This is a genomic window from Plantimonas leprariae (assembly GCF_008802405.1).
Lineage (GTDB): Bacteria > Pseudomonadota > Alphaproteobacteria > Rhizobiales > Rhizobiaceae > Plantimonas > Plantimonas leprariae.
The window spans coordinates 168,243-216,388 of record NZ_VZDO01000008.1 but is presented as its reverse complement, the minus strand read 5'-3'; the positions used below and the strand labels follow the sequence as shown (position 1 = coordinate 216,388).

Below are 48,146 nucleotides of genomic sequence, written 5' to 3'. Positions count from 1 at the left end.
GACGCCGACATGTCGGAAGAGTCCACCAAGCTGCAGGCCCTGCAGGTCAAGCAGCAGCTCGGCGTCCAGTCGCTCTCCATCGCCAACCAGGCGGCGCAGAGCATCCTCTCCCTGTTCCGCAGCTAAGACCGGCAAGCGATACGCCATTCAGGCTCGCGGCGAGTGTAACGGAGTTCGCCGCGCTCTTGACCTCCAGGCGCCCTCGGATCGACAGCGATCCGGGGGCGTCTTGGCGTTGGCATACCCCTAAATTTCAGGAGGTTGCCTCCTTAACGATCAGTGAACGCCATCACATCCGCGCAAGCTTGGCCGACCACATTCCGGACGTTGCGGAGCGTGCATCGGCAGGCGGTGAAATGGCGATTCTCACGGGCGACAAGGCCCGGCAAATCCTCGAAAACCTGAAGGCCCTCGGCCCGCGCAAGCTGGGCGCGATGGCGATCATCGGCACGCTCGTGGTGGCATTGGTCGGTCTCGGCGCCTGGTCGCTGAGCCGACCGTCGATGGAAGTGCTCTACACCGGCCTCGACCGGCAGGACGTGACGCGCATCGGCGCGGAACTGACCGAGGCGGGCATCACCTTCGACGTCAACGCCAAGGGCGACACCGTTTCCACCCCGTTCTCGGCCACCGCCTCGGCCCGGATGCTGCTGGCCGAGAAGGGCCTGCCGCGCTCGGAAGGGGCGGGCTACGAGCTCTTCGACCAGCTCGGCTCGATGGGCCTCACCTCCTTCATGCAGGAAGTGACCCGCGTCCGCGCGATGGAGGGCGAACTCGCCCGCACGATCCAGACCCTGAAGGACGTGCGCGCCGCGCGCGTCCACATCGTCCTGCCCGAGCCCGGCACGTTCCGGCGCGAGACGCAGAAGCCGTCCGCCAGCGTCGTCATCCGCACCGACAACGCCGAAGCCTTCCGCTCCGCCGACGCCATCCGCCACCTCGTCGCGTCCGCCATTCCGCAGATGAGCCCGGACGAGGTCACGGTGCTGAACACCGACGGCACGCTGCTCGCGTCCGGCGACGACGGTGCCTCCGCCTCCTCGACCAAGCAGCTCGGCATGGAAGGCGTCGTTTCCCGCTCGATCGAGGATTCGATCCGCCGCACCCTCGCGCCCTATCTCGGCATCGGCAACTTCCAGTCCAGCGTCGTCGCCAAGCTCGACACCGACCGCCGCAGCGTGAACTCGCGCAAGTTCGACCCGGAAGGGCGCGTCGAGCGTTCGACGCGCACCGTCCGCGAGACCGGCCAGAGCAACGACAAGCAGGCCGACAAGACCACCACCGTCGAGCAGAACCTGCCGCAGCAGGCCGACGCGACGCCGGCGAGCGGCAACGAATCCTCGGAAGCGAAGGACCGCCGCGAAGAGCTGACCAACTACGAGATCAACGAGACCACCACGCAGACCGTTTCCGATGGCTACGACGTGAAGCGCCTGTCAGTCGCGGTCGTCGTCAACCGCAAGCGCCTGACCGACTCGATCGGCGCCGACGCCACGCCGGAGAAGGTCGACGCGGCGCTGGCGCAGGTGAAGGCGCTCGTCGCCTCGGCCGCCGGCTTCTCCGACAGCCGCGGCGACCAGATCGAGGTCACCGCCGTCGACTTCGCCGCCAACGGCGACTCGATGGAGCCCGTCGCGCCGCTGGGCCTCGGCGACATGCTGATGCGCCAGTCGGGCACGCTGATCAACGCGCTGACCATCCTCGTCGTCGCGGTGCTGCTCATCTGGTTCGGCTTGAAGCCGGCGATCCGCACCATCGTCGGTGCGAAGGACGGCGCAGGCGACGCGGGCAGCATCGAACTCGCCAATGCCGGCATGGGCGAGTTCGGCGGAGGCGGGCTCGGCGACTTCTCGGCGGGCGGTTTCGGCGGTGCGCTGGGCTTCGGCGAGCCGGGCTCCGGCATGGACGCCGAACTCCTCGAAGACCTGACGCGCAGCCAGGCGAACTCGCCGCAGGCGCGCCTCGAGAAACTCGTCGACTTCGACGAAGCGCAGGCGGCCTCGATCCTGCGCAACTGGATCCATCAGAAAGAAGCGGCCTAAGCGATGATCCCCCTTTCCCAGTTTCTCGCGAACGGCACCGGCGACGACTTCACGCCGCTGATGGCCCTCGCGGCCCGCAAGGCGCAGATCGCCCAGTCTTCATCGGCCAGCAAGACCCGGCCGCTGAAGGTCATCCCGAAGCCGGCCGCACCCGCCGTGCCGGCGAAGGCAGCCCCGGCCGCGGCCCCGGTTCCAGTGGCGGCGGTGTCGCCTCGCCTCGTCACCGAACCGCGCGTTCCCTTGCGCGAGTTCGAAGCCGAGCGCGCCGGACGCGAAGCGGACCGGGCCGAGCATGAGGCGGCGCTCGCCGCGGCGGTCGAAGCCGCCCGAAACGAGGGCATGGAGGCGGGCCTCGCGATGGCGCGCGAAGCGGCGGAAGCCGATCTGGCGTCGAGGCTCGAAACCCTTCGCGGCGAGCTCGCCGAGGAGCATTCGGGCGCCTTGACGGCATCCCGCGAGCGCTGGACGACGGAACAGGCCGACCGGCTCGCCGATCTCCTGATCCTGCAGATGGCGATCCTGGAGGAGACGGTGAAGCTCTCGGTCGGCAACGTGCTGCGTCCGCTGGCGCTCGACGTGCGCCGCCGCCAGACCGTCGACGAGATCGTCGGCGCGGTGCGCACGATCGCGCTCGACGGCGGCGCGTATCGCATTGCGGCCTCCGGTCCGGCCGATCTTCTCGAAGCGCTCGAAGCCAAGCTCGGCGACGACGCGGGCCTCGTGTCCTTCGCGCCCGACGACGAGAAGACCGACGTCAGGATCGATGCGGACGCGACCGTGATCGAAAGCCGCCTGTCGTCGTGGCGTTCGGCGCTGGAGGAGGCGCTCTCGTGAGCTCCACCGCAAACGTCGAGCACGTTCCGGCCAGCCAGATCATCATCGTCAAGCGCAACTACGACGCCGACGAGGGCCACCACGGCGGCGCCTGGAAGATCGCCTTCGCCGACTTCATGACGGCGATGATGGCGTTCTTCCTGGTGATGTGGCTGACCAACGCCTCGGACGACGCGACGAAGAAGAAGGTCGCGCAATACTTCAACCCGATCCAGCTCAACTCCACCTCGCCGGCGAATGCCGGCTTGCAGGACAAGGCCGAGAACGTCGGCTCCGGTCCGGAGAAAGGGCAGGGCAAGGCGGAAGCCGGCGAGAGCAACGAGAACAAGCCGGTGAGCGGCACGGCGCTCGGGGGCGAGGAGCAGGCGCTGTTCCGCGACCCCTACGCCGTTCTCGCCGAGATCGCGGCGGAAGGCGGCAACGGACCCAAGCAGGGCGACACCGGCGTGCCGAACGGTTCCGGCCTGCCGGGCCTGAACGGCGGCGAGGCCTATCGCGACCCGTTCGACCCGACATCCTGGCAGCTCGAGCCGAACGCCGTGGCGAAGGCCGCGGACGGGACGCCCCTGCCGCCGGCCGAACTGGCGCCCAAGGAGATGGCCTCCCTGCCGAAGACGGAAGTAACGACGCCGGCCGGCGACAAGGCTTCGCCGGCCAATCCGGCGGAAGCCGCGGCCGCTAAGCTCGGCGAGGAAATCTCCAAGGCCGCGAACGCGGCGTCGCCCGGCGCCGCTTCCGGCATCGAGGTGAAGGCCGGCAACGGCAGCGTGACGATCTCGCTCGCCGACAACATCGCGGGCGGCATGTTCGAGATCGGCTCGGCGAAGCCGACCGCCGAGGCTCTGGCCCTGGTGGAAAGCATCGGCAAGATTCTCGCCGGGAAGCCGGGCTCGATCTCGATCCGCGGTCATACCGACGCGCGGCCCTATCGCGGTGCCGAATACGACAACTGGCGGCTTTCGGCCGCCCGGGCGCAGTTCGTCTACTATATGCTCGTGCGCGGCGGCATGGACGAAAAGCGGGTGTCGGGCATCGAAGGGGTCGCCGACCGCGATCCGAAGATCCCGTCCGATCCCGAGGCCGCCGCCAACCGCCGCATCGAGATCTTCCTCAAAGAGCCGGCCGCATGACGTCCATCCTCGCAAGGTGCGCGGGCGGCCTCCTCACGGCCGCCGCCGCGTGCAGCACCGCCTTCGCGGTGGACGCCGTCGGCGCGCCGCCGGTCGTCGTGGCCGCGACCTTCGAGGTCGGGCCGACGCCGGAGCCGGTCGCCGCGCCCGCCGTTTCCGCCGAGACGGTCGGCAGCGTCGCTCCGAGCGCCGGACAGCCGGGCGAGGCGAAGTCCGAGACCGCGACCTCGCATGACGACGCGCCGGCCGCTCCGGCCGAGCCGGAAGCCGAGCACGCCGCTGCGCCGGTCGCGCCGACCCGCTCGCCGATGCCCTTCGACATCATCCGGACGCTGCAGTTCCTGCAGGATCAGGTGGCGCGGGGGAACGGGCGGGCGATCCGCGTGCAGGCGATGCTGCTGCGCCGCTTCGGTCCCGCCTTCGTCGAGGCCGATCCGTCGATCTGGACCGATCCGCGCAATCGGCGCGCGGCGATCCTCTTCGCGCTTTCCGGCGGTCCGCCGGAGGTGCTGCGCCGGCTGGTCGCGGCCGGAGCCTTCGACGAGACGACGAAGCCCATCGCGGAAGGCGCGCTGGCCTATGTCGTCAACGACCTGCCGAAGGCCGGAAAGCTGCTTTCGCCGATCGACCTGAAGAGCGTCGAGCCCGGAATGGCGGCGCAGATCAGCCTAGTTCTCGGGCAGGTCGAGCAGCAGGACCGGCCGGCGGAGGCTCTCGCCCATCTCGACCAGGCGCGGCTGCTGGCGCCGGGCGGGCTGGTGGAGGAGGCCGCGCTGCGCCTAGAGGTCGTTCTCGCCGAGAAGCAGGGCGATCCCGGCAAGGCCGACGACCTCGCCCGGCAGTATTTCGATCGCTTCTCGCGCTCGTCCTATGTCGGCAATTTCCTGGCGCGCTTCGCCATGGTCTTTTCCGAGCGGCCGGCGACGGATCCCGCAGCGTCGCTCGCGAGCATGCTCGACATCACGGTTCGGCTGGATCCCGCCGGCAAACGCGAGCTCCTGCTCGCCGTCAGCCGCCGCTCGCTGGTCGCGGGCAAGCTCGAACTCGCCCGGCTGGCCGGGGCGGAAGCGCTGAAGATCGATGGCGCGGGCGGCGAGGATGTGCAGCGCGGCAACCTCTATGCCGCCGCGGCGGGTCTCGCCGCGCCGGACGGGGCGCTGGCCGCCGACGAGTTGAGGACCGTCGACCGGGCGCAGCTCCATCCCGCCGACGTCGATATCTTCGACGCGGCGAACACCGTGCTGTCGCATATGCAGGCTCCCGATGCCGGCGAGCCGCCGCCGCTCGACGCCGCCGACGCGGCGTCCTCGCCGGTGCTCGACCGGGCGCAGAAGCTTCTGGACGCGGTCGCAGGCGATCTCGGAGAAACGAAATGAACGTATCCATGGCCGCGGCGCTGTTCTCGGTCGAGGCGACGGGCGGTTCCCAGGCTCCCGCCGACGCCGAGGCGAAGCGCGAGGACTTCGGCATCGCCGTGAAGGACGCGGCGCAGAAGCACGGCGGCAAGCGCACCGGCGCGAAGGACGTCGGCCTGCGCAAAGACACCAAGGAGATCGACGTCGAGCCGTCCAAGGACGCCGTGGAGGATGACGGTTCGGGCGGCCTGCCGACACCCGCCGAGCTGCTCGGTCGGCTCCTCGGTATGACGCCGGCGGTCGCGCAGGTCGAGCAGCAGGCGTCGAGCCCGCAAGCGTGCGGTGAGGAGACGGCTGGGGACGACGCACCAGATGGCGCGCTGCAGGAGCGCATCGTCATCTCGACCGTCGCTGACCTCGCGAACCCCAGCACGGGATCCGGCGAGACGAGCAAGCGTGTAGCTCTACGCGTGACCGGCATGGAAACGCATTTCGAGCCGCGCCTCGACGGCGCGACGCTGGTGGAAGACGCGCCGTCGACCCCGGTCGAGGCCGCTGCGGTGGAAAAGCCGGCGGCGGCTCCGAAGCGGGCCTTCGCCGACATGCTGCGGCGTATCGGCGGGCAGTCCACCGACACCCGTGCCGAAGGCGTTCCGGCGGACGCGAAGGTCGACGCAAGCGGCATCGCCGCGGATCAGGCCGGCGGCGGGCACAGCGAGCCGGAGGGCGGCGGCGAGGGGACGAGGCGCGAAGGCCAGCCTTCGCGCGCGGCCGACAGGATGCATATGGCGAACGCTTCGTCCCACGGCAGAGCGGCGGATGCGGTGGTGGAGCGAGTGGAGCCACAGGCGAAGGGCTTGTCGACCGGGCAGATCGTCAGCGCCCAGATCGCCGAGCATATCGTCGACGCCTTCGCCTCGTCATCCGACGCGAAGGGAGCATCGGAGGCCCCGCGATCGGCGGCCGGCACGCAGCAGGTGCTGCGGATGACGGCGGGCGGCGCCGCGCTTAAGACGCTCTCGATCCAGCTCGAGCCGCAGAATCTCGGGCGCGTCGACGTGGCGATGCGGCTGGTCGACGGGCGCCTGCAGGTGGAGCTCGCGGCGAGCGAGCCCTCGACCGCCGCCGCGCTGGCGGGCGACCGGCACGGCCTCCGCAAGATCCTGGAGCACGCCGGCTTCGCGCTGGACGACGCCGCGATCACCATCGTGTCGCGCGACATGGGACAGGGGATTTCGACCCCTGCGGCCGGCGGCACGGATGGCGGCGGCCGGGCATCCGACGGCGGTTCGAGCTTCGGCCGCTCGTCGGACGGGCGGTCGTCGGGCGAGGAGCGGCCGTCGAACGGTCGCCGGCAGCAGGCCGACCACGGCGATCGCGGCGAGCCGTCCGCGCGGACCAAGCCGCAGACCGGTTCGGTCTATCTCTGAATTCTTGCAGGTGGACCGCACGTCGCGCCGCCTGCTAGCCTCCGCCGCGAGGCTGAACGGATCGGCGCCCGACGCGGCCTCGCTTCAACCGAAGCCGGACCCGGCGGAGTTCGTGCGAATGCTTCGAGCACCTGCGCTTCATGCTGCTCGGGCGCCCGTTTCTGCGGATCGCCGGCGGCAGATCGTCGGGCGATCCGCTTCGGCAGCGGGGTTCGTCGCCGCCTCGCGCGATCTCTCGTTCCGCCTTCGATCCTCCCTTGTTCGAGCGATGCTTCCGGGCCACAGCGAGGCCTCGTCGAACGACGCCCGGTTGACAAGCCGGCAAACAACCCGCTTCGGCCTTGCACGAACCCGTCGCGAAACTTTTCCCGGACTGAAGAAGCCGCTGCAAACCGATGAGTTCTCTGATCTTTTCGCCGAAGCTCGAAACCTCTCGTTAACCCTATCATGAGTTTTAGGGATAGCTGCCAAACGTCTTAACTCGGTATCAATATTCCCACGGCAACCGACGACAACGCAGGTGGGACAGATGATCATTGTGGTCGACGATCGCGAGCTGGTGACGAGCGGATATCAGTCCCTGTTCGGCCAGGAAGGCGTCTCCTCCGCCGGATTCGGCGTCGCCGAGTTCCGCGACTGGGTCGAGACCGCGCCGGAGACCGACATCTCGGCGGTCGAGGCCTTCCTGCTCGGCGACTTCCCGGAGCGCTCCAGCTTCACCCGCCTCGTCCGGAACCGCTCCGCCGCCCCGATGATCGCGCTGGCCGAGACCCGCGCGCTGAACTCGACGCTCGACCTCTTCGCCGCCGGCATCGACGACGTCGTCGCCAAGCCGGTCCACGTCAAGGAAATCCTCGCCCGGGTCGGCGCGATCCGCCGCCGCGACGCCGGCTCCGAGCGCGGCCGCACCGTGGTCGACGAGATCTGCGTCTTCTCCGACGGCCGCGACCCGGAAGTGGGCGGCAAGGCGATGATGCTGCCGCGCCGCGAGCGCCGCATCCTCGAATACCTGATCAGCAACCGCGGCCGCCGCGTTTCGAAGCAGCAGCTCTTCAGCGCCATCTACGGCGTGTTCGACGAGAACGTCGAAGAGAACGTCATCGAGAGCCACATCTCGAAGCTGCGCAAGAAGCTGAAGATGCGCCTCGGCTACGACCCGGTCTCCTCCATGCGCTACCTCGGCTACGGCATCGGCGTCTGATCCGGCCGAAGCATTCCTTCCCGAAGAGGCCCGACCGGCAACGGTCGGGCCTTTTGCTTTCAAGCTATTGTAATGCTTGCGCGTTTACTTTTCGGAAACCTTTCCGGCAGTTCCGCGCAAGCTGCGAAAGCTAATCCTGACGGCGACGCTTCGGTACAAAAGGGCACCGACCGATGAGCAATATCATGCGCACCAGCACGTCTGGGATGAACGCGCAATCCTCCAAGCTTGCGGCGGTCTCCCAGAACATCGCGAACTCCGACACGACCGGCTACAAGCGCTCGGGCGTCGAGTTCTCGTCGCTGATCCTGCCGCAGACCGGCGGGTCGTACAATTCGGGCTCGGTCATGGCGCAGGTGCGCACCGAAGTCTCGAAAGCCGGCTCGACCGTCCAGACCGGCAACGCCAACAACCCGAAGCAACTGGACATGATGATCCAGGACGACGGCTTCCTCGTCGTCGGCGACGGCAAGGGCAGCTACCTGACCCGCGCCGGCTCGTTCCGCATGCAGCCGGACGGCACGCTGGTGAACGCCGCCGGCTATACGCTCAAGGGCTACCCGATGGGTGCGAACGGCACGGACGCGACGCTGAACGGCTTCGCCGGGCTGGAGGACGTGAACCTCAATACCGGCCTCCTCAGCGCCAATCCGACCACGGAGGGAACGCTCACCGTTCCGCTCGACCAGGCCTTCGTCACGGGTCCGAAAGCCACGGGTTCGCCTGCCGCCGCCTTCAGCGTCACGGGCGTCACCAGCTCGGGCACCCCGGCGAACGACCGGATGAACTTCACGGTCACGATCGACGGCGGAACGCCCATCGCCGTATCCGTCGGCAGCGCGACCGGCCTCGGCGGCATCACGGCGGCAGACGTCGCGACCGCGATCAACAACGCCGTCGGCAAGCCCGTCGCCACCGTGAACGCCGGCAAGCTTGTCTACACGGCGACCGGCGATCGCACCGGCACGGCCAGCACGATCGCCGTTTCGAACCCGACATTCACCGGCGCGACCGCGGCCACGATCGCCGGCGTGGGCATGGCGTCCACGCCCGGCACCGCTGCGACCGATCCCGCCGCCAACCTCGCGAACGCGATCTCCGGCACCTCGACCCGGTCCGTCTCGATGACGGTCTACAACAATGCCGGCGAGGCGGTGCCGCTGCACGTCTACTACACGAAGACGGACGACGCGACGAACACCTGGAAGATGGCGATCTTCGACGGCCGCGACGCTTCGACCGGCACCGCGACCTCGCCCTTCCCGTACGGCGTGACGGGATCGGCGCCGCTCGCGACCGCGACGCTGCAGTTCGATCCCTCCACCTACAAGCTGACGAAGATCACTCCCGGCGCGAACACCACGCAGGCCAACAACACGACGCTCGGCATCAGCCTGACCGGCATCGGCGGCGGCAACCTCAACCTCGACATCGGCGCGACGACGCAGTTCTACAAGCCGGACTCCTCGGCCCTGACCGCGACCGTCAACGGCAATCCGCCGGAAGTGGTCCAGCAGGTGCAGATCGGCAAGGACGGCACCATCACGGCGCTCTTCACCTCCGGCACGCAGCGTGACCTCTTCAAGATCCCGGTGGCCAAGGTCATGGCGCCCGACAGCCTCGTCGCGCTTTCGGGCAACGTCTACCAGCCCGGCGTCGAATCCGGCCAGGTCCTGATGGGCACCGGCGGCGAGAACGGCTTCGGCGAGGTGACGGCGGGCGCGCTCGAAGGCTCCAACGTCGACCTCGCCTCCGAGCTGACCGACATGATCACCGCGCAGCGCAGCTACACGGCGAACTCCAAGGTCTTCCAGACCGGCTCGGAGATCCTCGACGTGCTCGTCAACCTGAAGCGCTGACGCGAGCGGCGGCGGCCTTCCGGCCGCCGATCCGAACAGCGTTCCGGCGGGGCGGCCGACGCCCCGCGATTTCCGCCCTTCGTTCCTGCGGTGCCCGCTCGATGTCGACGCTCACTTCCGCCCTCAACACCGCGAAATCCTCGCTGTCGGCCACGCAGGCGCAGACCGCGCTGGTGTCGCGCAACATCGCGAACGCCAACACGGAGGGCGCAACCCGCAAATACGCCAACGTCGTCACCGGCGCGGGCGGCATCGTGCAGGTGTTGTCGGTCGCGCAGTCGTCGAACTCGGTCCTGTTCCGCAACATGCTGGACTCGACCTCCGGCGTCGCGCAGTCGACCGTGGTCCAGAAGGGCCTCGAGCGCATCAACGAGATGATCGGCGACATCGCCAACGGCCAGACGCCGGCCGCGCTGATCGGCAAGCTGACGGACGCTCTCGATGCCTACGCCAAATCGCCGAACAACTACGACTTCGCCAGAACCGCGGCGGATGCGGCGAAGGACGTCGCGACGGCGCTGAACCAGGGCACCGAGACGGTCGACACGATCCGGCGCGATGCCGACGACCAGCTCGCCGACGCCGCCACCGACATGACGCGTCTTCTGTCGAAGATCCAGGACCTCAACGACCGCGTCGTCATGGGCACGGCGACCAACCGCGACGTGACGGATCTGGTCGACCAGCGCGATCAGGCGGTCGCCGAGCTTTCGCAGTTCGTCGGCGTGACCGCGAAGACGCGCGGCAACAACGACCTCGTGCTCTACACCGACTCGGGCGTGACGCTGTTCGACAAGGTGCCGCGCACCGTCGGCTTCGTTCAGACCCATCCGCTGGCGGACGGCCAGGACGGCAACGGCTTCCAGATCGACGGCGTGCTCGTTACCGGCGCCAACGCCATGATGCCGCTGAAATCCGGCAAGATCGCCGGCCTCGTCGACCTGCGCGACCACGTCGCCGTGTCCTACCAGAACCAGCTCGACGAGATGGCGCGCGGCCTCGTGGCGGCGACGGCCGAACGGCCGGCCACCGGCGCCGACGTGCCGGGCATCTTCACCTCGCTGAACACGCTCGCGTTGCGCACGACGAGCAAGGTCGACGTCGGCACCTTCGCGGCGGGCTCCCTCGCGAACGGCAATGTCATGACGTTCGACCTGCAGCTCGGCGGCACGACCTACAAGGTGTCGGGCGAGCTTCTGACGGCCGACTTCGCCTCGGCCACGGCCTTCGCCGCGAAGCTCCAGACCATGATCGCCGCTGCCGTGCCCGCCGGCGGCACGGGAACGCTCGGCGCGGACCATGTCGCCGTGACCGCCGACGGTTCCGGCAAGATCACGCTGTCGGCCGGCGGCACCGGCGCGAAGCTCGCGCTCGGCATCTCGAACTTCGCGTCCAGAGCGACCCTCGGCACGGCGACGAACGACGCGACCGCCAAGACGGGCGGCCTCGTGGCAGCCACCGCCGAGATCACGAACACGACGATTCCCGGTCTGGCGCGGCTGATCTCGGTTTCGTCCGCCGTCACCGCGAACGCCGCCAAGATCCGCGACGGTGTCGGCGTCACCTACAACACCGCGAATGCCGGCGGCTATACCGCGCGCATCAACGCGCTGATCGGCAACCTCACGGGGAACCAGAGCTTCGCCGGAGGGACAGAGACGATCGCCAGCGGCACGCTGGCGGCTTTCGCGACCTCCTCGACGAGCTGGCTGCAGGACAAGCGGTCGAGCGCCACCTCGACCACCGAATACAAGCAGACGCTGCTCGACCAGACCAAGACGGTGCTCTCGAACGAGACCGGCATCAACCTCGATACCGAGTCGCTGAAGATGCTGGAACTCGAGCGGTCCTACCAGGCCTCGTCGAAGGTGCTGACGACGATAGACCAGATGCTGAAGACCCTGATGGAAGCCATCTGAAGAGATTGACCGGCCATGACCATCTCGACCCTTAATCTTTCCGGCTCCCAGTACAAGACGCTCCAGAAGCTGCAGAAGCAGTTCTCGGACGCGACTTCGGAGGCCAGCAACAGCCGCCTCGTCGACGTCGGACTGTCGCTCGGCCGGCTGACCGGTACCTCGGTCAACTACCGGGTGCAGGAGTCGAGCCTTGAGTCGCGGCTCCAGTCCAACAAGGTCGTCGACAACCGGCTCGACCTGATCGACGACGCGATGGAAGCGATCTCGAAAAGCGCCAGCGACATCCAAACCTCCGCGCTGGTCGCGAAGAAGTACCCGCAGTACCAGTCGCTGGCGAAATCGGCGCTGCAGCAGTTGCAGGGCTCGCTGAACACCGCGGACGGCGGGCTCTACGTCTTCGGCGGAACGAACGCCGATGTCGCGCCGATCACGAACGTCGACACCGGCCTGACGGCGGCCAAGGCGAATTACGACGCCTTCCTGACCGCGGTGGCCGGACCGACCAAGGACGCCTCGAAGGTTACCTCGGCCCAGATGACGGCCTTCCTCAGCGATGCCGGCTATGTCGCGACCGACTATCCGACGGTCGGCACCAACACCACATTCAGCTTCATGGACACGGTGAAGAACCCTGCCTGGGGAACGAACTGGTCCAAGGCGTCCGACGACGTGACGCAGGCCGGCATCTCGAAGACGGAGACGATCGACACGTCCGTCAGCGCGAACAACGACGCGTTCAAAAAGGTGACGGCCGCCTATTCGATGCTGGCGACGATCGACATCACCGCCCTCAGCGACGCGGTGAAGGACGTGGTTTCGCAGACGGCGGCGGTGACGCTCGCGGCGGGCACCGACGGCATCACCGCGCAGCGGGCGCTCGTCGGCACGCGGCAGAACCGCATCGACGCCGCCAATGCGGCGATGACCTCGCAGAAGGACATCGTCTCGAAGGCCTTCAACGACATGGAAGGCGTCGACCCCTACGAGGCGAGCCAGAAGATGAACGCGCTGGAGCTGCAGCTCAACACCGCGATGGCGGCGACGGTGCGCATCCAGAAGCTTTCCATCCTCGACTACCTCTGATCGCTCGTCCGCGATCCCATCACCGAACGCTTAGCGACTGCCACAGCAAGGGACAGGTATGTACCAATTCTCGTATTCCGAGATCCGGCAGGAAAGCGGCGCGGACTCGCGCGAGCGCGAGCGCCAAGCGCTCGACCGCGCGATCGAGCTGATGGAGCGGGCCGAAACGGCGGGCGCCCATTCGTCGGAAACCGTCGAGGCGATCTACGCGACGCGCACGCTCTGGAGCATCCTCGTCGAGGATCTCGCCAACCCCGACAATTCGCTGTCCGAAGAGCTTCGGGCGAGCCTCATCTCCATCGGCCTCTGGGTGATGCGCGAGGCCGACGCGATCCGCCTCGGCAAGGCGAAGAGTTTCCGGGGCATCATCGACGTCACCGCGATGATCCGCGAAGGGCTGGAGTGACGATGGCGACGCTGAAGCTTTCCCTCCGGCCGGGCGAGCGGATCTTCGTGAACGGCGCGGTGATGCGCGTCGACCGCAAGGTCTCGCTGGAACTCCTGAACGACGCGACCTTCCTGCTGGAAAGCCACGTCATGCAGGCGCACGAGGCGACGACGCCGCTGCGCCAGCTCTATTTCCTGGTGCAGACCATGCTGATCGCGCCGGAAGCGGCCGCGCAGGCGGCCGACGCCTTCCGCAAGAGCTATCCGCTGCTGATGGCCGCGTTCTCGAATGCGAGCGTTCGCGACGGGCTGATGGACGTCGCCGACCACGTGGAACGCGAACGGCCGTTCGAGGCGCTCCGTGCCCTGCGGGCTCTGATCCCGGCCGAGGACGCGATCCTCGCCGGCAAGCCGGTGCCGACGCGCCGGAAGGCGGACGAAGCGGTCCGGCAACTCGAAGGGGCAACGGCATGAGCGCGGTTTCGGCCACGAGCGCGGCTTCCGCCGCCACCAGCACGGACACGACGAAGTCGACGCACAAGACGGACGCGGAGAAGAACGCGCTCGACTACAACTCCTTCCTGCAGCTCCTCGTCGCGCAGATGAAGAACCAGGATCCGCTGAACCCGTCCGACCCGACCGAGCAGCTCAGCCAGCTCGCGTCGTTCTCCAACGTCGAGCAGTCGATCAAGCTGAACGACAAGCTGTCGTCGCTGCTGACCGTCTCGTCGCTCGGCCAGGCGGACGGCGTGATCGGCCGCACGATCACCTCGGCGGACGGCACGGTCTCGGGTGTCGTCAAGTCGGTGACGATCAAGAACGGCGCCGCGGTCGCGACGCTCGCCAGCGGCGGAACCGTCGATCTCGGCAACGGCATCAAGGTGGAATGAGGCGATGAACGAAGCCGACGCCATCGACATCGTCCAGTCCGCCGTCTGGACGGTGGTCATCGCCGCCGGGCCCGCCGTCATCGGCGCGATGCTCGTCGGCATCGTCATCGCGCTCTTCCAGGCGCTGACGCAGATCCAGGAAGTCACGCTCACCTTCGTGCCGAAGATCATCGCGATCTTCGTGATCATCGCCTTCACCGCGTCCTTCACCGGCGCGCAGGTCTACGCCTTCACGCAGGAAAGCTACTCGCGCATCGAACACGGGTTCTGATCCCGCGCCCCGAGCGAGCCGAGAGTTTCGAACGCCGCGTCCGGTTCGCACCGGCGCGGCGTTTTCGTTTCGTCCAGCCCGGCTCAAGCGAGGCAGCGGAAAAAGCGATGCCGGGACGGGCATGACGCCTACGCCCCATATCGCTGACCCAGGGAAGCATGACGCTTCCGGGAGTGCCCGATGGCCGCCGTCGACTCGATCAAGCTGAACCCGCCCGCCGGCGCGCCGACCAGCCGCCGCGACATCGGCTTCGCGCTCGGCATCGTCTTCATCATGGCGGTGCTCTTCGTCCCGATCCCGCCGTTCATCATCGACTTCGGCCTGACCATCTCGATCTCGCTGTCGGTGCTGATCCTGATGGTGGCGCTGTGGATCGAGAAGCCGCTCGACTTCTCGTCCTTCCCGACCGTCCTCTTGATCGCGACGATGCTACGCCTGTCGCTCAACATCGCGACGACGCGCGTCATCCTCAGTCACGGCAACGAGGGGCACTACGCCGCCGGCCACGTCATCGGTGGCTTCTCCGAGTTCGTCATGGGCGGGGACTTCGTGATCGGCCTCGTGGTCTTCGCGATCCTCATCACCGTCAACTTCCTCGTCATCACCAAGGGCGCGACGCGTATCGCGGAAGTCGGCGCCAGATTCACCCTCGACGCCATCCCCGGCAAGCAGATGGCGATCGACGCCGACCTGTCGGCCGGCCTCATCGACGAGCGGGCGGCGCAGGTCCGCCGCCGGGAACTGGAGGAGGAGTCGTCCTTCTTCGGCTCGATGGACGGTGCCTCGAAGTTCGTGCGCGGCGACGCGATCGCCGGCCTGATCATCACCGCCGTCAACATCTTCGGCGGCATCGTCATCGGCATCACGCGGCACCAGATGGACGCGAGCACCGCTGCCGACGTCTTCGTGAAGCTGTCGGTCGGCGACGGCCTCGTGACGCAGATCCCGGCGCTGATCGTCTCGCTCGCCGCCGGCCTCCTCGTGTCGAAGGGCGGCACGCGGGGCGCGGCCGAGAAGGCGATCATCTCGCAGCTCGGCTACTATCCGCGCGCCATGATGGTCGCGGCGGGGCTGATGGGCCTCCTGTCGCTGCTGCCCGGCCTGCCGATGCTGCCCTTCATGGCCGCCGCCGCGGGTCTCGGCTTCGTCGCCTACACGGTGCCGAAGCAGCGCGCCGCCGCCGAGAAGGCCGCTGCCGACGAGAAGCTGATGATCGAGGCGGAGCAGGCCGAGACCGAGCGCCAGTCGGTGAAGGAGTCCCTGCGCATCGTCGAGGTCGAGCTCGTGCTCGGCAAGCAGATGGGCGCGCATCTCGCCTTCGCGCGCGACGAGCTCGGCAACCGCGTCGGCAAGATGCGCCGCCGCTTCGCCTCGCGCTACGGCTTCGTGGTGCCGGAGATCAAGCTCTCGGACGACCTCAGCGTCGAGCCGAAGAGCTACGAGATCAAGGTGCACGGCACGACGGTGGCCTCGCAACCGCTGCGGCTCGGCGAGCTCCTGATCGTGCTCGGCGACTCGCCGGTGCCGGACATCCCGCACGACCTCACCAAGGAACCGGCCTTCGGCCTCCGCGCCGCCTGGATCTCGGACACGTTCGGCGCCGCCGCTCGCCGCGCCGGCTTCGAACCGGTGGACACGCTGTCGATCGTGCTGACGCACCTTTCCGAGGTGATCCGCAACAACCTCGCGCATCTCCTGTCCTACAAGGACATGCGCTCGCTGCTCGACCGGCTGGAGCCGGAATACAAGCGCCTCATCGAGGAGATCGTGCCGGCGCATATGAGCTACAGCGGCCTGCAGGCCGTCCTGAAGCTGCTCCTCGCCGAGCGCGTCTCGATCCGCAACCTGACGCTGATTCTCGAAGCCATCGCCGAGATCGCGCCGCATGTCCGGCGCTCCGAGAAGATCGTCGAGCACGTGCGCATGCGCATGGCGCAGCAGATCTGCGGCGATCTTCTGCATAAAGGTCAGCTCGCGGTCCTAAGGCTCGGGAACCGCTGGGATCTCGCTTTCCACCAGGCCCTGAAGCGCGATGCCAAGGGCGATGTCATCGAGTTCGACATCGATCCGCGCCTCGTCGAGCAGTTCGCGACCGAAGCCTCGAAGATCATCCGCGAGAAGACCGATCAGGGCGAGAGCTTCGTGCTCGTCGCCTCACCGGACGCGCGCCCCTATGTCCGGATGATGATCGAGCGCATCTTCGTGAACCTGCCGGTGCTCTCGCATCTCGAAATCGCGCGCGGCGTCGACATCAAGCCGCTCGGCTCGATCTCCTGACAGGGAGGGTCAAGCTCGTGAACGCCGACACCTCCGTCGCCGTCCTGTCGCTGTTCCTGATCTTCTGCCGGGTCGGGAGCTGCCTCATGCTGCTGCCGGGCTATTCCTCGCTGCGCATGCCGGTACAGATCCGGCTCCTCGTCGCGGTGGCCGCGTCGCTGGTGATCTCGCCGGCGCTGCTGCCGGGCATGCAGGGCCTCGTCCAGTCGTCCGGCGACGACATGCGGCTGCAGCTCGTCGTGACCGAGATGTTGAACGGCGCACTGATCGGGCTGCTCGGGCGCGTCTTCATGCTGGCGCTGCAGTTCGCCGGCACCTTCGTCGCCAACGCGATCGGCATGGGCAACGCTTTCGGCGTCGCGATGGAAGACCAGGAGCCGGCCATCGCTTCGCTGATCACCCTCACCGCGACGGTGATGATCTTCACCCTGAACCTCCATGCCGAAATCCTGCGCGCGCTCGTCGCCTCCTACGGGCCGATGCCGGTGGCGGGTGGGTTCGTGTCGCGCGCCGGCCTCGTCTCGCTGACCGACAAGCTCGACGAGACCTTCATGCTCTGCCTTCGGATCGCGAGCCCGTTCGTGGTCTACGGCGTGATCGTCAACTTCGCGGTGGGGCTGATGAACAAGATGACGCCGCAGATCCCGATCTACTTCATCTCGCTGCCCTTCGTGATCGCGGGCGGCATGGTGCTGCTCGGCTGGGCCATCGGGGATTTCCTGCGCATCTTCGTCGCCAGCTTCCAGACCTGGGTGTTCAACGGTTGAGCGCGGAACGGGAGCGGGCGGAGCGTTTGAAGCGGCTGCTCGACGTGCAGGCGCGCAAGCGTCGCCTGGCGGAATGGCAGCTTGCGGAACTGCGCCGCGAGGCGGGTGAACTCGCGGCCGCCAGCGCCGAGATCATCGAGAGCCTCGGCACGCAGTCGCTGCTGAACGGCCTCTTCCTCGAAGGGCGCGCCTCGGCGCTTCGCCGCAACGAGGCGAAGATCGTCCGCAACCGCGACGCTGCCGCCAAGGCCGGCGCGGCATTCGCCGAGGCGCAGGGCATCGAGAAGCGCATGGAGCGCGCGGTCGCCGAGGCGGAAACCGTCGCCGCCCGGCGCGAGGAACGCGACGCGCTGGCAGCGACGCTGGACGACTATCTCGCGGCCGCCCGCACAAGCCTCGAATAAGACGGCGCGGCTACATCTTGGACGACGCGAACGGCGGGACGGCGGGGCGATGGCGGCCATCACGGGCATCGGAACGGAGCAGCGGGTCGCGCGCGAGCGCCAGGCCGATGCCGCCGCATCCCGGACGGACCGCGCCGGGCCGGCGGGCAGGGCGCTTCCCTACAACATGGTCCCGCACGGCTCGAAGACCGGCGAGCTGAAGCCGGCGCAGCAGTTCGAAGCCTTCGTGCTGCAGAGCTTCGTCGAGCCGATGCTGCCGAAGGACGACTCGGCCTATTTCGGCGAAGGGACCGCCGGATCGATCTGGAAGTCGATGCTTGCCGAGCGGATCGGCGCGGAGATGGCGGCGGCCGGCGGCATCGGCATCGCCGAGATGGTCGAGAAGCGCAACGCCTCGATCGAGGCGCTCGACAAAGCGAAGACCGAAGCGGTGAAGGCCGATGCGGCCGCCAAGGGCGCCGGCCTCGGCAAGCCCGGCTCGCTCTAACGGATTCGCGCGGTACCAGGAATTCCCGCCTGTCGGCGGACGAGGAAAGGTCGATAAGGTGGAAGCGGTTCTCATTCAGGCGATCAACCGGCTCGAAGGCATCCTGGCCGGCGAAACCGAGGCGCTGCGCGCCGGGCGCGTCGTCGATCTCTCCGAGGTCAGCAACCGCAAGAACCAGAGCCTTCTGGAACTCACGCGCATCTCGCGCGGCGTCGATCCGAAGACGCTGACCGGCACCCTGCAGGAGCGGCTCGGCACGCTGAAGGGCCGGCTGGAGGAGAACCGCCGTGTCCTGTCGCTGCACATCGAGGCGGCCGGCGAGGTTTCCGGCATCATCTCGCGCGCGCTGAAGGAAGCCGAGTCCGACGGCACCTACGGCTCGTCGGTCAGCGGCGTGAAGCGCGGCGCATGATCAAGACGCTTCTCATCGGCCTCTGGGTCTGCGCGGCCTCGCTCGGCACCAGCTATGTCGTCGCGTCCATGCAGGATCCGGGCGGCGAGAAGAAGCCGGACCCGACCTATTTCGCCGGCCTCGACTGGCGCAAGACCGACGGCATCACCATCCCGGTCGTGTCGAAGGACAAGATCTCGGGCTACGTGCTGGCCCGGTTCGTCTACACGATCGACGGCGAGAGCGCTGCGAAGCTCGCGACGCCGCCGGACCCGTTCATCCTCAACGACGCGTTCGTGACCGTCTACGAGACCTCCGGCTTCGATTTCGAGCACCCGGAGAAGTACGATCTCGAAGGCCTGAAGAACCGCATCAAGGAAAGCGTCAACAAGCGCTACGGGCAGGAACTCGTCCACGAGGTGTTGGTGGAGCAGTTCGACTTCCTGCCGAAGGACGACATGAGCCCGCACAAGACGGCGTCGAACTGACGCCGCCGTTCAGTTTCCGCGCTGCGTTAAGCTTTCGGTAACGACGATCCGATAATTTCGCGGGCGCGACGCGTCTGCGTCCGAACCTACGGAGCGTGCGGACGCATGGTCTCGACCCTTCTCGGCTACAAGCTCTACGCCACCGACATCTCGAAATCGCTGGAGCGGCTGGAGAAGACGGCAAGCGTCAAGAAGGACGCCGACTACTATTCGAAGAACATCGGCAACGTCACCTCCGTCGACGATTTCCTGAACGACTACCGCCTCTATTCCTACGCGATGAAGGCCTACGGGCTGGAGGACCAGATCGCCTCCAAGGGCCTGATCCGCAAGGTGCTGGAGAGCGATCTCTCCGACTCGACCTCCTTCGCCAACAAGCTGGCGGATTCGAAGTACCGCAACTTCGCGGCGGCGTTCAATTTCGGCTCGATCGCGACCACCGACACGAAGCTCGTCCAGACCACGGCGCAGGCGAACGACCTGGTCGAGGCCTATTCCGAGCAGCGCGTGCGGGAAGGCACGGCCGCAGCGGCCAAGACGACCTACTATTCCGATGCCATCGCGAAGGTGAAGTCGGTCGACGATCTTCTGAACGATCCGGCCATGTTCGAGGTCGTCGTGGAGGCCGCCGGCGGCGACCCGAAGACCGTCTCGAAGGACATGATGCGCGTCCTTCTGACGAGCGGCTACCAGGACGGGATGGCGATCCCGAATGCGAACTTCGCTTCGTTGAAGAGCCGCTTCAATTTCGGAGCGGATGGGAAGGTCGCCGACGGTGCTACCGCCCAGACCAAGGATCAGGCGGATCGCGTCGTCTACGACTACAACGTCAAGACCGGCAACAACGCCAATCCGCACTCCGCGGCGCTGAACACCGCCTATTTCGAGGCGAAGATCGGCACGATCACCAAGGCTTCCGACCTCGTCGCGGACGACCGGCTGCGCGACTACGTGCTCTCCGCCGTCGGCCTCGATCCGGACATCGAGCAGCCGAGCTACGTCACGAGCATCCTGAAGAGCGATCCGAAGGACCCGAACAGCGTCCTGAACCAGATCGTGACGAAGAACGCCGACGGCTCCGAGAACGCCTTCGGCGCGAACCGCAAGGCGCAGTATACTGCCTTGCGGCAGGCTTTCGGCTTCGACACGAGCGGCAACGCCGCCGCCGGCAAGGCGCAGACCGAAGCGCAGACCAAGACGTTCGAGGACGCTTATTTCGCGAACTATCAGCGGGTTGCGCAGGCGGACGAGAGCCTGAAGACCTCGGCGTTCAAGGTCGTGATGACCAAAGTCGATTCGCTGACCGATCTCCTGACCGACAACCAGACGGTGAAGACGAGCGGCGGTGTCAGCACCTTCACGCGCACCGCCATCGACTACGTCCTGAAGGCCTTCGACATCGATCCGTCCGAAGCGCCGCTGTCGAAGGTCCGCGCGGTGCTGACGAGCGACGTGTCGGATCCGACAAGCTACGTGAACAAGCTGAAGGACGAACGGTTCGAGAAACTGGCCGCAGCCTTCAACTTCGATCCCGATGGCAAGCCGACCGGCCAGCGCGTCGTGCAGAGCGAGAGTCAGCAGGCCGCCACCGCGACGAAATACGCCGCCACGTTCGGCACGATGACGACGGCGAAGAAGGACGTGGTGAAGGCGGAAACCAAGGCCTATGTCGAGGCGCTCGGCACGATCCATTCGCTGGACGACTTCGTGTCCAACGACAAGGTCACCGCCTACGCGCTGAAGGCCTACGGGCTGGAGAAGGACAAGCTGTCGACTGACGTCTTGAAGAAGATCATCTCAAGCGATCTCGGCGACAAGAAGAGCTACATCTACGCGAAGGGCTACGACCGCTACGTCGACTTCGTGAAGGCGTTCAACTTCACCGCCGAGGGCACGATCCAGATCGATGACGCGAAGGTGCAGGACAGCGCCTTGCGCCTGAAGACGCAGAACGAGTATCTGCTGAACACGATGGAAACGCAGGCGGGCGATCAGGACGGCGAGGGCGTGCGGCTCGCGCTCTACTTCCGCCGCAAGGCCGCCGACCTGACATCGACCACCTCGATTCTCGCCGACAAGGCCGTCCTGAAAGTGGTGATGACCGCGCTGGGCCTGCCCGACGGGTTCACCCAGCTCGACACGACACAACAAGTCGCGACGATCGAGAAGAAACTGAAGGTCGCCGACTTGAAGGACCCGGCGAAGCTCGACAAGTTCATCACGCGCTTTGCCGCGCTCTACGACGTGACGAATGCCGACGCGTCGAACGCGAACAACCCGATCCTGCAGCTCTTCACCGGCGGTTCGGCATCCTCCGGGGGCATCGCATCGCTTCTCTAACCACGAAGGTCAGTCGCGGACCGCGTAGTAGGGACCGGCGAGACGGCGGAGCGCGGCCGGGTCGATCGGCTCGGGCTCGCTCTCGGCGTGGACACCGGCCTCGCCGTCTTGCCTCCAGACGATCCGGCCGTAGCGGACCGACCCTTCGTTCTCGTCCAGCACCGCCACCACGCCGCTTTCCGCAACCGGGTTCTCGAACAGCCGCAGGCGCAGGCCGCGCGCCGAACGATCGAGGATCGCGCAATCGCCTAGGAAGGCCAGGTCCGCGTCGAGGAGCTTGCCGGGGCGCAGGCGCGTCCGGCTTCGTCGAGCCTTCCGTCGCTCGGCCGCGGCGGCCCGCGATCGCCTGGAAAAGAGGGTGTGGAAGATACCCAAGGATCCGTCGTCCCATTCGCTCGACCGGATAATATCGCCGAACGCGCTTCGGTGGCATCTCAGGCTTAACGATTTCGCAACCACGGTTAATGCAGGCAATTTTACGCTTCGCTAACCCTGTTTCATGGGAACGGCTGCTTCTTCCGTCAGGGCAACGGAACCGTTAACCGCGGAAGCGCAGTCTCGGCCGGTCCTCTAGCGGCTGGTCGCCCATGTCCCTCATCCGTCGCCGATCCGCGAATCCGACCGAATTCGGCCAGGTGCTGGCCGACGTCACGCGCGACGCGCCCCGGATGCCGCGGCCCGACCGGTTGCGGCCGCTCGCCGGACCGACGCTCATGGACAAGCTGTTCATGGGAGCGCTCTGCACGGCGTCCGTGTCGTTCTGCGTCTTCGCGGTCGTGACCTCGGTCAACGATCCGGACTATTTCAGCCGCAAGCTGATCGCCTCGTTCCAGCGGGCGAACGTCGACCCGATCGTCACGGGCACTGTCGCGGCACCGGCCGCCGATGTGGCGCTGCCCGTGCCGGCGATCGTCCGGCACAAGGAACCGAGCCCAAGCGACTACCAGATCGTGATGGTCTATGGCGACGAGGCGATCCTCGCGACCGACGACGAACTGCTGCGCGCCAAGGTCGGAACCGTGCTGCCCGGGCTCGGCGCGATCACCGCGATCGTACCGAATGCGACGGGCGGCACGGTGAGCGCCGAGAAGGCGGTGCTCACCAGCGGCACCAAGTAGCGCCTACTTCTTTTCCAGGAGAACCTGGCCTTCGCGGGCGATGGTCGCCTTGATCTTGTTGGCGATCGCGGCGAGGAACGTCGGCAGCTCGACCTCGACGTGGATGTGGTCGTCGAGGATGTCGAGGTGCCCGACCACGCTCTGTCCGAGCATGCCCGCCCGGAAGTCGAGGCGATCACCGTTCCAGGTGTCCTCGAACTTCAGCATGCCGCCGACCGCCTGGCTGCGCATGCGGCCGAAGCCTTCGCTGATTCGCTGGCGAGCGACGTCCCGCGTGAGCTTGTGCGGGATGTCGATCTTGATCGTGTCGCTCATCGGCTCCTCGGCGCATCGAATGCTGCGCCGAGGATATGGCGACGGTCATCCGCCGCCGCAATGTCGAGCGCGGCTGCTCAGGCCGTAGCGGCCTTCGGCGCTCCGCTGCCGGTGCGACGGCGGCGACGGTTGCGGCCCGGCCGGCCGGTCGCGTTCGCCGCTGCGCCGGCGGGTTTCGCGGCGGCACGCGGCGGCGGGTTCGGCCCGCGCGACTGCCGGCCCGGATGGGCCCGCGCAGGCGAGGGGCCGCGCCCGGACGCTTCGCGCGGCGGCCGCCGCTCCTCCGAAGCCGATCCCGCTGGAACGACGATGTCGGTTTCCTTGAGGTCGAAGCGCTGACCGGTGAGCTTCTCGATCGCCTTCAGCTTGGCGCGCTCGGTCGGATCGACCAGCGCCACCGCGATGCCCGACTTGCCAGCGCGGGCGGTGCGGCCGATACGGTGGACATAGGCCTCCGGCTCCTCCGGCAGGTCGAAGTTCACGACATGGCTGATGTCGTCGACATGGATGCCGCGCGCGACGATGTCGGTCGCGACGAGGACGCGCATCTTGCCGGAATGGAAGGCCGAGAGCGCCTTCTGCCGCGCGCCCTGGCTCTTGTTGCCGTGGATGGCGAGCGCCTCGATGTTCGCCTTGCCGAGGTCTTCGGCCAAGCGGTTCGCGCCGTGCTTGGTACGGGTGAAGACCACGACCTTGTCGACGCCCGGCTCGGCGAGATGGCGGATGAGCCAGTGCTTCTTCGCCTTCTGCGGCACGAGCCAGGCGCTTTGCTCGATCTTCTCGACGGTGACGATTTCGGGCGTGACCTCGACACGCACCGGCTCGCGCAGGATCTTGGCGGCGAGCGAGGCGACGCTCTGCGGCATCGTGGCCGAGAACAGCAGCGACTGCCGCTCGGTCGGCAGCGCCTTCACGATGCGCGTCACGTCGCGGATGAAGCCCATGTCGAGCATGCGGTCGGCCTCGTCGAGAACGAGGTATTTCACGGCGTCGAGCGCCAGCGCCTTCTGCTCCATGAGATCGAGCAGCCGGCCGGGCGTCGCGACGACGATCTCGACGCCGCGCGCCAGCGCTTCGGCCTGCGGCCGGGCGCTGACGCCACCGAAGACGGTGGCGTGCTTCAGCTTGGTGCGGTCGGACAGCTTGTGGATGGTCTCGGCGATCTGGAGCACGAGCTCGCGCGTCGGCGCGAGGATCAGCGCCAGCGGACGCCGCGAGGCGGCGCGCTGGCCGGTCTTCAGCAGGCTGTCGAGCAACGGCAGCGAGAAGGCGGCGGTCTTGCCGGTGCCGGTCTGGGCGATGCCGAGGACGTCCCGGCCCTTCAACTGCGGCGGAATGGCCTCGGCCTGGATCGGCGTCGGCGTGACGAGTTCCGCGCGGTCAAGCGCGGCGAGAAGGAGGTCGGCGAGGCCGAGATCCTTGAACAGGACTTGGGTCAAAAGGGACTTTCAGTGAACGGCGGAACGGCTCTGTCGCGTTCCGTTGGGTGGCCGATCGTCTTCGCGCGAGGGCGGATCGGCACGGGCCGTGTCGGACGAGAAGCGTCCGAAGGCGCTCGCCTTTCGGGTCCGGTCAGGCTCGGAAGCTTGGCGGATGGGAGGGAGCGCAGCGCGTCACGGCGTTGCAGCCCGCATATCGGGCTTTTCGCGCGCCGCGTCAATCGCGGTTCGGCTCATCCCTGCAATTCGGACTGCATCATCTCGAGTTCGAGCCACTCGTCCTCGGCCTTCGCGAGGGTTGATCGGTCGCGGTCGATCGCGCTGGCAAGCTCGGCGAACCGCTTGTTGTTCTTCGCGAACAGCGCGGGATCGGCCATCTCGGCTTCGGCCGTCGCGATCGCTTTCTCCAGCCGTGCGATCTCCTTAGGGAGATTCTCCAGCGCGAACTTCTGCTTGAAGGAAAGCTTCGACGCCGGCGCGGAGGCAGATGCTTTCGGCGGCGCCGTTGGCGCGGCCTCCCGCGGCTTCTCCTGCTTCGGCTTCGCCTCGGCGCGCCGCTGGGTCAGCATGTCGGTATAGCCGCCGGCATATTCGATCCAGCGCCCGTCGCCGGCCGGAGCGACGGTGGACGTCACCGTCCGGTCGAGGAAATCGCGGTCGTGGCTGACGAGGAGCACGGTGCCCGGATAGTTCGCGACGAGCTCTTCCAGGAGGTCGAGCGTTTCCATGTCGAGGTCGTTGGTCGGCTCGTCCAGCACGAGCAGGTTGGCCGGCGTCGCCAGCGTTTTGGCGAGGAGCAGACGCGCCCGCTCGCCGCCGGACAGCATGCCGACCGGCGTCCTGATCTGCTCGGGCGAGAACAGGAAGTCCTTCAGGTAGCCGACGACGTGGCGAAGCTCGCCGTTGACCATCACCTGATCGCCGCGTCCGTCGGTGAGGTTGTCGGCGACGGAGGCGTCGTCGCGTAAGGAAGCGCGCTTTTGGTCGAGAAAGGCGAGGTCGAGGTTCGTGCCCCGTCGAATCCGTCCCGCATCCGGCTCCGTCTTGCCGATCAGCATCCGCAAGAGCGTCGTCTTGCCGGCGCCGTTCGGGCCGACGAAGCCGATGCGGTCGCCGCGCAGGATGCGCGTCGAGAAGCCGGAAACCAGTTGCCGCTCGCCGTAGCGCTTCGCGACGTCCTCCGCCTCGATCACGAGCTTGCCGGACTCGCGCGTCTCGCCCGCCTTCATCACGACGTTGCCGGTGGCGCGGCGGGCGTCGCGCCGCTCCTGGCGTATCGTGTGGAGCGCTTCCAGGCGGCGCTGGTTGCGCGTGCGCCGGGCGGTGACGCCATAGCGCAGCCAGTGCTCCTCGCGCTCGATCTTTGCCGAGAGCTTGCGGAGGTCGCGCTCCTCCTCCTCCAGCACCTTGTCGCGCCAGCGCTCGAAGGCGCCGAAGCCCTCGTCGAGCCGCCGCACCGCGCCCCGGTCGAGCCAGACGGTGGCGTTGGTGGTCTTCTCCAGGAAGCGCCGGTCGTGGCTGATGATCACCACGGCGCTCCGCAGCGAGGCGACCTCGCCCTCCAGCCACTCGATCGTCGGCAGGTCGAGATGGTTGGTCGGCTCGTCGAGAAGGATGATGTCGGGCTCGGGCGCGAGGACGCGGGCCAGCGCCGCGCGCCTCGCCTCGCCGCCGGACAGGTCGGCCGGGCGAGCGTCGGGCGTGAGGCCGAGCGACTCGATGCAGAAGGCGACGCGGTAGGGATCGTCGGCCGGTCCCAGCCCCGCCGCGACGTAGCTTTCGACGCTTGGGCTCTCGCCGAAGTCCGGCTCCTGCGCGAGATAGCGGATCGTCGCCTGAGGCTTGCGAAAAACCTCGCCGCCGTCCGGCTCGACCGTGCCAGCGGCGATCTTCAGCAGCGTCGACTTGCCGGAGCCGTTGCGCCCGACCAGCGCGATGTGGTCGCCGGGCAGGACGTTGAGCTCGACGCCCGAGAGAAGCGGAGTGCCGCCGAAAGTCAGCCGGACGCCGTCGAGGCGAAGCAGGGGAGGGAGTGCCATGCGCGGGCTTCTAGCGGATGGCGGCTCAGAGAGGAACGGCGTTCGCCTTGTCGCTAGCAGGTGGCAGTGTGATCTATCCTCGAACGCGACGAGAGATCTCGGATAAGGAAGACGAGGCGCTGCTGCGTGGCGTCCGGAACATCGGGGAACTGCTGAGTTCCGGGAGACGCTGACTTACTCCGCCGGCATCGCATGCCCCACCTCGCCCTCCGCCGCCCGCCTTTCGGCGGCGGCGATGTCGCGGTGGAGGGCGGCGGTCTTCTCGGCGTTCGGGGTCGAGAAGCGGCCGAGCAGAAGATAGGCCACCGGCGTCACGTAGAGCGTCGAGAAGGTGGCCAAGCCGAGGCCCCCGACGATGACGTAGCCGAGCGCGACGCGCGCTTCCGCGCCGGCGCCGCTGGCGAAGATCAGCGGCACGCCGCCGACCACCGTCGCGATCATCGTCATCATCACCGGCCGCAGGCGGATCAGCGCCGCCTTCTCCACCGCCTCGCGCAGCCCCATGCCTTCCTCGCGGAGCTGATTGGCGAATTCCACTACGAGGATGCCGTTCTTCGCCATGATGCCGACGAGGAGGACGAGGCCGATCTGGCTGTAGAGGTTGAGGCTCACGCCGAAGAAGGCGAGCGCGTAAACCGCGCAGGCGACCCCGAGCGGCACGGTCGCGATGATGATCACCGCCGAGACGAAGCTCTCGAACTGCGCGGCGAGCACCAGCAGGATCACGACGATGGCGAAGCCGAAGACGACCGCGAGGCCGTTCGAGGTTTCCTGCAGGGTCGCGGCTTCCGCCAGCGGCACGAGGCGCATCGAGTCCGGGATGACGTCCCGCGCCAGCGCCTGCACGTCGTCCCAACCTTGCCGGATCGCGTAGCCTTCCGGCAATTGCGCCGAAAGCGTCACGGCGCGTGAGCGGTTCTCGCGGTTCAGGCTCGGCGCGATCGGCCTTTCCTCGACCTTGGCGATCGAGCTCATCGGCACGAGCCGCCCGTCGCCGGTCTTCAGGAAGATGTTGGCGAGGTCGTTCGGATCGTTGATCGGCTTGCCGGTCGCGACGATGCGGATCGGCACCGACTTGTCGTCGAGGAACGTCCGCCCCGTCTCGCGCCCGTCGAGCAGCGCCTGCATGGCTTCGGCGAGGCCGTCGATGTCGACGCCGAGATCGGAGGCGCGCTGGCGGTCGACCACCACGGATAGCTGCGGCTGCGCGGCATCGACCGCCTGCTGCACCCGGCCCCAGCGTCCGTCGCGGTCCATGGCGGATTTCAGCTTCGCCGCCGCGTCCTGCAACTCGTCGTAGTTCTGCCCGGCGATGGCGAACTGCAGTCCCTGGCCGCCGCCGCGGATGCCGAGCGAGTTCGGCTGGATCGCCACGGCGCGCACGCCCGGAATCTCGGCGAGCTGCCGGTTCACCTCGGCGACGATCTCCTGCTGCGTGCGCTCGCGCCGGTCCCAGTCGGCGAGCGACATCACCAGGAAGCCGTTGCTGGACGAGCCGCCCTGGCCGGCGGTGGCGTAGATATTGCTCGCCTCGCCGCTCTTCACGTAGGGCAGCAGCACCTGCTCGATCTTGCGCATCTGCGCCGCAGTGTAGTCGACGCTGGCGCTCTGCGGCGCAGTGATGCGCATGAGGGCGACGCCGCGATCCTCGGACGGCGTCAGCTCCTGCGGCAGCGTCATGAAGGTGAGGTAGGCCGAATAGGAGAACGCCGCAGCCGCGATCACGACGATGAGCGGGAAGGCGAGGCAGGCGCGGACCGTCACGGCGTAGAGCCCGGCGAGCCAGCCGCCGAAGCGCTGCGTCGCGCGAGCGAGTGGGCCCGGCGCGCGTTCCTTCGCGTGCGGCTTCAGGAGGTAGGCCGCCAGCATCGGGCAGAGCGTCAGCGCGACGAAGGCCGAGATGACGACGGCGACCGCGAGCACGAAGCCGAATTCGCGGAACAGGCCGCCCGCCGCGCCGGGCAGGAACGAGATCGGCACGAAGACGGCGGCGAGCGTCGCGGTGGTGGAGATCACCGCGAAGAACATCTCGCGCGTGCCGAGCACCGCAGCGGCCGCCGGACGCGCCCCCGCGTCGCGCCGGCGCACGATGTTCTCAAGCACGATGATCGCGTCGTCCACCACCATGCCGGTGGCGAGCACGAGCGCCAGCAGCGTCAGGATGTTGATGGAGAAGCCCGCGAGATAGATGAACGTCAGGACGCCGACCAGCGCGACCGGCATCGTCACCGCCGGGATCAGGGTGGCGCGGATGTTCAGAAGGAAGAGGAAGATCACCGCGACGACGATGATCACGGCATAGATCAGCGACAGCTCGACCTCGTGGATCGCGCCGTTGATGAAGACGGCATTGTCGCTGGTGACGCGGATCGAGACGCCCTTCGGCAACGTCCCGTTCAGCCGGTCGACCTCGGCGCGGATGCCGCGCGAGATGTCGAGCGTCGACGAGCCGGCCTGCCGCACGACGCCAAGCCCGATGCCGGTCTCGCCGTTGACGCGCTGCTGCGATGCGGCTTCGTCCGGCCCGAAGCGCACGCTCGCCACGTCGCGCAGGCGGGTGCGGTTGTTGAGGGCGATGTTCTCGAAGGCTTCCGGCGTCGTGACGTTCGCGTCCGCCCGCACGATCAGGTCCTGCGTCGGGGAGGCGAGCGAGCCGGCCGGCACGTCCAGCGCGACGTTGCGGAGCGCGTTCGCCACGTCCGCCACCGTCAGGCCGCGCGTCGCGAGCCGGTCCGGGTCGATGTCGACGTAGACGATCCGCTCCCGCTCGCCCGATAGCTGGAGGTCGGCGACGCCGTTCACCGCCGCGAGCTGGTCGGAGATGCGGTCCTCCACCAGCGTCGTCAGCTCCTCGATCGGCATGCCCGGCGCGAGCACCGCGAGGCGCATGATCGGATCGGCGTCCGCGTCGGCCTTCACGATGCGCGGCTCCTCGGCCTCCTCGGGCAGCGTGTTGGCGAGGCGGCTCACCGCGTCGCGCACGTCGCTCGCCGCGACGTTGAGGTCGGTCGCGCTCGTGAACTCGATCGTCACGCGGCTGGAGCCGAAGCGCGAGGCGGACGAGATCGAGGAAATGCCGGAGACACGCGCGACGGCACTCTCGACCTCGCTGGTGATCTGGCGGTCGATGGTTTCCGGTGCGGCCCCTTCGAAGTCGATCGACACGGTGATCACCGGGCGGTCGACGTTCGGCAGTTCGCGGATCTCGACCGCGTTCAACGAGGCGAGCCCGGCGACGACGATGAGCAGGTTGAGGACGAGCGTCAGGACCGGCCGGCGAATGAACAGGCTGGTGAAGGCCGTGAGCCCGTCCGGCTTGCCGACGTGGTGCGCGTGTGCGCTCATCGGCCGGCCGCCGCCTCCGCGGCGCGGGTCGGCGACGCTTCGGCGGACGGCCCATCATCCTCGTTCGCCGGTCCGGCCGGCGGCCGCGGCTCGCCGCGCACTTCGACCGATCCGCCTTCGCGGACGGACTGGACGCCCTCGACCACGACGCGATCGTTCAGCTTGACGGCGGTGGACGTGAGGATGATGCGGTCGATGGACCGCTCGACTACGCGCACCGGCGCCTTCTCGACCTTGTTGTCGACGATCTTCCACACGAAGGCGCCGTCGCGCTCCCATTGCACCGCCAGCGGATCAACGGCGAGCAGCCGTTCGCCGGGCAGCTTTAGCGTGATCACGAAGGACATGCCGGGCCGCAACTCGTCGGCGGCGTTGTCGAGCAGGGCTTCGGTGCGCAGCGTCCGGCTCGTCTCGTCGAGCCGGCTGTCGATGGCGCTGATCGTGCCGCGATAGAGGTTCTCGGGCCGCGCGGTGGCGACCGCTTCGACCGGCTGCCCGACCTTCAGGTCCTGCACGAAGGCTTCCGGCGCATAGAAGATCGCGCGCAGCCGCGTGCGGTCGTCGACCGTGGTGATGGCGTTCTGGTTCGAGACGAGGTCGCCCGGCTCGACGTTCACGATGCCGACCCGGCCGCCAAGCGGCGCGACGATGGTGCGTTTGGCGAGCGCGACTTCCGCGGCCCGGAGGTCGAGCCGGGCATTGTCCCGCTCGCGCACGGCATCGTTCGCCTCGACGGAGGATACGGCCCGCGATTCCGCCAGCCGCTGATAGCGGAGCAACTTCTCGTCCGCAGCATCGAGCGCGATGCGGGCGCGATCGACGGCGAGTTCCTCCGTATCCTTCTGCAGGATCGCGAGCGGAGCGCCTGACGCGACCGCATCGCCGGACTTCAACGGTACGGTGGCGATGATGCCGGTCGTGTCCGGATAGACCACCACCGAGTGTTCCGCTTCGCCGGTCGCGATGGCGCGCATCTGTGTGCGCGTGTCGGCTTCGCCGACCGTGCCGGCGAAGACGATGGTCGGGCGCTGGTTGCGTCCGCGCTCGACCGGCGTCGCGCCGGCCTTCTCGCCGGTCTCCGGCTTGGCAGAGATCGCCGCGACGGCCCGGCGCAATGCCGCCTGATCGTCCGGCAGCGCGCCGAGGATGAACTGTCCCGGGCGAGGATCAAGCATCATCCAGACGACCATGCCCCCCACGACGACGGCGAGCGTGACGACGATCTGTTTCAGGAAAGCCATGTCGCTCCGTAGCGGGCGGACCTTGAATGCCGCATGAACCGGCGTCGAATACGCCGGAACGCTAGCATCGCGCGCCGCGAAACGCGCATGAACTTTCCGTCAGGCGAGCCCGGCGTCATAGGACAAGAAAAGGCCCCGCCTCGGGTGAAGCGGAGCCTCTCGTGGCGTGTACGGCCGGGATGGTTCGCCTACTGCGCCGGATTGGCTCCATCGTCGTCCGACGAACTGCCGGAGCCAGCAGGTGCCGGCTGGAGGCGCATCGAACCGCGGTTGTCGGCATAGGTCTCGCGGTTGAACTCGGGAGCGGCCTTCAACTGGTCCTGCGTGAACTGCGTGTAGATGTTGATCGTGCCGTTTGTGTCGCGCATGAACTGCAGGTTCTCCATCGCGACGGCGACGGGCTTCGAGCCGATGCCGAGGAAACCGCCGACATCGACCACGACCGCATCGACGCGGCCGTCGGCGGTGAGGGCGATGTCGCCGACCTTGCCGATGTTCTGGTCGTTCGGGCCGTAGACCGCGACGCCGTTCAGCTTCTCGGCCGTCAGCTCGGCGCCCGTCAGCGGCTTCAGCGACGACTGATCGTTCGACGGGTTCGTCGAAGCGGTGGTGGCCGGATCGGCGTTCATCTTCGCCGCGCTGGCGTTGCCGTTGTCCGCGGCGGTGGACGTGTCGGCTCCGCGCGAACTCTCTGCCGGCAGGGCCGCCGTCGCGTTGCTCTCGCTTGCCGCCTTCTGCCCGCTCCGTTCGCTCGCCTCGAAGGTCGGGGCGGCGGCGAGCTGATCGCGCGTCGCCGCCATCACGAGACGCGGCTCGCTGTTCGCGCCGGGCTGGATCGTCAGCATCTCGTAGGGGACGCCGACATTCTTCTCGCCGATGCCGAGGAAGCCGCCGACGCCCACCACCGCCACCGGCACCGTGCCGCCCTCCGCCAGCACCAGATCGTTCACCGAGCCGATCGTCGCGGCGTCGTCGGCGGGGCCGGAATAGACGTTGCTGCCGATGATGTCCTGCGAGAGCTTCTGATCGTTGGCGAGCGCGGCAAGGTAGCCTGGCGCGGGAGCGGCCGTTACCCCAGCCGGCGCCGCCGGAATGGTACGGCCCGCCGCGTTGTTCGACGCGGCATTGGTGTCGGCCGTCGGGGCGGCCGTGACGTTGGTGGCAGCGCCATCGGCCGGTCCTCCGGCCGGTGCCGCAGCGCCGGAGCCGGGCAGCGCCGCGCCGTTCTGCGCGGCGTCCTGCGGCGACTGCGGCATGAAGGCCGGTGCGGCCTGCAACTCGTTCGCGGCCGCCTTCAGGACGACGCGATCCTTGCCGTCGTCACCCTTCGTCCATTCCACCTTGTCGGGCGCGGCGGCGACCGTCTTGTTCTGGTCGAGGCCGCTGGTGTCGACGACGACGGCGGCGAGCTTGCCGCCCTGGCCGATCACGAAGTTGCGGATTTCGCCGATCGAGCGGGCATCCGGCGAGGCCGTCTCGTAGACGCTGGCGCCGGTGAGCGTCGAGGCGAGCGTCTGGCCGGCTTCGAGCTGGCGGGCGTAGGTCCCGGCGCCGGCCTGCGATGCCGCGCTCCGGGAGGCGGGCGCATCGGGTGCGGCGGGAGCGGGGTTCTGGGCCAGCGCGGTGGTCGCCAGCAGACCGGCCAGCGCCGTGGAAACCAGAAGGGTGCGGGTCATGAGGTCGTCCTTCGTGCGAGTTGCGCATCCGAACGCCGTTCGGGCCGCGCGGCTCGATGTCCTTCAGCGCCTAGAAGGTCACCATCGGCGTTCGGTTCCTCGCCGATCGCCGCATCCGAGAATTCCCGATGAAGTCGCGGCGAGCGGCGCGCCGATCGAGGGTGCGGCGGCCGCTCGCCCGTTCGTCAGACCACCTGGAAGGCGAGGTAGCCGAAGAGGATCGCCAGGAGGATCGCGACGAGAACGATGAAGATCAGGATTTTCGCGATGCCGGCGGAAGCGCCCGCCACGCCGCGGAAGCCGAGCAGGCTGGCGATGGCCGCCACGATCAGAAGTATGACGATCCACTTGATCACGGTTTTCTCCTCGAACGCGCCGGCTTCCGGACGCGGAACACGCGCCGCCGGGTGAAACGCGCCGCCGACTGCCTAATTAAAGCCGCCTCGCCCATGGAACAGCCGATCGCATGAAAATCCATGTCGTTCTGAATGCCGATGGCGGCACCCTGCGCACGATGGATCTCGATGCGCTGAAACAGACGATCGAGAGCGAGTTCAGGCTGCACGGCCACGAGATCGACACCGAGCTTCCGCACGGGTCGGAGCTCGGCGAGGCGATCGAGAAGGCGGCGAAGCGCGACGACATCGACGTGCTGGTGGTCGGCGGCGGCGACGGCACGGTCTCCTCGGCGGCCGGCAAGCTGATGGGCCGGCACGTCGCGCTCGGCGTCCTGCCGGCTGGCACGATGAATCTCTTCGCCCGGACGCTGCAGATCCCGCTGCAACTGCCGCAGGCCATTGCGGCGCTCGCGGAGGGCGAAATCGCCGAGGTCGACATCGCGACGGTGAACGGCCGGCCGTTCGTGCATCAGTTCGCGGTCGGCATGCACGCGCGCATGGTGCGCATCCGCGAGCGGCTAAACTACGGTTCGAAGGTCGGCAAGGTGCTGGCATCCTGGCGCGCGATCTTCGGCGCCGTCCGTCGCCTGCCGATCGTGGAACTGGAGGTGGAGCTCAAGGGCGAGACCAAGCGGCTGAAGACGCCGGCGCTGGCGATCTCCAACAATCTCTACGGGGAGGGGCATCTTCCCTATGCCGACGATCCGCAGGGCGGCGAGCTCGGGATCTACATCTGCCAGACGACCGACCGGCTGGCGGTGGCGAAGCTGACGCTGGCGATCCTGTTCGGGACGTGGCGCAACAGCCCGTCGCTCGGCGTCTATACGGCGGATCGGGTCGTGTTCGACTACCGACATCGCCACCGGCGCGACCGGGCGGTGCGGGACGGCGAGCTGGAGGATGTGGAGGTGCGCTCCGAAGTCGTCCTTCACAAGCGCGCGCTGAAGGTGCTGGTGCCGGCCGGCACGAAGTTCCAGCAAACCGCCGCGGAGGTGAAGGTCGCGACCCTGGAAGGCGCCAGCGCCGCTCCCTGACCGTTCAGCGGTCGCGGCGCTCTTCGTTGGCCGGCTCTTCGTCGATCGGATCGCCGCGTCCGCCGGCACCGTCGCCTTCCACGCGCAATGAGCCGTCGTAGTCGTGGCCGCCCTCGGCGAGCATGGACAGCGCGTCTGCGATGCGCGCGCCCAGGGGCTCGTATTCCTCGTCGCCGTCCGCGTAGCGACTGTCGAGAATGCGCTGGCGCAGATCGCCGAGCCGGGCTTGCTGTTCGGCCGGCGACAGGCGCGGGTCGTTCAAGACGTCGTCGATTTCCGCCTGCGAGACCGGCTCGCCGGCTGAACCGTTCGTCTGCTGCGCGCCGAAGCGATCTCCGCTCATCCTAGCCTCGCGCTCCGGGTCGTCAGTTCGGCGCGTTGCCGCTGCCGGAGGCGCCGGACGATTGCGGCGTCACGGTGTTGTTGCCCTGCGTCGCCGGGGTGGTGTTCGACGACGGTGCACCGAGGCCGCCGCCCTGGTTCGCTTCCGGCAGGGTCTGGTCGGGCATCGCCCAGCCGTAGAGGGCCATGCCGATGCCGCCGATCACGCAGAGCACGAGCGCGGCGATCAGGATGCGGAGAACCGGGGTGCCCGTGCGGCCCTGCCGGGCGTCCTGGGGATCCATGCGCGACATCGCGAGAGTTCCTAACGGCATGTGGGAGATGAAAGCATCGGGCGCGGCCGCCGCGACCGCGCCCGATGCGCTTCGTTCTCAGCGGTCGCGGAACGCCGCGATCGCCTTGTAAAGGCCGAAGAAGCCGGCGGCGGCCGCCGGGATCATGATGAGGCCGCGCTTCTGGCGAGCGAGCCGCATGAGCTGCGGCGCGTTCGACATGGCGGTGACGCCGGCGATCGAGAGGATGTCGCGCTGGAGGCGATCCTCCTTCTCGGGGCGGGGCGGACGGCCGCTGATCCTCGCGATCACGACCGCGACGATCGCCAGAACGAGGAAGACCGCGGCGAAGATCAGCGCCGTCCCGACGGTGCCCAGATGGCTAGCCACCCACGAAAAAAGGGCGACGAGCAAGAAGATCGCCATGACGAGCCCGAACACGCCCGCGACCGAATACCAGACGGCCATGTTGCGAAGCCGGGTAAAGTAGAGCCCGGCTTCGCCTGTCAGCAGGCGCGTGATCAGCGCGAATGGCATCAGTGGAAGAGGCGCGCGTAGACGTAACCGACGGCCGCCGCGATCAGCACGTACTTGACCGGCTCGGCGCGGACCTTCTCGCTGAACTGCTCTTCCAACTCCGTCGCCGTATCCTGTGCGACCCGCAGGTACTGCTCGCCCTGCGAGCGCAGGTCGTCACGCAGCGCGTAAGCCTGCTGGCGGGCGTTGCCCGCGTGGTTGCCGGCGAGACCCTTCAGCGCCTCGGCGATGCCGGCGACATCCTCGCGCAGCTTGCCGACCTGCTTCTGCAGGTCGCCGTCGGACGGCTTGCTGCCGACACCGCCACCGCCGCTGGCGCCCGAGGCGCCGCTTTCGGGCTTGTTCGCCTGCGTGGCATCGGACGACTTGTTCGACTGCGTGGCGTCGGACGGCATGGGGGTTTTCCTCGACTGGCCCGTCCGCGGCTGTGCGGACGGGAACTGACACGGGTGAAACGGCGGAGCCGCGGGTTCCAGCGGACAAGTAACGGAGCGGGGGTGGAGTTCCAGTGTTCCGGCCGACTTCGGCGGCCGCGTCAAGCGGCGGGAGCCACCCCGATGATCTGGCTGGAGATCGAGTCCGGCCCGAACTCGCCGTCGCCCTCGATGCCGAGGACATCCGCGAGGCGCGAGCGGGCGCGCGACACGCGGCTCTTGATCGTCCCGACGGCGCATTTGCAGATCTCGGCCGCCTCCTCGTAGGAGAAGCCGGATGCGCCGATGAGGATCAGCGCCTCGCGCTGGTCGTCCGGCAGGCCTTCCAGCGCCTTGCGGAAGTCCTGCAGGTCGAGATGGCCCTGCTGTTCGGGATGGCCGGCGAGTTGCATCGCGTGGACGCCGTCGACGTCTTGCACCTCGCGGCCCTTCTTGCGCATCTGGGTGTAGAACTCGTTGCGCAAGATCGTGAAAAGCCAGGCCTTGAGGTTGGTGCCCGGCTGGAACGTATGCTGCTTGTCCCAGGCCTTCACCAGGGTTTCCTGCACGAGGTCGTCGGCTCGGTCGAACGAGCCGGACAGCGAGGCCGCGAAGGCGCGAAGGTTCGGGATGATGGCGATCAGCTCGCGCCGGAATTCTATGTCGTGGCTCATGCGCCCTCCTGCTCGCCGAGCGAGCCGCCGGCTCGTTGCTCGGCTTTGTCCAGGGCATCCAGGAGGCTCAGGAAGCGATCCGGTACGGGTTCGCTGGCGACGTCGTCGTAGAAGGCCTTCAGCTTACGGCCGATGGCGGAATTCGAGCCGAGGTCGGCCGCCGGCGTCGTCTGCGTCGCATGGCTGTCCTGCACGGTACTGCCCTCGCGATCCCGGTCGTTCATCAATTGTCTCGCGCTCGTGCCGGCAACGCGGCGAAGGCCGCCACGAGGGTCGACGGTCCGCATTCCTTCATTACCGCCGATACATGTGCCCGCGAACGCAGTTCGCAAGGGCGGCCCGATCCGGGTTCGCCCATCCGCCGGCGCACGCGCCGGTACCCTTGCATTCACAACGGTTTTTGTTACGGCAGGATCGTTCCAGCTATGGGAACTCGCTTTCGAGCGCCTATCTGCAGCCCGTGTCCTTCTAGTCGACGCGAGGGGTTTTGTTCATGTCGATGTCGTCCCGCATAGCGCCGCACATTCCATACCTGCGCCGGTATGCGCGCGCGCTCAGCGGATCCCAGGCGAGCGGCGATGCCTATGTGACGGCGGTGCTGGAAGCGCTCGTCGCGGACCCGTCGCTGTTCCGCGGCGACGAAAGCCCGCGCATCGCGCTCTACCGGCTGTTCTCCTCGCTCTGGCAGTCGATCGATGTGAACATCCGCGAGGATGCGCCGCTGTCGGCCTGGGAGGAGAGGACCTCGCGCAACCTGAAGGCCATCGCGCCGCTGCCGCGCCAGGCGTTCCTGCTCGTCGCGGTGGAGGGTTTCACGGGCGCGGAGGGCGCCACCATCCTCGGCGTCGACCAGGACGAGTTCTCGCGTCTAATCGACGAGGCGAGTTCCGACATCGGCCGGCAGGTCTCGACCGAGATCATGATCATCGAGGACGAGCCGCTGATCGCGATGGACATCGAGCAGATGGTGGAAAGCCTCGGCCATAAGGTCACGGGCATCGCGCGCACCCATCGCGAGGCGATCGCGCTCTTCGAGCAGGAACGGCCGGGCATGGTGCTGGCCGACATTCAGCTCGCCGACGGATCGTCCGGCATCGACGCCGTGAACGACATCCTGGCGCGCGTCAGCGTTCCGGTGATCTTCATCACCGCCTTCCCGGAACGGCTGCTGACGGGCGAGCGGCCGGAGCCGACCTTCCTCGTCACCAAGCCCTTCAATCCCGATATGGTGAAGGCCCTCATCAGTCAGGCGCTCTTCTTCGACAGCGAAAACCGCGTGGCCGCCTGACCGCGCGGAATCGGAAGCTGTTCGGCTCCGCGAACCGCGTCCGGTCCGAAAAGGCGGGAACCGAGCGTCGGCGCATTCGTTGCGCAGCCGAACGATTTCATGTCGCCGATGGGCTGGGCCGTCTCTCTTCGTGCCTCATCGTCCCTTTGGCGCGGCCGGACTTATGCCGGCGGTACCGGGAAGGACTGGCGGAACGTCCATGGCGATCATGAGTCGATCCGCGCCCGTCCTGTCCATATCCGAACGCAGCTCGGCAGCCGGACACGGTTCGGCGGGAATCGAAGACCGAGCGTCGACCAAGGCTCTGGCGGCGCTCGCGAATGTCGAGATCACGCTCTTCTCGCAGCGGAGCGATCTCACCTACGACTGGGTATTCAACGCCTTCGGCTCCTGGCTCGACGAAACGGCCATCGGCCGCACGGATCGCGACATCCTCGGCGAGCCGGACGCCATGCGTATCTCCGCGATCAAGCGCGAGGTGCTGCAGACCGGCAAGCCGGCGCGCTTCGAACTTCCCGTGCCGATCGGTGCTTCGGTGCGGTGGTTCGACCTGCGCATCTCGGCAGCCCGCGACGACGGCGGCGAGATCGCCGGCCTGGTCGGCTCGCTGCGGGAGATCACGGATCAGAAGCGGCGCGAGGACACGCTGAAGACGTTGCTGCGCGAGCTGTCGCATCGGTCGAAGAACCTCCTCGCCATCATCCAGAGCCTTGCCTCGCAGACGGCGCGCCACTCGATGACGGTGCCGGAATTCCTTGTCCGGTTCCGCGGGCGCATCCAGTCGCTGTCGTCCTCGCAGGACATCGTGACCGATACCGACTGGCGCGGCGCGGACCTTGCCAGCCTCGTGCGGATGCAGGTCGAGCGCTATGCGCCGGACGGCATGGGGCAGGTCGCGTTCGCCGGGCCCGACGTCTACCTGTCGCCGACGGCCTCGCTTCACGTCGGGCTGGCTCTGCACGAGCTTGCCGTGAACGCCGCGTCCTATGGCTCGCTATCGGTTCCCGGCGGCCGGGTGGCGATCAGTTCGGAACTCGTGCGCGAGGAAGGCGAGCGCTATCTGCTCCTCGAATGGCAGGAGACCGGCGGGCCGCTCGTCCGAGCCGACCAGGACCCACGCTTCGGTACCTCGACGCTGGAGCGGATCGTGCCGAATTCCGTCGGTGGGGAAGCCAAGCTCAGCTACCGACGCGACGGCGTCCACTATCGCCTCATGGTGCCCGACGCGCAGTTCGAGGAACTCGATATCGTCGCTAGCGAACACGGCTAGAGCCGCCGGCGATCAACTGAACGTGATCTATTCACTGACCCGCTGGGGAACCGGCTGATACGGCATCGCATTGATTTCGCAAAGGGGATCAATGCCATGGAACACATCGCCGCCTTCATGATGCTTGTCGGCTGCGGCGCTGGCGCGCAGGACTGCCGCGAGATCGCGGTGCCCGTGCCGGCTTACGAGGATGTCGCCGAATGCACGCAGGAGCTTCGTCTCCAGATGCGGTTGAACGAGGCGACGGCTGCGAAGATCTACGGTACCTGCAAGGACGTGGACGAAGATACGTTCGATCGCGCCACGTCGGTGGACTGGTCCGTGACGAAGGACGGCCGACTCCTCGTCCGGTTCGACTCGGAACAGCAGGTCATGGCGGCGCGCTGACGCTCAATCGCTCTCCACTCGCAGCGTGACCATTTGAGCAAATTTTTTTCACTCTGCTCTGGAATGCGGCGCTTCCCGCGACACAATGTACAGCGGGACGTCGAAGGATCGACAAAGGCGGTTCGAATGAAAAAGATGTTGTTGTGCGTATCGGCTGTGGCGCTCATCGCGACGGCGGGTTGTTCGCAGACGGATAAGGACACCGCTCTCGGCGCCGGCGCCGGCGGCCTGATCGGCGCAGGCATCGGCGGTCTGGCGGGCGGCGGTCGTGGCGCGCTCATCGGCGGTGCGCTTGGCGCGGGCACGGGTGCCGTCGCCGGCAACGTCATCAGCCGGAACAGCCGCTCCGGCGATTGCGTCTATCGCGACCGCAACGGCCGTCGTTACGTGGCCGAGTGCCCGTAAGTCATACCGGCGAAAGCAGGTTCGAAAAGGCACCGCTTTAAAGCGGTGCCTTTTTCGTTTGGCGCGACCGGCGGTTTGCCGCTAGACCCGTGGCATGATCCGTCCGGGCACGCTCTTCCGCCGTTTCGCGCTTGCTTTCGTCCTGACGACGCTCTTTGGGGCGGCGGGCTGCCGGTCGGAAAACGGATCGCTGCCATCGGTGTTCGGAGCGGTGTTCGGCGTCGAGAATGCCGCCTCGATCCCTTATCAGGTCGGCAAGATCCCGGATCCGGTGGTGCGGCCGCAGGACAAGGTGATCGGCGACGCAGCGAACAATCCCGGCCAGTGTATCTACCGGACGCCGGCCGACCGCCGCTATCGCGCGAAATGCCCAGATGGCTACGCCATCGGCGACGTCAACTGATCCTCACGCCTCTCGCGCCAAGGCGACGAAAGCCGGCCGGATATCCTCCGCCGACTGCAGCGATTGCCGGAAGACGACGCGTCGGAGCAGGTCGCCGAGCGCGATCTCGAAACCCGATCGATCGGCCGTGACGATCCGCCAACCCGTTCCATCCGCTCCGCCGTGCACAGCCGCGATGGCGTCGACGGCATCCGCGTGGTCGTCGTTCATATGCGCGACCGCGCGGCGGAGACGTTCGGCGAGGTCCGGGCCGGGCTCGTCCACGAGGTCGCCGGCCGTCATGTCGTAAGCACGCGCGAAGCCGGCATTGAGGCTGGCGCCGGCTAAGGCGACGCGGAGGAATCTGAAATCGGCGAAGTCGCAGTAGAGTTCGGCGGACGGGTGGCGGGCCAGGAAGCGTTCGCGGGCGTCCGCCTTCGCTTCGGCCACCAGCGGTTCGGCGCGGCCGAAGACGCTGATCCGCGGATGGGCAAGGGGATCGCCGCTTCCGACCTCGCCGAAGAGGATCGAGCAGGACGGCTGGGCGAGGAGGGCGCGCGAATGCGCGGCGAGGCTTGAGACGAGCAGCAGCGGGTGCCCGGCTTGGTCGCTGGCGGTCAGCACCCGGCTGGCGAGCGGCGTGTTCGTTTCCGGCAGGAGCGTCGCGAGCGAACCGTAGCGGGAGGCGCGGATCAGCCCGCGCGCCAACCGCCGCGCCTCGTCGTCGACGGGTCTCAGAACGCTCTTCGCCTGTTCCATGCCGTTTCGCTTACCATGTCGTCGCAGGGGGTCGCGTTCCGCCGCGACGAGGCCCGAGCGGCGGGGGCTATCCCGACCGCACTCGATCGTGTCAAACCCGGCCGAAGGAGACAATGCATGACTTCGCCCATCCGCGACCGCGTCGAGGCGGCGCTTCGACAGGTCGGTCTTCCGGACGGCAGCGGCGACATCGTCTCGAAAGGCATGATCTCCGAGATCATCGTCGCGGACGGGAAGGCGTTCTTCTCGCTGACGGTCCCGGCCAGCGATGCGGAACGCTTCGAGCCCGTCCGTCTCTCGGCCGAGAAGGCGGCGGCGGGCGTCGAAGGTGTGTCGGCGGCGATGGTGGTGCTGACGGCCGAGCGAAAGCCCGGCGGCGCGCAGACCGCACCCGTGCCTCCGCGCCCGCAGGCACCGCCGCCACGCCAGCAATCCGCCGCGAAGCCGGGCATACCCGGCATCGAGCGCATCGTCGCGGTCGCGAGCGGCAAGGGCGGCGTCGGCAAGTCCACGACGGCGGTGAACCTCGCGCTGGGGCTCCGGACGCTCGGCCTGTCGGTCGGCCTGCTCGACGCCGACATCTACGGCCCGTCGATCCCGCGCCTCCTCGCCATTCGCGACGAGAAGCCGAAGACGGCCGGCGGCCGCACCATCCTGCCGATCGAGGCCTACGGCCTTCGCGTCATGTCGATGGGCCTCCTCGTCGAGGAGGAGACGCCGATGATCTGGCGCGGGCCGATGGTGATGTCGGCGCTGACGCAGATGCTGCGCGAGGTGGAATGGGGCAAGCTCGACGTGCTGGTGGTGGACATGCCGCCCGGCACCGGCGACGCGCAACTCACCATGGCGCAGCAGGTGCCGCTCGCCGGCGCGGTGATCGTCTCGACGCCGCAGGACCTGTCGCTGATCGATGCCCGGCGCGGCCTCGCGATGTTCCGGAAGGTGGACGTGCCCGTTCTCGGCATCGTCGAGAACATGAGCTACTTCGTGGCGCCCGACACCGGCCGGCGCTACGACATCTTCGGCCACGGCGGGGCGAAGGCGGAAGCGGCGCGGCTCGGCGTCCGCTTCCTCGGCGAGGTGCCGCTGGAGATGGCGATCCGCGAAACTTCGGACGCCGGCCGGCCGGTCGTGGCGACCGATCCGGACGGGCCGCATGCGGCCTCGTATCGCTCGATCGCCGCGGAGGTTCTGGATGAACTCGGCCGGGTTGCAGTGGGAGGCGCTGCGGCGCCGCGGATCGTTTTCGAGTGATTGCGCCAAAATTAAGCTTGCGCGAAACTTGCCCGTGAGGTGGGATGCGCGCCGTGCGGGATCGTAAGCCCGCGATTCCGTTTGGAGAATAAGCGAATGAAACGATTGACGGCGCTGCTCGCAGCATCCGTGCTCGCCCTGACGCTCGGTTCCGCAGCTTCGGCGAAGACGCTCGTTTATTGCTCGGAAGGCTCGCCGGAAGGTTTCGATCCGGGGCTCTACACCGCCGGCACCACCTTCGACGCTTCGTCGAAGACCGTCTACAACCGCCTCACCGAATTCAAGAAGGGCACGACCGAAGTGGTGCCCGGCCTCGCCGAAAGTTGGGAAATCTCGGAGGACGGCCTCGTCTACACCTTCCACCTGCGCAAGGGTGTGAAGTTCCAGACGACGGAGTTCTTCACGCCGACCCGCGATTTCAACGCGGACGACGTGCTCTTCTCGTTCGACCGCCAGTCGAACAAGTCGAATCCCTTCGCCGCCTATGCCGGGGACAACACCTACGGCTACTACAGCGACATGGACATGCCGAACCTCGTGCAGTCCTTCGAGAAGGTAGACGACAACACGGTCAAGCTGACGCTGAAGCATCCGAACGCGCCGATGCTGGCGACGCTCGCGATGGACTTCGCCTCCATCATGTCGAAGGAATACGCCGACAAGCTCGTCGCCGACGGCACGCCGGAGAAGCTGAACCAGCAGCCGCTCGGCACCGGTCCGTTCGCCTTCGTCGACTACCAGCAGGACGCGACGATCCGCTATTCGGCCAACCCGAATTACTGGGACGGCAAGCAGGCGATCGACGACCTCATCTTCGCCATCACGCCGGACGCCTCGGTTCGCATCCAGCGCCTGAAGGCGGGCGAGTGCCAGATCGCCGCCTATCCGAACCCGGCCGACGTGCCGTCGCTGAAGTCCGACTCCAATCTCAACGTGATGGAGCAGTCGGGCCTCAACATCGGCTACATCGCCTGGAACGCCACGCAGCCGCCGTTCGACAAGGCCGAGGTGCGCCGCGCCGCCAACATGGCGATCAACAAGCAGGCGATCCTCGACGCCGTCTATCCGGGCGTCGGCCAGATCGCCAAGAACCCGATCCCGCCGACGCTTTGGAGCTACGACGACAAGATCGAAGACGACAAGTACGATCCGGAAGCCGCCAAGGCGGCGCTGGAAAAGGCGGGCGTCAAGGATCTGTCGATGAAGCTCTGGGCGATGCCGGTGGCGCGTCCCTACAACCCGAACGGCCGGCGCATGGCCGAGCTGATCCAGGCGGATCTCGCCAAGGTCGGCATCAAGGCCGAGATCGTCTCCTACGACTGGACTCAGTACCTGAAGCTCGCGGGCGACCCGAAGCACGACGGCGCGGTGATGGCCGGCTGGACCGGCGACAACGGCGACCCGGACAACTTCTTCAGCCCGCTTCTCGGCTGCAACGGCGTCGGCTCCGGCAACAAGGCCGCCTGGTGCAACAAGGAGTTCACCGACACTATCCAGAAGGCGTCCGCGCTGTCCGACCAGAACGAGCGCGCCAAGCTCTACGTGCAGGCGCAGGAGATCTTCAAGAAGGAAGCGCCCTGGGCGACCATCGCCCACTCCACCGTGGTGCTGCCGATGACGAAGACCGTCTCCGGCTATGTCATGGACCCGCTCGGCTCGCACCGTTTCGACGGCGTCGACGTTTCCGAGTAAGCCGACGTGATCGTTGCGGGCGCCGCGGGACCGGAAACGTCCCGCGGCGCCCGCGGCTTTATGGGGACCGGTTCCGGTCCATCGAGGCCCTTCTAGATGCTCTCATTCATCCTGAAACGGATCGGGCTCCTCGTGCCGACCTTCGTCGGCGTGACGCTCGTCTCGTTCTTCTTCATCCGCCTTCTGCCGGGCGATCCGATCATCGCCATCGCCGGCGAGCGCGGCTTGAGTCCCGAGCGCTACGAAGCGCTGCGCGTCTCGCTCGGCTTCGACAAGCCGCTGATCGAACAGTATTTCATCTATCTCTGGCAGGTGCTGCACGGCGATCTCGGCCAGTCGATCGTCACCAAGCAGCCGGTGATCCGCGAGTTCGGCAATCTCTTCCCGGCGACGCTGGAACTCTCGCTGGTCGCGATCATCTTCGCCGTCGTCATCGGCATCCCGGCCGGCGTCATCGCCGCCGTGAAGCGCGGCTCGTGGTTCGACCAGGGCATCATGGGCACGGCGCTGGTCGGCTATTCCATGCCGATCTTCTGGTGGGGCCTGCTGCTCATCATCCTCTTTTCCGGCACGCTCGGCTGGACGCCGGTCGCGGGGCGGATCTCGCTGACCTACTTCTTCCGCCCGACCACGGGCCTGATGCTGATCGACAGCCTGATCTCCGGCCGGCCGGGCGCCTTCCAGTCGGCGCTGAGCCACCTCGTCCTGCCGGCGATCGTGCTCGGCACCATCCCGCTCGCGGTAATCGCCAGGCAGACGCGCTCGGCCATGCTGGAAGTGCTGGGCGAGGACTACGTCCGCACCGCCCGCGCCAAGGGTTTGTCGCGCTTCCGCACCGTCGCGGTGCATGCGCTGCGCAACGCGCTGATCCCCGTGGTGACGACGATCGGCCTCCAGATCGGCACGCTTCTCGCCGGCGCGATCCTGACCGAGACGATCTTCTCCTGGCCGGGCATCGGCAAGTGGCTGGTGGATTCGGTGTTCAAGCGCGACTATCCGGTCGTGCAGGGCGCGCTGCTCCTGATCGCCGTCGTCGTCATGGCGGTGAACCTCGCCGTCGACCTGCTCTACGGCCTGATCAATCCACGGGTCCGCACGCGATGAGCCAGATGAACGCCGGACAGGCCGCCGGAGCGGGCGGCTCCGAGGGCGCGGTCTCGGCGCGCAGCGTGCGCCGGCAGCAACTCGCCGACTTCTGGTACTACTTCTCCGTCAACAAGGGCGCCGTGGTCGGGCTCGCGGTGTTCGGGCTGGTCGTGCTCCTGGCGCTGTTCGCGCCGCTGGTCGTGCCGCACGACCCGACGATCCAGGATCGCGCGGCGCTGCTCGTGCCGCCGGCCTGGGAGACCGGCGGGCGGCTGACCTACCTGCTCGGAACCGATGCGGTCGGCCGCGACGTCCTGTCGAGGCTGATCTACGGCGCGCGCTATTCGATGTTCGTCGGCGTCGTCGTGGTGACGATCACGCTCCTCGTCGGGGTCATCCTCGGCCTCGTCGCCGGCTATGTCGGCGGGTGGCTCGATGCGCTGATCATGCGCGTCATGGACGTCATCCTGGCCTTCCCGCCGATCCTCCTGGCGCTCGCGCTGGTCTCTGTGCTCGTGCCCGCGATCAACTACTTGCTGCCGCTGCTGCCGGGCTCCGTCGCGGGGGTCATCTACGCGCTCGGGCCGAACCTCATCTGCGCCATGCTGGCGATTGCCGCGACGTACCAGCCGCATTTCGTGCGCCTGACGCGCGCCTCGGTGCTCGGCGAGAAGCGTCGCGACTACGTCACCGCCGCGCGCGTCGTCGGGGCGCGGCCGCTGCGGCTGATGTTCGCGACGATCCTGCCGAACTGCCTCGGGCCGCTGATCGTGCAGGGCACGCTGTCCTTCTCCTCGTCGATCCTCGATGTCGCGGCACTCGGCTTCCTGGGCGTCGGGGCGCAGCCGCCGACGCCGGAATGGGGCACGATGCTGGCGGAAGCGCGCGAGTTCGTGCTGCGCGCCTGGTGGGTGGTGACGTTCCCGGGCCTCGCGATCCTGATCACGGTGCTGGCGATCAACCTCGTCGGCGACGGCCTGCGCGATGCGCTGGACCCGAAGCTGAAACGTAGCTGAGCCGATGTCGCTTCTCGAAGTCCGCAATCTCTCCGTTTCCTTCGCGACCTCCACCGGCGCCTTCAAGGCGGTGGACGGCATCGACCTGTCCGTCGATGCCGGCGAGGTGCTCGCCATCGTCGGCGAGTCCGGCTCCGGCAAATCCGTCGGCATGCTGGCGGTGATGGGTCTTCTGCCGCCGACGGCGACCGTGACGGCCGACGCGATGACCTTCGAGGGAATCGACATGCGCGGCCTCGTCGGCAAGCGCCGGCGCGAGATCGTCGGCCGCGACGTCGCGATGATCTTCCAGGAGCCGAATGCCAGCCTCAACCCGTGCTTCACGGCCGGCTACCAGATCGAGGAGGTGCTTCGCGAGCACCTGAAGCTCGGAAAGCGCGAGCGGCGGGCCAAGGCGATCGAGCTGCTGCAGGCCGTCGGCATCCCGGAGCCCGAGGAGCGGCTGAATAGCTATCCGCACCAGATGTCCGGCGGCCAGTGCCAGCGCGTGATGATCGCGATGGCGCTCGCCTGCAATCCGAAACTGCTGATCGCCGACGAGCCGACCACGGCGCTCGATGTGACGATCCAGAAGCAGATCCTCGACCTCCTGATGAAGCTCCAGGCCGAGCATCGCATGGGACTGATCATGATCACGCACGACATGGGCGTCGTCGCCGAGACGGCCGACCGCGTCATCGTCCAGTACAAGGGGCGGAAGGTGGAGGAGGCGGACGTCCTGTCGCTGTTCACCAGCCCGCGCGAGGCCTATACGCGCGCGCTGCTCTCGGCCCTGCCGGAGAACGCGGAAGGCGACCGGTTGCCGACGGTGTCCGATCTCGTCGCCGCCGACGCCGGAGCCGCCCGATGAGCGCGCCGGTGATCGAGGCGCGCGACATCCGGCGCGACTACGTCGTCGGGGGAGGCGTCTTCCGCAAGAGCCGCACGGTGCACGCGGTAAAGGGCGTTTCCTTCAAGGTCGAGAAGGGATCGACGCTCGCCATCGTCGGCGAGAGCGGCTGCGGCAAGTCCACGCTCGCGCGCATCCTGACGCTGATCGACGCCCAGACCTCGGGCGAGCTCAAGCTCGACGGCCAGCCGATCGACATCTCGAAGGGGCGGCCCGGGCCGGAGCTCCGGCGCAAGGTGCAGATCGTCTTCCAGAATCCCTACGGCTCGCTGAACCCGCGCCAGAAGATCGGCAGCGTCCTCACCGAGCCGCTGGCGCTGAACACCGACAAGCCGGCGGCGGAGCGGCGCGATCTGGCGCAGGCGATGCTGCGGAAGGTCGGCCTCCAGCCCGAGCACTACAACCGCTATCCGCACATGTTCTCCGGCGGCCAGCGCCAGCGCATCGCCATCGCCCGCGCGCTGATGCTGAACCCGTCGATCCTCGTCCTCGACGAGCCTGTGTCGGCGCTCGACCTCTCCGTGCAGGCGCAGATCCTGAACCTTCTCGCCGACCTGCAGGACGAGTTCGGCCTGACCTACGTCTTCATCAGCCACGACCTCTCGGTTGTGCGCTTCATCGCCGATGAGGTGATGGTGATGTACTACGGCGAGGCGGTGGAGCACGCCTCGAAGGAGGCGATCTTCGCCGACCCGCAGCACGCCTACACCCGCACCCTCTTCGGCGCGACGCCGCGGGCGGATCCGGAGAGCATCAGGCAGCGGATGGCGGCGAGAGCAGCGGTCTGACGGAAAGCGGAGGCAGCCTCGAACGCCATCCGCCGTATCGACGGGTTGGAACGGGTGGCCGGGAGGAGGGCGTCGAGAACACGCGATCGAGCGACGCTGCGGCCTCAGTTCGGTAGCGGAAGGATCTTTCCGACATCGCCTTCCAAAAGGCGGAGGAAGGGCGTCGGCTCCAGTTTCCCCGGGTTCGCGAACGGGTTGGCGAAGCCGTAGATGAAGAACAGGATCACACCCGAATAGGCGCCGAACAGAGCGAAGAGCGCCAGATGGGTTCGGCTAGGACGGTAGACGTAAAGTGGCATCGCCAGAAGGATCAGCCCGATGATGGCCGGTCCCCAGAACAGCCCGCTGAAACGCCCGGTTGCGGTCGCCTCCCGCGTTTGCCTGAGCTTCGCGACGGCAGTGATGCGCGCGCGCATGCGATCGGCGAGGAAGCGTTGCCGGTCCGTCGTCGGCGAAAGATCCAGGAGCCGCTCGTAGACGGCGTTCCACTGAAGCCAGGCTTTCGTCGATAGGCCTTCGCCCCGGCCGAGTG

Annotated in this window: 50 protein-coding genes (1 of these 50 only partly in view); 34 read left to right on the top strand and 16 right to left on the bottom strand. The window is 67.6% G+C overall.

The window, feature by feature from the left end:
* The 21 genes from F6X38_RS11810 to F6X38_RS11710 all read left to right on the top strand — a co-directional run.
* Positions 1-126, top strand: a 126-nt coding sequence (locus tag F6X38_RS11810; RefSeq protein WP_281353061.1) for a flagellin, incomplete at its 5' end; no start/stop codon positions are given.
* A gap of 230 nt (positions 127-356) precedes the next feature.
* Positions 357-2,042, top strand: a complete 1,686-nt coding sequence (gene fliF / locus F6X38_RS11805; RefSeq protein WP_150970022.1) for a flagellar basal-body MS-ring/collar protein FliF — start codon at positions 357-359, stop codon at positions 2,040-2,042.
* A 3-nt stretch (positions 2,043-2,045) separates the two neighbouring features.
* The gene (locus tag F6X38_RS11800) at positions 2,046-2,876 is read left to right on the top strand and encodes a hypothetical protein (RefSeq protein ID WP_150970021.1); all 831 of its coding nucleotides are present in this window, start codon (positions 2,046-2,048) and stop codon (positions 2,874-2,876) included.
* A complete protein-coding gene (locus F6X38_RS11795) occupies positions 2,873-4,006 on the top strand; it encodes a flagellar motor protein MotB (protein ID WP_246191305.1) in 1,134 nt (377 codons plus the stop codon). The genes F6X38_RS11800 and F6X38_RS11795 overlap by 4 nt, the downstream gene beginning before the upstream one ends.
* Positions 4,003-5,382, top strand: coding sequence for a hypothetical protein (locus F6X38_RS11790; RefSeq protein ID WP_150970019.1), 1,380 nt, complete (start codon positions 4,003-4,005; stop codon positions 5,380-5,382). The genes F6X38_RS11795 and F6X38_RS11790 overlap by 4 nt, the downstream gene beginning before the upstream one ends.
* Positions 5,379-6,791, top strand: a complete 1,413-nt coding sequence (locus F6X38_RS11785; RefSeq protein ID WP_150970018.1) for a flagellar hook-length control protein FliK — start codon at positions 5,379-5,381, stop codon at positions 6,789-6,791. Before F6X38_RS11790 ends, F6X38_RS11785 begins: the two co-directional genes overlap by 4 nt.
* A gap of 529 nt (positions 6,792-7,320) precedes the next feature.
* The gene (locus tag F6X38_RS11780) at positions 7,321-7,992 is read left to right on the top strand and encodes a response regulator transcription factor (RefSeq protein ID WP_150970017.1); all 672 of its coding nucleotides are present in this window, start codon (positions 7,321-7,323) and stop codon (positions 7,990-7,992) included.
* A gap of 173 nt (positions 7,993-8,165) precedes the next feature.
* A complete protein-coding gene (locus tag F6X38_RS11775) occupies positions 8,166-9,851 on the top strand; it encodes a flagellar hook-basal body complex protein (protein ID WP_150970016.1) in 1,686 nt (561 codons plus the stop codon).
* A 101-nt stretch (positions 9,852-9,952) separates the two neighbouring features.
* Positions 9,953-11,770 carry a flagellar hook-associated protein FlgK gene (gene flgK, locus F6X38_RS11770; protein WP_150970015.1) on the top strand — a complete coding sequence of 606 codons (1,818 nt, stop codon included), beginning with the start codon at positions 9,953-9,955 and terminating at the stop codon, positions 11,768-11,770.
* 15 nt (positions 11,771-11,785) lie between these two features.
* A complete protein-coding gene (locus tag F6X38_RS11765; protein WP_150970014.1) occupies positions 11,786-12,853 on the top strand; it encodes a flagellar hook-associated family protein in 1,068 nt (355 codons plus the stop codon).
* 58 nt (positions 12,854-12,911) lie between these two features.
* On the top strand, positions 12,912-13,259 hold the full coding sequence (gene flaF / locus F6X38_RS11760) for a flagellar biosynthesis regulator FlaF (protein ID WP_150970013.1): 348 nt from the start codon (positions 12,912-12,914) through the stop codon (positions 13,257-13,259).
* Positions 13,260-13,261: 2 nt separating this feature from the next.
* Positions 13,262-13,714: a flagellar biosynthesis repressor FlbT gene (flbT, locus tag F6X38_RS11755; RefSeq protein ID WP_150970012.1), complete on the top strand. Its 453-nt coding sequence runs from the start codon at positions 13,262-13,264 to the stop codon at positions 13,712-13,714.
* Positions 13,711-14,130, top strand: a complete 420-nt coding sequence (gene flgD / locus F6X38_RS11750) for a flagellar hook assembly protein FlgD (protein ID WP_150970011.1) — start codon at positions 13,711-13,713, stop codon at positions 14,128-14,130. The genes flbT and flgD overlap by 4 nt, the downstream gene beginning before the upstream one ends.
* Before the next feature lie 4 nt (positions 14,131-14,134).
* The gene (gene fliQ / locus F6X38_RS11745; RefSeq protein WP_150970010.1) at positions 14,135-14,401 is read left to right on the top strand and encodes a flagellar biosynthesis protein FliQ; all 267 of its coding nucleotides are present in this window, start codon (positions 14,135-14,137) and stop codon (positions 14,399-14,401) included.
* 180 nt (positions 14,402-14,581) lie between these two features.
* Positions 14,582-16,678, top strand: a complete 2,097-nt coding sequence (gene flhA, locus F6X38_RS11740; RefSeq protein ID WP_150970009.1) for a flagellar biosynthesis protein FlhA — start codon at positions 14,582-14,584, stop codon at positions 16,676-16,678.
* A gap of 17 nt (positions 16,679-16,695) precedes the next feature.
* Complete coding sequence (locus F6X38_RS11735) at positions 16,696-17,445, top strand: flagellar biosynthetic protein FliR (protein ID WP_150970008.1); 750 nt, start codon at positions 16,696-16,698, stop codon at positions 17,443-17,445.
* Positions 17,442-17,849 (top strand): hypothetical protein, encoded by a 408-nt coding sequence (locus F6X38_RS11730; protein WP_150970007.1) that lies wholly within the window; start codon positions 17,442-17,444, stop codon positions 17,847-17,849. The genes F6X38_RS11735 and F6X38_RS11730 overlap by 4 nt, the downstream gene beginning before the upstream one ends.
* 49 nt (positions 17,850-17,898) lie before the next feature.
* On the top strand, positions 17,899-18,336 hold the full coding sequence (locus F6X38_RS11725; protein WP_150970006.1) for a rod-binding protein: 438 nt from the start codon (positions 17,899-17,901) through the stop codon (positions 18,334-18,336).
* A gap of 58 nt (positions 18,337-18,394) precedes the next feature.
* Entirely contained in the window at positions 18,395-18,748 is a 354-nt protein-coding gene (locus F6X38_RS11720; protein ID WP_150970005.1) for a hypothetical protein, read from the top strand.
* Positions 18,745-19,215, top strand: coding sequence for a hypothetical protein (locus F6X38_RS11715; protein WP_150970004.1), 471 nt, complete (start codon positions 18,745-18,747; stop codon positions 19,213-19,215). Before F6X38_RS11720 ends, F6X38_RS11715 begins: the two co-directional genes overlap by 4 nt.
* Before the next feature lie 105 nt (positions 19,216-19,320).
* A complete protein-coding gene (locus F6X38_RS11710; RefSeq protein WP_150970003.1) occupies positions 19,321-21,555 on the top strand; it encodes a DUF1217 domain-containing protein in 2,235 nt (744 codons plus the stop codon).
* A gap of 9 nt (positions 21,556-21,564) precedes the next feature.
* Here F6X38_RS11710 and F6X38_RS11705 read toward each other — a convergent pair whose 3' ends face one another.
* A complete protein-coding gene (locus F6X38_RS11705) occupies positions 21,565-21,930 on the bottom strand; it encodes a hypothetical protein (RefSeq protein WP_150970002.1) in 366 nt (121 codons plus the stop codon).
* A gap of 212 nt (positions 21,931-22,142) precedes the next feature.
* Between F6X38_RS11705 and F6X38_RS11700 the strand changes: the two genes are divergently transcribed.
* Positions 22,143-22,673 (top strand): hypothetical protein, encoded by a 531-nt coding sequence (locus F6X38_RS11700; protein ID WP_150970001.1) that lies wholly within the window; start codon positions 22,143-22,145, stop codon positions 22,671-22,673.
* Between the two features lie 3 nt (positions 22,674-22,676).
* On the opposite strand, the gene F6X38_RS11695 is transcribed toward F6X38_RS11700, so the two are convergent.
* The 7 genes from F6X38_RS11695 to F6X38_RS11665 form a co-directional block, all read right to left on the bottom strand.
* Positions 22,677-22,988, bottom strand: a complete 312-nt coding sequence (locus F6X38_RS11695) for a polyhydroxyalkanoic acid system family protein (protein WP_150970000.1) — start codon at positions 22,986-22,988, stop codon at positions 22,677-22,679.
* A 77-nt stretch (positions 22,989-23,065) separates the two neighbouring features.
* Entirely contained in the window at positions 23,066-24,427 is a 1,362-nt protein-coding gene (locus F6X38_RS11690) for a DEAD/DEAH box helicase (protein WP_150969999.1), read from the bottom strand.
* A gap of 233 nt (positions 24,428-24,660) precedes the next feature.
* Positions 24,661-26,466, bottom strand: a complete 1,806-nt coding sequence (locus F6X38_RS11685) for an ABC-F family ATP-binding cassette domain-containing protein (protein ID WP_150969998.1) — start codon at positions 26,464-26,466, stop codon at positions 24,661-24,663.
* A 174-nt stretch (positions 26,467-26,640) separates the two neighbouring features.
* The gene (locus tag F6X38_RS11680; RefSeq protein ID WP_150969997.1) at positions 26,641-29,811 is read right to left on the bottom strand and encodes an efflux RND transporter permease subunit; all 3,171 of its coding nucleotides are present in this window, start codon (positions 29,809-29,811) and stop codon (positions 26,641-26,643) included.
* Entirely contained in the window at positions 29,808-31,052 is a 1,245-nt protein-coding gene (locus tag F6X38_RS11675) for an efflux RND transporter periplasmic adaptor subunit (protein ID WP_150969996.1), read from the bottom strand. Before F6X38_RS11675 ends, F6X38_RS11680 begins: the two co-directional genes overlap by 4 nt.
* Before the next feature lie 188 nt (positions 31,053-31,240).
* Positions 31,241-32,728 carry a PRC-barrel domain-containing protein gene (locus F6X38_RS11670; protein ID WP_150969995.1) on the bottom strand — a complete coding sequence of 496 codons (1,488 nt, stop codon included), beginning with the start codon at positions 32,726-32,728 and terminating at the stop codon, positions 31,241-31,243.
* 185 nt (positions 32,729-32,913) lie between these two features.
* Complete coding sequence (locus tag F6X38_RS11665) at positions 32,914-33,084, bottom strand: DUF1328 domain-containing protein (protein ID WP_150969994.1); 171 nt, start codon at positions 33,082-33,084, stop codon at positions 32,914-32,916.
* 110 nt (positions 33,085-33,194) lie between these two features.
* On the opposite strand from F6X38_RS11665, the gene F6X38_RS11660 reads away from it, so the two are divergent.
* Positions 33,195-34,160, top strand: a complete 966-nt coding sequence (locus F6X38_RS11660; protein WP_150969993.1) for a diacylglycerol/lipid kinase family protein — start codon at positions 33,195-33,197, stop codon at positions 34,158-34,160.
* A gap of 4 nt (positions 34,161-34,164) precedes the next feature.
* On the opposite strand, the gene F6X38_RS11655 is transcribed toward F6X38_RS11660, so the two are convergent.
* The 6 genes from F6X38_RS11655 to F6X38_RS11630 form a co-directional block, all read right to left on the bottom strand.
* On the bottom strand, positions 34,165-34,422 hold the full coding sequence (locus F6X38_RS11655; RefSeq protein WP_150969992.1) for a hypothetical protein: 258 nt from the start codon (positions 34,420-34,422) through the stop codon (positions 34,165-34,167).
* A 103-nt stretch (positions 34,423-34,525) separates the two neighbouring features.
* Positions 34,526-34,795 (bottom strand): hypothetical protein, encoded by a 270-nt coding sequence (locus F6X38_RS11650; RefSeq protein WP_161992727.1) that lies wholly within the window; start codon positions 34,793-34,795, stop codon positions 34,526-34,528.
* 78 nt (positions 34,796-34,873) lie between these two features.
* Complete coding sequence (locus F6X38_RS11645) at positions 34,874-35,311, bottom strand: phage holin family protein (protein WP_150969990.1); 438 nt, start codon at positions 35,309-35,311, stop codon at positions 34,874-34,876.
* On the bottom strand, positions 35,311-35,706 hold the full coding sequence (locus tag F6X38_RS11640) for an ElaB/YgaM/YqjD family protein (protein ID WP_150969989.1): 396 nt from the start codon (positions 35,704-35,706) through the stop codon (positions 35,311-35,313). The genes F6X38_RS11645 and F6X38_RS11640 overlap by 1 nt, the downstream gene beginning before the upstream one ends.
* A gap of 140 nt (positions 35,707-35,846) precedes the next feature.
* Positions 35,847-36,398, bottom strand: coding sequence for a sigma-70 family RNA polymerase sigma factor (locus F6X38_RS11635; protein WP_150969988.1), 552 nt, complete (start codon positions 36,396-36,398; stop codon positions 35,847-35,849).
* Positions 36,395-36,622 carry a NepR family anti-sigma factor gene (locus F6X38_RS11630; RefSeq protein ID WP_161992726.1) on the bottom strand — a complete coding sequence of 76 codons (228 nt, stop codon included), beginning with the start codon at positions 36,620-36,622 and terminating at the stop codon, positions 36,395-36,397. The genes F6X38_RS11635 and F6X38_RS11630 overlap by 4 nt, the downstream gene beginning before the upstream one ends.
* A 269-nt stretch (positions 36,623-36,891) precedes the next feature.
* Here F6X38_RS11630 and F6X38_RS11625 point away from each other — a divergent pair, with 269 nt between their 5' ends.
* The 5 genes from F6X38_RS11625 to F6X38_RS11605 all read left to right on the top strand — a co-directional run bounded on the left by F6X38_RS11625 (position 36,892) and on the right by F6X38_RS11605 (position 40,151).
* Positions 36,892-37,686, top strand: coding sequence for a response regulator (locus tag F6X38_RS11625; RefSeq protein ID WP_150969987.1), 795 nt, complete (start codon positions 36,892-36,894; stop codon positions 37,684-37,686).
* A gap of 199 nt (positions 37,687-37,885) precedes the next feature.
* The gene (locus F6X38_RS11620) at positions 37,886-38,956 is read left to right on the top strand and encodes an HWE histidine kinase domain-containing protein (protein ID WP_246191304.1); all 1,071 of its coding nucleotides are present in this window, start codon (positions 37,886-37,888) and stop codon (positions 38,954-38,956) included.
* A 96-nt stretch (positions 38,957-39,052) separates the two neighbouring features.
* The gene (locus F6X38_RS11615; RefSeq protein WP_150969985.1) at positions 39,053-39,343 is read left to right on the top strand and encodes a hypothetical protein; all 291 of its coding nucleotides are present in this window, start codon (positions 39,053-39,055) and stop codon (positions 39,341-39,343) included.
* A 126-nt stretch (positions 39,344-39,469) separates the two neighbouring features.
* The gene (locus tag F6X38_RS11610; protein WP_150970032.1) at positions 39,470-39,748 is read left to right on the top strand and encodes a glycine zipper domain-containing protein; all 279 of its coding nucleotides are present in this window, start codon (positions 39,470-39,472) and stop codon (positions 39,746-39,748) included.
* A 94-nt stretch (positions 39,749-39,842) separates the two neighbouring features.
* A complete protein-coding gene (locus tag F6X38_RS11605) occupies positions 39,843-40,151 on the top strand; it encodes a hypothetical protein (protein ID WP_150969984.1) in 309 nt (102 codons plus the stop codon).
* 3 nt (positions 40,152-40,154) lie between these two features.
* Here F6X38_RS11605 and F6X38_RS11600 read toward each other — a convergent pair whose 3' ends face one another.
* Entirely contained in the window at positions 40,155-40,889 is a 735-nt protein-coding gene (locus F6X38_RS11600; RefSeq protein WP_150969983.1) for a HugZ family pyridoxamine 5'-phosphate oxidase, read from the bottom strand.
* A 117-nt stretch (positions 40,890-41,006) separates the two neighbouring features.
* On the opposite strand from F6X38_RS11600, the gene F6X38_RS11595 reads away from it, so the two are divergent.
* The 6 genes from F6X38_RS11595 (at position 41,007) to F6X38_RS11570 (ending at position 47,614) form a co-directional block, all read left to right on the top strand.
* On the top strand, positions 41,007-42,143 hold the full coding sequence (locus tag F6X38_RS11595) for an Mrp/NBP35 family ATP-binding protein (RefSeq protein WP_150969982.1): 1,137 nt from the start codon (positions 41,007-41,009) through the stop codon (positions 42,141-42,143).
* A gap of 96 nt (positions 42,144-42,239) precedes the next feature.
* A complete protein-coding gene (locus F6X38_RS11590) occupies positions 42,240-43,835 on the top strand; it encodes an ABC transporter substrate-binding protein (RefSeq protein ID WP_150969981.1) in 1,596 nt (531 codons plus the stop codon).
* 96 nt (positions 43,836-43,931) lie between these two features.
* Complete coding sequence (locus tag F6X38_RS11585; RefSeq protein WP_150969980.1) at positions 43,932-44,939, top strand: ABC transporter permease subunit; 1,008 nt, start codon at positions 43,932-43,934, stop codon at positions 44,937-44,939.
* Positions 44,936-45,937, top strand: a complete 1,002-nt coding sequence (locus F6X38_RS11580) for an ABC transporter permease subunit (RefSeq protein ID WP_150969979.1) — start codon at positions 44,936-44,938, stop codon at positions 45,935-45,937. Before F6X38_RS11585 ends, F6X38_RS11580 begins: the two co-directional genes overlap by 4 nt.
* Positions 45,938-45,941: 4 nt before the next feature.
* Entirely contained in the window at positions 45,942-46,787 is an 846-nt protein-coding gene (locus tag F6X38_RS11575; RefSeq protein ID WP_150969978.1) for an ABC transporter ATP-binding protein, read from the top strand.
* Positions 46,784-47,614, top strand: a complete 831-nt coding sequence (locus tag F6X38_RS11570) for a dipeptide ABC transporter ATP-binding protein (RefSeq protein WP_150969977.1) — start codon at positions 46,784-46,786, stop codon at positions 47,612-47,614. Before F6X38_RS11575 ends, F6X38_RS11570 begins: the two co-directional genes overlap by 4 nt.
* A gap of 104 nt (positions 47,615-47,718) precedes the next feature.
* Here the strand turns inward: F6X38_RS11570 and F6X38_RS11565 are convergent, their stop codons facing one another.
* Positions 47,719-48,146, bottom strand: the 3' portion of a protein-coding gene (locus F6X38_RS11565) for a bestrophin-like domain (RefSeq protein ID WP_150969976.1). The gene runs 364 nt beyond the window's last position; 428 of the gene's 792 nt are visible here — the last part of the coding sequence; its start codon lies beyond the right edge, outside the window — the gene reads right to left on this strand; its stop codon occupies positions 47,719-47,721.

Bases quoted from the DNA above. Each gene is read 5' to 3' on its own strand.
- fliF (WP_150970022.1), top strand. From the start codon at position 357: ATGGCGATTCTCACGGGCGACAAGGCCCGGCAAATCCTCGAAAACCTG.
- F6X38_RS11800 (WP_150970021.1), top strand. From the start codon at position 2,046: ATGATCCCCCTTTCCCAGTTTCTCGCGAACGGCACCGGCGACGACTTC.
- F6X38_RS11790 (WP_150970019.1), top strand. From the start codon at position 4,003: ATGACGTCCATCCTCGCAAGGTGCGCGGGCGGCCTCCTCACGGCCGCC.
- F6X38_RS11785 (WP_150970018.1), top strand. From the start codon at position 5,379: ATGAACGTATCCATGGCCGCGGCGCTGTTCTCGGTCGAGGCGACGGGC.
- F6X38_RS11780 (WP_150970017.1), top strand. From the start codon at position 7,321: ATGATCATTGTGGTCGACGATCGCGAGCTGGTGACGAGCGGATATCAG.
- F6X38_RS11775 (WP_150970016.1), top strand. From the start codon at position 8,166: ATGAGCAATATCATGCGCACCAGCACGTCTGGGATGAACGCGCAATCC.
- flgK (WP_150970015.1), top strand. From the start codon at position 9,953: ATGTCGACGCTCACTTCCGCCCTCAACACCGCGAAATCCTCGCTGTCG.
- F6X38_RS11765 (WP_150970014.1), top strand. From the start codon at position 11,786: ATGACCATCTCGACCCTTAATCTTTCCGGCTCCCAGTACAAGACGCTC.
- flaF (WP_150970013.1), top strand. From the start codon at position 12,912: ATGTACCAATTCTCGTATTCCGAGATCCGGCAGGAAAGCGGCGCGGAC.
- flbT (WP_150970012.1), top strand. From the start codon at position 13,262: ATGGCGACGCTGAAGCTTTCCCTCCGGCCGGGCGAGCGGATCTTCGTG.
- flgD (WP_150970011.1), top strand. From the start codon at position 13,711: ATGAGCGCGGTTTCGGCCACGAGCGCGGCTTCCGCCGCCACCAGCACG.
- fliQ (WP_150970010.1), top strand. From the start codon at position 14,135: ATGAACGAAGCCGACGCCATCGACATCGTCCAGTCCGCCGTCTGGACG.
- flhA (WP_150970009.1), top strand. From the start codon at position 14,582: ATGGCCGCCGTCGACTCGATCAAGCTGAACCCGCCCGCCGGCGCGCCG.
- F6X38_RS11725 (WP_150970006.1), top strand. From the start codon at position 17,899: ATGGCGGCCATCACGGGCATCGGAACGGAGCAGCGGGTCGCGCGCGAG.
- F6X38_RS11715 (WP_150970004.1), top strand. From the start codon at position 18,745: ATGATCAAGACGCTTCTCATCGGCCTCTGGGTCTGCGCGGCCTCGCTC.
- F6X38_RS11710 (WP_150970003.1), top strand. From the start codon at position 19,321: ATGGTCTCGACCCTTCTCGGCTACAAGCTCTACGCCACCGACATCTCG.
- F6X38_RS11700 (WP_150970001.1), top strand. From the start codon at position 22,143: ATGTCCCTCATCCGTCGCCGATCCGCGAATCCGACCGAATTCGGCCAG.
- F6X38_RS11695 (WP_150970000.1), bottom strand. From the start codon at position 22,988: ATGAGCGACACGATCAAGATCGACATCCCGCACAAGCTCACGCGGGAC.
- F6X38_RS11685 (WP_150969998.1), bottom strand. From the start codon at position 26,466: ATGGCACTCCCTCCCCTGCTTCGCCTCGACGGCGTCCGGCTGACTTTC.
- F6X38_RS11680 (WP_150969997.1), bottom strand. From the start codon at position 29,811: ATGAGCGCACACGCGCACCACGTCGGCAAGCCGGACGGGCTCACGGCC.
- F6X38_RS11675 (WP_150969996.1), bottom strand. From the start codon at position 31,052: ATGGCTTTCCTGAAACAGATCGTCGTCACGCTCGCCGTCGTCGTGGGG.
- F6X38_RS11670 (WP_150969995.1), bottom strand. From the start codon at position 32,728: ATGACCCGCACCCTTCTGGTTTCCACGGCGCTGGCCGGTCTGCTGGCG.
- F6X38_RS11660 (WP_150969993.1), top strand. From the start codon at position 33,195: ATGAAAATCCATGTCGTTCTGAATGCCGATGGCGGCACCCTGCGCACG.
- F6X38_RS11650 (WP_161992727.1), bottom strand. From the start codon at position 34,795: ATGTCGCGCATGGATCCCCAGGACGCCCGGCAGGGCCGCACGGGCACC.
- F6X38_RS11645 (WP_150969990.1), bottom strand. From the start codon at position 35,311: ATGCCATTCGCGCTGATCACGCGCCTGCTGACAGGCGAAGCCGGGCTC.
- F6X38_RS11640 (WP_150969989.1), bottom strand. From the start codon at position 35,706: ATGCCGTCCGACGCCACGCAGTCGAACAAGTCGTCCGATGCCACGCAG.
- F6X38_RS11635 (WP_150969988.1), bottom strand. From the start codon at position 36,398: ATGAGCCACGACATAGAATTCCGGCGCGAGCTGATCGCCATCATCCCG.
- F6X38_RS11630 (WP_161992726.1), bottom strand. From the start codon at position 36,622: ATGAACGACCGGGATCGCGAGGGCAGTACCGTGCAGGACAGCCATGCG.
- F6X38_RS11625 (WP_150969987.1), top strand. From the start codon at position 36,892: ATGTCGATGTCGTCCCGCATAGCGCCGCACATTCCATACCTGCGCCGG.
- F6X38_RS11620 (WP_246191304.1), top strand. From the start codon at position 37,886: ATGGCGATCATGAGTCGATCCGCGCCCGTCCTGTCCATATCCGAACGC.
- F6X38_RS11615 (WP_150969985.1), top strand. From the start codon at position 39,053: ATGGAACACATCGCCGCCTTCATGATGCTTGTCGGCTGCGGCGCTGGC.
- F6X38_RS11610 (WP_150970032.1), top strand. From the start codon at position 39,470: ATGAAAAAGATGTTGTTGTGCGTATCGGCTGTGGCGCTCATCGCGACG.
- F6X38_RS11605 (WP_150969984.1), top strand. From the start codon at position 39,843: ATGATCCGTCCGGGCACGCTCTTCCGCCGTTTCGCGCTTGCTTTCGTC.
- F6X38_RS11600 (WP_150969983.1), bottom strand. From the start codon at position 40,889: ATGGAACAGGCGAAGAGCGTTCTGAGACCCGTCGACGACGAGGCGCGG.
- F6X38_RS11595 (WP_150969982.1), top strand. From the start codon at position 41,007: ATGACTTCGCCCATCCGCGACCGCGTCGAGGCGGCGCTTCGACAGGTC.
- F6X38_RS11590 (WP_150969981.1), top strand. From the start codon at position 42,240: ATGAAACGATTGACGGCGCTGCTCGCAGCATCCGTGCTCGCCCTGACG.
- F6X38_RS11585 (WP_150969980.1), top strand. From the start codon at position 43,932: ATGCTCTCATTCATCCTGAAACGGATCGGGCTCCTCGTGCCGACCTTC.
- F6X38_RS11580 (WP_150969979.1), top strand. From the start codon at position 44,936: ATGAGCCAGATGAACGCCGGACAGGCCGCCGGAGCGGGCGGCTCCGAG.
- F6X38_RS11575 (WP_150969978.1), top strand. From the start codon at position 45,942: ATGTCGCTTCTCGAAGTCCGCAATCTCTCCGTTTCCTTCGCGACCTCC.
- F6X38_RS11570 (WP_150969977.1), top strand. From the start codon at position 46,784: ATGAGCGCGCCGGTGATCGAGGCGCGCGACATCCGGCGCGACTACGTC.